This window comes from Methanothermobacter sp. DP (assembly GCF_026692625.1).
GTDB lineage: Archaea > Methanobacteriota > Methanobacteria > Methanobacteriales > Methanothermobacteraceae > Methanothermobacter > Methanothermobacter marburgensis.
Map to the genome: position 1 here is coordinate 1,497,683 of NZ_CP113501.1, position 57,494 is coordinate 1,555,176.

Genomic DNA, 57,494 nt, shown 5'->3' on the forward strand with positions numbered 1-57,494 from the left:
TGGATGTATGAGAGAAGTTCATGACCGTAATTTCATGGCAGATCCCGGCTTCACATTCCTGGCGGTTGTAGTGGGAATTCTGAATGTGTTCGTCCTCCTCATCCTTCTCGGGGTCTATGTTTCAAGCTACAGGAAGATCAGATCCAGTTTTACACTGGGCCTTATCGGGTTTTCCCTGCTCCTGCTCCTGCAGAACCTCATATTCATAATGTTCATGCTGACACGGGAGGGCTTCAGGGGACATGGACTGGGATTTCCTGTTCTCAGTGTTAACCTCTGCCAGCTTGGCGCACTTCTGGTTCTCCTCAGGATAACATGGGAGTAGCCCTGCAGTTTAACTGAAGGATGAGGATATGTGAAGTATATATAGGCGAATCATTATAGGATTACTAAATCTTTAGGGGGATTCTGATGAAAGGCGATGATAAGGAGTTCAGGGTTAACAAGCAGTTCCTGAAGTTTAAAAACAGGAATGTTCTTCTAACACTCAAAAACAATGAAGAGGCAAGGGGAAAACTCATATCAATAGATAATTACCTCAACACAGTTCTTCAGACTGAAGAGGGTATCAGGTTCATTAAGGGAACCAAGATAGCGTTCATTGCAATGGAATAGTTAAATATCAACCTCTATTCCTAGAATCTCTCTTTTTCCCCCGTGTATATCACGCGCTATCTGGGCACTTCCCATGGAACCGGAGGTTGCATCCAGCCTCTTTACAGGGGCCAGTTCATCCAGCATAGCGGCAAGTTTTCCGTGGAAGTCGTAGGGTTCCCTCATGGCACCCATCGATCCGGTGAGAACGATTCCATCAACACGCTCTGAGATGCCTGCAAGCCCCCATATCTCCATGGCTATAGTCATTATCATGGTCTCAAGTGCAAGGGCCGCTTCCTTCCTCCCCTCAAGGTACATATCAAGGAGTTCATCCCTTGCACGGGAGACCCTCGTATCTATGCCGGCTATCTTAACAGCCCCGGCATGTGAAAAACACTCATTGGCGGTTTTTTCACCATCATCTATTTTCCTGAGCATTTCAAGGTCAAGAGGCCCATGTATAACCCCCATGGCACCTATACAGGCATCCATCGCACCTCTTATCTTCCCGTCCTGTATGAGCATGGTTACCGTATTGGAACTTATATCGGAAACTATCATGTTCTCCCACCCGGTCTCCAGGTATGCGTTGTAGCATATGCTCACCTTCTCAGGACTTGCGTGGTGGGAGTAGGCTGCCCGGAACCTCTCATCAAGGCAGGGGGTGTTGCGGTGAAGGCCAGGTATCAGTACGGTGGGTATTCCTGAGGACTCTATTTCACTGTAAACGGCTGTCCCGCCACCTGTGACCTTACCGGCACCTCCAATGGAGATGATACCCCTGTTCTTCACCTGATCAAGGGGTTTTATCCTGTTTATACCGTCACCCATTGCATAGGTTATTGCCATGAGTTTTATCTCTTCAGGGGATACCCTTCCTTCAAGCTCCTCAAGGGCGGAAACCCTACCTGCGGAGAGTTCCTCCCTCCCTATCTTGAAGTGCTCGGTGTCATCCCCAAGGATTGTGAAGGACACGCCTGTTGTCCCATGGTCCATACCCACAAATACCAAGCCAATCACCTTTTAAAAGAAATATGGGATTTATCGGCGGAGTTTATTTTTCAAGGCCGCAGAGTTTCCTGAGCTTTGAGCCCACCTTCTCTATCTCCAGTTCTCCCTCAAGTGCCCTCATCCTTTTAAGCATTGGGGCACCGGCCCTGTTTTCAAGGGCCCATTCCTTGGCGAATTTACCGTTCTGGATCTCCTCCAGTATTTTCTGCATTTCCTTCTCTGTTTCCTCTGTTATAATCCTCTTTCTCCTTGTAAGGCCCCCGAACTCTGCTGTGTTACTCACGTTGTGCCACATTCCCTGGAATCCCCTCTCATAGATGAGGTCCACTATCAGTTTGAGTTCGTGGCATGTCTCAAAGTAGGCGATCTCTGGCTGATAACCGGCCTTCACAAGGGTCCTGAATGCGGTGTTTATGAGTTCTGTTACACCACCACAGAGCACGGCCTGTTCACCAAAGAGGTCGGTCTCTGTTTCCTCCTTGAAGGTGGTCTCAAGGACACCTGCACGTGCAAGTCCGCATGCCTTTGCCATTGCAAGGGCCTGTTCAAGGGCGTCTCCTGTTGCATCCACCTCAACAGCCACAAGACCAGGTATGCCGAAACCCTCAAGGTAGGTTCTCCTCACCATTGCACCGGGACCCTTAGGGGCCACCATGGTGACGTTTACCCCTTCAGGGGCCCTTATGTAGCCGTAGTGTATGTTGTAGCCATGTGAGAAGGATATTGTGTTGCCCTCCCTGAGATAGGGTTTTATGGACTGCTCAAATACTGTCTCCTGTATCTCGTCGGGTATGAGTATGTGTACGATGTCAGCTTCCCTTGAGGCGTCCTCAACTGTCATTACGTTCATACCATCATCATGGGCCTTCTTCCAGGATGCTCTGCCCCTTCTGAGCCCAACTATAACATCAAGTCCGCTGTCGGCCATGTTCCTGGCCTGGGCTTCTCCCTGACTGCCGTAACCTATGACGGCTATCTTCTTATCTGCCAGTATCTCCATGTCAATGTCATTTTCATAGTAGATCTTCATGAAAAACCTCCTCATCTCTAATTAACAGGATCATTAAAAATAAAATTTGTGTTCATCTGGATTCAGATGGTTCTGCCACCACGGGACATTGCAGTTGGCCCGGTCCTTGCAAGTTCCTTGATTCCAAAGACCTTCAGGAGCTCAAGGAAGGCGTCTATCTTCTCTGAGTCTCCGGTGACCTCAACTGTAAGCGCCTCACTGCTCACGTCCACTATCCTCCCCCTGAAGATGTTGGTGTACTGTATTATCTCTGACCTCTCCTTCTCTGATGGGGCGTGTACCTTAACCATGCATAGCTCCCTCTTAACGGTGGATGATGGTTCAAGGTCACGGACCTTTATAACGTCTATCAGCTTATTGAGCTGCTTGGTTATCTGTTCAAGCACACGGTCATCGCCCCTGGCTATTATGGTCATCCTGGCGATTCCAGGGGTTTCGGATTCCCCTACAGTGATGCTTTCGATGTTGAATCCACGCCTTGTGAACAGTCCTGCAACCCTCTGAAGGACACCGGGTCTGTGCTCAACAAGGGCACTGATGATGTGTGTATCTGGTTTCATCTTAATCACCGTCCGCCTTCACTCCAGAGTATCTTATTTCCTGGGGATCCTCCCTTTCAACCCTGTACTCCCCCACTATTTCGGTCAGACCGCAACCTGGCGGGACCATTGGGAGTATCTCCTCCGGGTCTATAACTATATCAAGCAGGGCCGGTTCACCTGATCTTATGGCCCTTGAAAGGGCTTCAGATGTTTCACCCGGTTTTTCTACCCTTTCAGCCTCAATTCCAAATGATTCAGCCAGTTTAACAAAATCCGGGACCTCACCGAGGTGTGTATGGGACATCCTCTCATCATAGAAGAGGCGCTGCCACTGGGCAACCATACCCAGGTGGCGGTTGTCCATGACACATATCACAACGGGTATGTCGTATTCCCTTATGGTTGCAAGGTCCTGGCAGACCATCAGGAATCCGCCGTCGCCACAGACAGCCACGACGTCATTCTCTGGAAGAGCAACCTTTGCCCCTATGGCGGCAGGAAAACCGAAACCCATGGTTCCAAGGCCACCTGATGATATGAATTTTCTGGGGGCCCTTGATGTGTAGAAGTGGGCCATCCACATCTGGTTCTGCCCAACGTCTGTTGTAACAACTGTTTCATCATCCAGGACCTGGCTTATCTCCTTTATAACCTGCTGGGGCTTCAGAGGGACTTCGTCATAACTCATCCTTGGCATGCACTCCGCCCTGAACTTCTGAACTCCCCTCAGCCACTCATCATCCCTTTCACCGTGTTTCTTGAGTTTTTCTATAAGCTCCCTAAGGACATTCCTGGCGTCACCCACGATGGGGACATCAACGGCCACGTTTTTACCTATCTCGGCAGGGTCGATGTCCACGTGTATTATTCTGGCATTGGGGGCGAATTCTGCAACATTACCGGTTGTACGGTCTGAGAATCTGCATCCAACCGCTATGAGGCAGTCACACTCATCCACGGTGAGGTTTGCAACCTTGCGGCCGTGCATCCCCAGCATACCCATGGCCGAAGGATGGTCCTCAGGGAAAGAACCCTTACCGAGGAGTGTGGTGGTCACAGGGGCCTTTATGAGTTCTGATAACTCCATGATCTCCTTTGAGGCCCCTGATATTATCACCCCACCACCCGCCAGTATAACGGGCTTTTCTGATCTCCTTATGAGTTCCGCTGCCCTCTTTATCTGGAGCGGGTGGCCCCGGAGGGTTGGCCTGTAGCCCTGAAGGTCCAGCTCATCAAGTGGGTCCTGGACCTCCTGTTCCTGTATGTCCTTTGGAAGGTCTATGACAACGGGGCCAGGGCGACCTGTCTTTGCGATGTGAAAACTTGCCCTTACCATTGCGGGGATTTCACTTGCATCCGCCGGCTGGAAGCTGTGCTTTGTGATGGGCATGGTTATGCCTATCATGTCCACTTCCTGGAAGGCATCATTCCCGATGAGGTGGGTGGGGACCTGACCTGCAATTGCAACTATGGGTGAGGAGTCCATGTAGGCTGTTGCGATACCGGTTACAAGGTTCGTGGCCCCTGGCCCTGAGGTTGCTATGCAGACCCCCACCCTGCCTGAGGCCCTTGCATATCCATCTGCGGCGTGGGCCGCGCACTGCTCATGTCTTACAAGGATGTGTTTGAGTTCGGAGTCATAGAGCATATCATAGAGTGGCAGTAACTGTCCACCGGGGTATCCGAATACGGTGTCTGCTCCCTGATCCAGAAGTGATCTGATTATTGCCTGGCCACCTTTCATTGGAAACACCTTGAAAATCTATCATTATTATTAATGACATATTTCTTATAAATACATAATAAAGGTAAGTGGTAAGGTTATATAAAACAATAGGGAGATTTAAGTTTATCAATTTCAGGGAGGATTATCCGATGAAAATACTTGTTGTGGGAACAGGAGCAAGGGAACATGCCATATGCAGTGCACTGGCAGATGAGGCAACGATATACTCTGTGATGGGTAACAGGAACCCCGGCATATCAAGGCTTGCCAGTGAATTCATGGTTGCTCCTGAGGTTGACACAGAAAGGGTGGTCAATTTCGCATCCAGTAAGGGCGTTGACATGGCATTCATAGGTCCTGAGGCACCCCTCGAGGCAGGGCTGGTCAATGCCCTTGAGGAAGCAGGCATACCATCGGTGGGGCCCACCAGGGAGGCTGCCAGAATTGAGACAGACAAGTCATTCATGCGCAGACTCTTTGAAAATCACAGTATCCCCGGGTCAATAACCTACCGTGTCTTTGATGACAGGGATGAACTCAGGGAGTTCATGGATGACTTTGAGGGCGAGGCTGTCGTAAAGCCGGTGGGACTCACAGGCGGAAAGGGCGTTAAGATAGTCGGTGAACACCTCCAGGACAACTCAGAGGCAATCGAATACGCCTGCGAGGTAATAGACAATCGTATAGGTGGCCATGCAAGCGTTGTTATAGAGGAAAGGGTTGTGGGGGAGGAATTCACCGTCCAGGCCTTCTCTGACGGCGACCGTATCGTGCCAATGCCTGCAGTACAGGACCACCCCCACGCATATGAGGGGGACCAGGGCCCAATAACAGGGGGGATGGGTTCCTACTCAGACTCAGATGGTCTTTTACCGTTTCTGACACAGAAGGACTATGATGAAGCAGTTGAGATAATGCAGAAGACGATCGATGCAATTAAAAGTGAGGCAGGGCCATATAAGGGAGTTCTCTATGGACAGTTCATGCTCACAGCCGACGGACCGAAACTCATAGAGTACAATGCACGTTTCGGGGACCCTGAGGCAATGAATGTACTCCCACTACTTGAGTCCAGCATGCTTGAGATCTGTGAGGGAATCGTGGATGGAAACCTCAGCGGGGCAAGTTTCAGGAACCTTGCAACGGTATGCAAGTACCTTGTACCCGAGGGCTACCCTGATAAGGGCGTTGAAGGCTCTGAAATAAGGGTCGAAGAGGATAAGATCGAGGACATGGGGGTTATAACCTACTATGCAGCGGTTAACCAGGAGAACAGCACCATATACACCTCTTCATCCAGGGCACTTGCACTGGTGGCCCTTGCAGAGGACATATACTCTGCAGAGGAGCTCTGTGAGAACGCCACAGGATACGTGAAGGGAAGACTCTACCACCGGAGAGATATAGGTACCAGGGAGCTTGTTGAGAAGAGAGTGAAGCACATGGAGGACCTCCGGTCCTGAGGAGTGGGGCAGATGAAACATCTTCTATCTGTATGCGACATGGACGACGTGGTGGCGCTCCTTGACCTTGCAGATGACTACAAGGGAGGGGGAATCCCAGGGAAGGTCCTTGAGGGCAGGACCCTTGCCATGATCTTTGAGAAATCATCAACAAGGACCCGGGTCTCCTTTGAAGTCGGGGCATCCCAGCTGGGTGCACAGCCCCTCTATCTATCAGCATCAGACCTGCAGCTTGGAAGGGGGGAGCCAATAGCAGACACCGCCAGGACCCTCAGCAGATACGTTGACGGGATCATGATAAGGGCCATAAGGCACTCAGACGTGGTTGAACTTGCGTCAGAGTCTTCTGTACCTGTTATAAATGGGCTTACGGATCTTGAACACCCATGCCAGGCGCTGGCTGACATGCAGACTGTAAGGGAGAAACTGGGAGACTTCAGCGGCCGACTGGTATTCGTGGGAGATGGTAACAACGTCTGCAACTCACTGCTCCTCATAACAGCAATGCTGGGGATGGACATGGACGTTGCCTGCCCACCAGGCTATGAACCCCACCCAGAAATCACTGGAATGGCAGAGAAAATCGCCAGAAAAAGTGGTTCAGAGATAAGGGTGTTCCATGATCCTAGGGAAGCTGTTGATGGTGCGGATGTTGTCTACACCGACGTCTGGGTCAGCATGGGCTATGAGGAAGAGACCGAGGAACGCCTCAGGGTATTCAGGCCTTACCAGGTGAACTCAGAGCTCATGAAACTCGCATCCCCTGATGCCATATTCATGCACTGTCTTCCGGCTGTGAGGGGGCAGGAGACAACCTCTGAGGTCATCGACGGGCCGCAGTCAGTTGTCTGGGATCAGGCAGAAAACAGGCTACATGCACAGAAGGCGATAATGCACTGGCTCATGGGATGATTGAGGGTGTTGCCTGTGATGGACTGCTCAGGCAGTTATGAACTGGAGTCCAAGGAGGGCCTCTCTGTTCATAGCATCCTTCTTTTATCCAACGCCGACTGAATGCCAGACTTCAATACATTATGTGGCACATGAATTTCTGAATAGCAGTTTAACCAAAAATTAAATTTACATGGTCTTCGGGGCATGTATACCCAGAAGACCCAGGGCATTCCTGATTACGATTCTAACAGAATCAACGAGCCTCAACCTTGCACCCTCAAATTCAGACCCGATGACAGGGGTGGATCTGTAGAAACTGTTGAAGGCATTTGCAAGGTCCTGCACGTACTGTGCCACGGGGTGAACCCTCCTTGCCATGGCGGCCTCCTCAACAACCACAGGGAAACGGGCAAGGAGACGGACAAGTTCTTTTTCATCGTTTTCAGGTTTCCAGGTGTCTTCGATGTCCTCATCACCATTGAAGGATGCCTTCTTGAGGAGCTTGCACGCCCTTGCATGGGCATACTGTATTGATGCACAGCCACGTTCAAAACTGAGGGCCTCATCCCACCTGAACACAATGTGCTTCTCGGGGGAAAGGCGCGCTATATAGTACCTTATGGCCCCGTTGCCGATGGCCTCGGCGATTCCATCTGCAACGTCATCTGGAAGTTCTCTCCTTTTTTTAACCTCCTCAAGGGCCCTTTTATGGGCCTCATCCATCAGTTCATCCACCAATATGAAGACCCCCCTCCTAGTGGACATTGAGCCCTCAGGGAGTGTTATGAACTCATAGAATATGACCTCGGGTTTCTTACCACCCAGGAGATCCACGGCGATCCCCACCTGCTCTGCTGCAAGTTTATGATCCGATCCAAGGACGTCGATGAGAATATCCCCTTCACGGGATTTCTGGAGATGGTAGGCTATGTCCCTTGTGGAGTAGAGGGAGGTTCCATCTGAACGGGTGAGCACAAGCTCCTTTTCAATGCCGAAATCCTCAAGGTCAAGGTAGAGGACCTCATTTTCCCTGGTGAGTCCCGTTTTTCTGAGGGATTCTATAACCTCACCAACCGTCCCATCCCTCACCAGTTCCCCCTCCCAAACGAACCTGTCGTGGTGGACATGGAGCCTCTGCATGGTCTCCTTCATCCCATCAAGGCAGTACTCCACAACCTCCCTGAAGGTGTCCTCGTTCTCACCGGCCTCGTATTTCCTCAGGAGTTCATCCACCTCGTCCTTTATACCTGGATCCTCGCCGAGTTTCTGGTTAACCTCAAGGTAGAGCCTTCCAACCCGGTGGTCCCTCTTATCCCCGGGGTAATCATCCAGGTTTTTCTGGAGGTTCAGGAGGCCCCAGACTATCATGGCTATCTGGCGCCCCATGTCATTGACATAGTACTGGGTTTCAACCTGGTATCCTGCCTTTCTGAGTATCCTTGCGAGTGAGTCCCCGATGATGGCATTCCTTATATGCCCTATGTGCAGCGGACCGTTGGGGTTTGCAGAGGTGTGCTCAAGGATTATCCTCTCACCCCTCTCTGGATGGGATCCGTATTCGTCATCCATGATTTCAAGGAGTTTCCCTGAGAGCTTCCCATAGTCAACAAAGAAGTTTATGTAGGGTCCCTTTGATTCGACGGCCTCAAAGATCTCAGGAGTTTCAATCACCGACATTATATCTGAGGTTATCTCCATGGGGGGCCTTTTGAGTTCACCTGCAAGTTCAAAGGCCACCGTGCATGCAAGATCACCCAGCTGGGGGTTTGGTGGTTCCTCCAGTTTGATCTCTGATGGTACCGGTAGCTGGAGCTTCTCAAGCGCTTCAGTTATTGAATCCCTTGCACTGTTTTCAATGTATCTGAACAATTTCCTCACCTGCCTTCAGAGTCCCTTAAGCCAGAGGGTTATGTAGCCCACCTTGGGTATCATCAGCGGATTTGAACCCACCGTTATGACCCTTGCCTCAACCTGTGATGGGTACACAGGTGCGGGGTCAGGTGATGGGTTGTTGTCACCCTTTGTGATGTAGTATTTTTGACCTGCTTTATCCTTTTCGACGGCTATAACCCGATGTATAACCGGTTCAGGGAACCATGTGGCGTCATAGATTATTATGTCACCCTTCTGTACGTTTTCAGGGTTCAGTTCCTTTATTCCGAAAAAGTTGCTCTTTTCGATTATCACTATGTCTCCCCTGTAGAAGACGGGCTCCATGCTTCCTGATACAACCACGTTCATGTGCTGTGATGCAACAACAGCAAGTAAGAGGAGGAGAATGTATGCTGCTGCCTCAAGCCATTCCCTTTTATCATCACTCATGCTTACACCTATCTCAGAATGGCACCTGTATCTGCTGAACCTGCGAGTTTCCTGTAGCGTGCAAGCCATCCCTTAACGTGGCGTTCCGGTTTTTCTGCAGATTCAATCCTTCTTCTGATCTCATCTTCCGTCAGATCAACCTCAAGTTTTCTTGAGGGTATATCTATTCTTATGGTGTCCCCATCCCTCACAGCTGCTAGGGGTCCATCCTCCATTGCCTCGGGGGATACGTGACCCACGCATGGCCCCCGGGTACCGCCTGAGAACCTTCCATCGGTTATGAGGGCCACCCTTTCAAGCCCCATACCCGCAATTGCAGAGGTTGGGTTCAGCATCTCCCTCATGCCAGGGCCGCCCTTGGGTCCCTCGTATCTTATGACGATAACATCTCCCTCGGCTATCTCCCCACCGAATATCGCCTCAACACATTCGTCTTCACTCTCAAATACCCTGGCAGGACCCTCATGGACCATCATATCCTCTGCAACGGCTCCCTGTTTCACCACGGAGCCCCGGGGTGCCAGGTTACCCCTGAGTATGGCGAGGCCACCCTCCTGGTGGACCGGGTCATCCAGGGGCCTTATAACTGTGGTGTCCATCACCCTGGCGTCCCTCATGTTCTCAGCGACGGTCTTTCCTGTGCAGGTGATGCAGCTGGTGTTGAGGTGATCCCTGAGGGTTTTCATGACAGCCTGTATTCCCCCTGCCCTGTCAAGGTCTATCATCATATGCTCACCTGCCGGTGATATTGATGCTATGTGAGGTATTCTGCGGCTCAGCTCATCAAAGACATCAAGGTTGATGCCAAGGCCCTCTATCTCGGCTGCTATGGCCGGGATGTGGAGTGCACTGTTGGTTGACCCCCCAAGTGCAAGGTCCACCATCACAGCGTTCTCAAATGCCTCTCTGCTCATTATTTTTGCGGATTTAAGGTCTTCCTTCACCATTTCCACTATCCTGTGGCCTGAAAGCCTTGCAATCTGCCTCTTTTTTGAGCTTACAGCATGGGCGGTTGCGCATCCAGGGAGGCTCATACCCAGGGCCTCTGTGAGGCAGGCCATGGTGTTGGCTGTGAAGAGTCCTGCACATGAACCTGGACCTGGACAGGCGCATCTTTCGAGCTCGGCGAGTTCATCCTCACTCATTTCACCTGCACTCACGGCGCCCACACCCTCGTATACATTTATGAGGTCAACCTTTCTTCCCTGGAACTCTCCTGGCAGCATGGGGCCACCGGTGACCACTATTGATGGTATGTCAAGTCTTGCAGCGGCCATCAGCATACCGGGGACTATCTTATCACAGGTTGGAAGAAGGACAAGTCCGTCAAGGGCGTGGGCCATTGCCATGCTCTCCACGGTATCTGCCACTATCTCCCTTGATGCAAGGGAGTACTTCATGCCCTCATGGTTCATGGCTATCCCGTCGCATATGGCCATGGTGTTGAATTCAAATGCAACTCCACCTGCAGCGTTGATTCCAGCCCTGACTTCATCTGCAAGTTCTCGAAGGTGGAGGTGGCCTGGCACGATATCCGTGTAGCTGTTGGCTATCCCTATGAATGGCTTTTCAAAGTCCTGGTCTGTCAGGCCACATGCCCTGAGGAGGGAGCGGTGGGGCGCCCTCTGTATTCCCCTCTTTATGGTATCACTTTTCATATAATCACCGTTATTATCATCACCCTGATTATTATTAATTATCATGGAATAAATAATATTAATTTAACTGTCATATATTATAACATGGATTTCCCGGTAATTAAGTTTTTGATAGCCCTTGCCATAGGAGCCCTGGTGGGTATTGAGAGGGAAAGGCGGACCCAGGGGACTGAATTTGCGGGTATAAGGACCTTCATCCTGATATCACTCATGGGGGCCCTTTCAGCGTATCTATCAGGGATTTTCCCTCTGATGCTTCCTCTTGCCTTTCTGGGTCTGGTTGCCATAGTATCTGCAAGTTACATTGTGAGCACAAAAGATGATGGGGATATCGGAATAACAGGGGAGGTCGCAGCGTTTATAACCTTCATGCTAGGTGCTATGTGTTTTTCAGGTGATTACAGGCTTGCGGCAATGCTTGCCATTATTGTAACGGCGCTCCTTGCCCTCAAAAGGTACATTCACATTGCCGTAAGGAGGATAAGTGAGAGGGAGATGATAGATACAATAAAATTTCTTGTAATAGCCTTTGTGATTCTCCCGCTTCTTCCGGATACATCACTTGGCCCTTGGGGGGTTTTCAACCCCTATCAGGTGTGGCTGATGGTTGTGTTCATATCAGCCATAAGCTATGCAGGTTACATTGCCATGAAGATAGCAGGTCCAGAGAGAGGCCTTAGCGCCACCGGAATAATAGGGGGACTGGTGTCAAGTACAGCTGTGGTTACGGCAATGGCGGGGCGCGTGAGGGAATCTGATGATCTCATAAGGCCGGCGGTATTCGCGGCGGTTGTTTCAAGTTCAATGATGTTTTTCAGGATCCTGCTGGAGGTCTCAGTCGTAAACCCCTCACTGATGGGGTACGTTGCACCCCCAATGCTTGCCATGGGGGTAACCGGGATGGCCCTGGGGGTTCTGTTCATCAGGTCACCATCAAAGATTGATCACGATATTAAAATTCAAAACCCATTCTCTGTTAAGCCCGCACTCATATTCGGGGCGCTTTTCCTGGCAATTCTATTCCTATCCAAGGCAGCGAACATCTACCTTGGCCGTGGAGGTGTCCTGGCAGCGGCTGTGATTTCTGGGGTTGCTGATGTGGATGCCATAACTGTGAGCATGTCTTTACTGGCAGCAGGGGGTTCTGTAAGTTCATCAACAGCTGCAGCTGCCATAACCCTCGCAGGAGTCTCAAACACAATTATAAAGGGCGGAATAGCCTTTGCACTTGGCACAAAAATGTTCGGGAAAAGGGTGGGGACCCTCTTCCTTGTCATTGTGCTCACAGGCCTCGTGACGGTTGGCCTTATGGGAATCTAGTGTTTCTTCTGGATGGGTTTTATGGCGATATAGACTCTTGGGGATCTGGTTCCTCTGGATTTTTTTAGGCTTGAGGGTGTTGGTACTTCTTAATCAACCGCAAACTCATGACCTTATCATGGTAAGGAGCATCTTGAAGGGTTCCACCGCCATCACGGCATGGGGCTCATTGGCCGGCATTATTATCATCTCCCCTGCGGCCACACGGTTCTTCTCTCCACTTATTGTAATTTCTGCCTCACCCTCAATCACCTGGACCATGGCATCGAAGGGTGCAGTGTGTTCACTGAGACCCTGGCCCCTGTCAAAGGCAAAGAGGGTCACGGTACCGGTGTCCTTTCTGATGATCTCCCTGCTCACCACTGAATCGTCCTGGTAGTCAATCAGCTCATTCAGTTTCAGAACCTTTCCCTTAATCTCCATTTTTCATCACCCCATCATTCTCTTTATATCCTCTTCAGGGTCACCTATTGGTGTGAGTTCATATTTATCAACGAGCACATTTATGATGTCATCGTTGGCCCATCCCGGCAGTATGGGACCTATGTACATGCCCCTGAGGTTAAGTGATAGCAGGCTCCAGAGTATTGCAGCGGCCTTCTGCTCCATCCAGCTGAGGACTATGCTGAGGGGCAGCTCATTCACGTCCATACTGAAGAGGTTGCTCAGTGCCTCCACAAGTTCCACTGCCACTATGGAGTCGTTGCACTGGCCCAGGTCTATGAGCCTGGGAATTCCATCTATGTCACCCAGATCCATTGAGTTGAAACGGTACTTGCCGCAGGCCAGTGTGAGAACCACGGTATCCTCTGGGAGCTTTCTCACAAATTCGGTGTAGTACTTTGCCCTGGGGAGCGGAGAATCACAGCCACCAACAAGGAAGAACCTCCTGATTTTACCCTCCTCCACCAGTTCCTTTATTTTATCTGCAAGTGAGAGGATTGTTGAGAGTCCAAAACCTGTTGTTAGTGTCGCTGCCTCCTCCTCTTTAAGTGGTGGAAGTTCCAGTGCCTTCTCTATCACAGGACTGAAGTCGTAGCCATCTACATGTTCAACCCCTGGGAGGCGGGCAACACCACATGTGAACATCCTGTCCCTGTAGCTGTCATGGGGTAGCAGAACACAGTTTGATGTTCCAAGTATTGCGGCGCTGTAGCGTGAGAAGGTCTCCCGCTGGTCGAACCAGGGGCCGCCGAGCTGCCCGGCAAGGTGCGGGTACTTCCTTAGGCCCGGGTAACCGTGGGCTGGGAGCAGTTCTGAGTGTGTGTACACATTTACACCGGTACCTTCGGTCTGCTTGAGCAGCTCTTCAAGCGCCTTGAGACTGTGGCCTGTTGTTATTATGGCGGGACCATCAAGGGCCCCAACCCTAACCTCTGTGGGTTCCGGTTCACCGTAGGTGTCCATGTGGGCCTTTTTGAGGAGCTTCATGGTCCTAAGGTTCATCTCACCAGCCTCAAGGGCGAGGCTTATGAATTCCTCTGCATCGAAGTTCACGTTGGTGAGTGTTGAGTAGAATCCCCTCTCAAGGAAGGCATCCACAACTTCATCGGTGTATCCGAGTTCACGGGCATGGTAGAGGTAGGCAGAGATCCCCTTAATTGCAAATAGAAGGTTGTCCTGGAGTCTTGCAACGGTTGCTTCCTTTCCACAGACCCCCTTTACTGTGCAGGCCCTTCCACGGACGGTCTGGGAGCACTGGTAGCAGAACATGTCTATGTCCTCTGGCCTCACGCGCTTCACTTCACCTTTCAGGGGCTCGAACTGGTCCTTACCCACGTTGCATACCGGGCAGAGCCAGTCCTCTGGAAGTTCCTCGAAGGGGGTCCCCGGTTTTATACCTGATGTGGGGTCACCCACCTCAGGGTCGTATATGTAGTCGCATACCTTGCAGCGGTACTTCATTTCAATCACCATATTAAAAAACTGACAGCAAATTATATATAGATTTTGTCACTATCTGAGTATAAAATGTAATACTAGAGGTGTTTGTTTGGAGAGGAAGGTGAGGAATGCGCTTAGACTCATGGGACTTACAGATTATCAGGCGGCTGCATACACTGCAATGGTATCACTGGTATCTGCACGTGCCTCCGAGGCGGCCGAGGCATCAGGAATCCCAAGGTCAAGGATCTATGAGGTACTGAGGCAGCTTTCAGACAGGGGATTTGTGGAGGTGGAGCGCGGCAAACCCCTCAGGTACCATGTGGTCCCCCCTGCAGAGGTTTTCAGGAGGGAAAAGAAGAGAATAGTGAAGGAACTGGATGAGGCCATGCACCAGCTCAGGCGAACCTATGAGGACCAGGTTGCGAGGGTACCGGCCCCGGTATGGCTCATACACGGACAGGAGAAGATAATGAAGAAGGAACTCGAGATCATATCAAGGACAGGGTCCGAACTCAAAATGAGGATGGGTTTCATATTCAGGGGCGAGCTGAGGGAGCTGCGCCATGCAATTGAGAGGATAGTGGATAGGGGCGCTGATGTAAGGATAATGGCCCCTGAGGACCTTGATCTGTCATGTGAGGTGAGGGTCGTGAGCATGCCGCCTGTTCGGATGTTTGTGAGGGACTCAGTGGAGATGATGTGGATATTCTCCAGGTTCACACCTGAGGGGTCCCCGATACCTGAGACCGCAATGGGCATATGGAACCAGTACCCTGAGATAGCAGAGAACTACTCAAGGATATTTGACAGCATATGGTATGGGGAATCCTATGGGGAGGCAGGAGGTATCTAGCAACACCATTTATGCAGTAATCTGCGGGTCTTCAGCACTTAATCCAGGATATGCAGTTTTCTGAAGTCTTCTATCATCCCGTTCACATAGGCAATATTTAAAAACCTTCGCCCTTAAAACAATAACATTATATTATTCTTACAAGGTGATGGCATGAGGATACTGTTAATTCACTCTGATTACCTGGAATACGAGACAAAGAACAAAACGGGGATGGCAGAGGAAATACCTGAAGATAAAATGAAGGGACACTTCACCGAGTCCCTGGTGGTCTTCACAGCGGTGGAGGCTGAGGATGAGGAGAACCCGGCTTCAGTCATTGAAAATGCGGTAAATGAGATAGTGAGGGTTTTTGGTGACGTTAAGGCTGATAATGTGGTTATATATCCATATGCGCACCTCAGCTCCTCACTGAGCTCCCCGAAGACAGCCCGCAGGGTTCTTGAGGGAATGGAGGAGGCGCTGAGGGAGAGGGGACTTGAGGTCTCAAGGGTCCCCTTCGGCTGGTACAAGGCATTCAGAATATCCTGCAAGGGCCACCCGCTATCGGAGCTCTCAAGGACCATAAGGCCGGAGCCCATCAAAGAGGAGGAGGAATCAGAGGAATCAGAGTGGTTCATACTTTACAAGGGCCAGAAAATCAGACCGGAGGAATTTGAGTTCACCAGCAGGGACCTTGAAAACCTTGTGAAGTATGAACTGGGCGAGCTTGAATCATCCGGCGAGGAGCCACCACACGTTAGACTCATGAGGGAGAAGGGCCTCGCGGATTATGAGCCATCAGCCGATGTGGGACACCTCAGATGGTATCCCAGGGGAAGGCTGATAAGGGATCTTCTTGCAGACTACGTTTACATGCTCGTAACCAGTGAGGGGGCAATGCCGGTTGAGACCCCCATAATGTATGACCTTGAGGACGAGGCAATCAGGGTCCATGCAGAGAAGTTCGGTGAAAGGCAGTACAGGATGAAGAACAAGAAGGAACTCATGCTGCGATATGCATGCTGCTTTGGGGCCTTCAGGATACTCTCAGATTCCTTCCTCACATGGAAGAATCTCCCCGCCTCAATATATGAGCTCTCCACCTACAGCTTCAGGCTTGAGAAGAAGGGTGAGGTGGTTGGCCTCAAAAGGCTCAGGGGCTTTACAATGCCTGACCTTCACACGGTATGCGCCGACCTTGAACAGGCCCTCACCGAGTTTGCAGGGCAGGTGGAGATGTGCATGAAGACCGGTGAGGACCTCCAGGTGAACTATGAGGTGATATTCAGGGCCACCAGGGAGTTCTATGAGGAGTACTCTGACTGGGTGCACTCAGTGGCGGATAAGATAGGAAAACCAATACTCCTCGAACTTCTACCATCAAGGAAGCACTACTGGATTGCCAAGATGGACTTTGCAGCCATAGATTACCTTGGAAGGCCAATAGAGAACCCAACAGTACAGATAGATGTTGAGAGCGGGGAAAGGTTTGGCATAACCTATGTTAACAGTGATGAGGAGGAGGTCAATCCCATAATCCTCCACTGCAGCCCAACAGGAAGCATAGAAAGGGTTATCTGCAGTTTACTTGAAAAGACAGCCATTGAGATGGATGAGAAACCACCCATGCTACCTGTCTGGCTTTCACCGACACAGGTAAGGGTGCTTCCAATAGCCGAGCGCCACCTTGAATTTGCAGAGTCCCTTGTATCAGAGATGATAGCAAATGATGTGAGGGCGGACCTTGATGACAGGGCAGAGACCCTCGGTAAGAAGATAAGGAACGCTGCCCAGGACTGGGTACCCTACGTTGTGGTTGTGGGTGACAGTGAACTGGAGGGCAAACTCACAGTTAACATCAGGAGCACCGGTGAAAAGGTTCAGATGGATCTCGATGAGCTCATTGAACTCGTCAGATCAGAGACCCAGGGAATGCCCTTCAGGAGACTTCCCCTCCCTGTCAGGCTTTCAGAGAGAATCAACTTCTAAAAATTTTTTTGACCCCGTTTCTTATAAGTTATAACTTATAAGATATAATTTATAAGTTCTAAATTCTAAGTTCCAAGTGATCATCTGATCAGTTGATGGTGATTCAATGGGAGAGATAATTTCAATCATAAACCAGAAAGGGGGCTGCGGCAAGACAACAACCGCAGTGAACCTCTCAGCAGCCCTTTCACTCCTTGAGAGGAGGGTGCTGGTGGTTGACATGGACCCCCAGGGTAACGCAACAACAGGGTTCGGTGTGAATAAATCTGAACTGGACTCAACCATCTACACCGTACTCAGCAGAAAGGCATCCCTCAGGGATGTGATACTGCCCGCAGAACTCGAGGACCTGTACCTTGCACCCAGCAACATATCCCTGAGCGGTGCAGAGATCGAACTCAGCAGCGAGATAGGCTACCACGCCATCCTCAAGGAGGCTATGAAGGATATAAGGGATGAATTTGACTACATATTCATAGACGCCCCGCCCTCACTGGGGATCCTCACACTCAACGCCCTCGTGGCATCTGACAGTGTCATAATACCAATACAGGCAGAGTACTATGCCCTGGAGGGAATGGCTGACCTCCTCAGGACAATGAACCTTGTGGAGGAACGTCTCCAGAGCCCCTGCCCCATAAAGGGGATACTCATAACCCTCTACGACTCGAGGACACGCCTTGCAAGGGACGTGCAGAGGGAGGTTGAAAGGTTCTTTGGTGAAAGGGAGAATATCTTCAGAACAAGGATACCGAGAAACGTACGCCTTGCAGAGGCCCCCAGCCATGGAAAACCCTGCATCACCTATGACCCTGAAAGCACAGGAACAGGGGCCTACATGAAACTCGCAGCCGAAATACTGGATATGGAGTGATATGATGACACAGAAGAAGGGCCTTGGAATGGGACTCGATGCACTCATCCAGTCAAGGACAAGGAAGGAATTAAAGGAGACCTCTGACTCAGTGCCTGGAGATGTGCAGGTTGAGGCTGTTATAAGGGAGGTTAAACGCAACCCCCGCATAACCCTCTGGTCTGCAAGGTCTGCAGCGGTCCTCAGGTACCTGAAAAAGACACAGCCAGAGTTCAGCATAAGCAGGGAGGCATCGGACCTCATAGAAAGGGCCGTTAAGGAGAAGTACCCTGAAATATGGGAGATGTTCTCTGAACTCCAGTAATTCAATCACTCTTATTCCAGCTGCTGAGGGTTGTCTGGGATCCGTCAAGGTATATGAAGGGTTCAGCCCTGCCCAGCCTCACCCCAATTCCCTTCAGGATATCTGGGGTGAGGTTAACCTTAGCCCTCAGTTCAATTATTTTTCTGGCCGACCTTGGCCCTATTCCAGGGACCCTGATGATTTCATGATAGGGGGCGGTCTTGAGGTCCACCGGGAAGATATCCATCTCCATGGCTGCGGCGTACTTTGGATCCACAGAGGTGTCCAGGTAGCCCCCACTGAACCTCAACTCATCAACACCGAAACCATAGGACTTCAGGAGCGCATCTGTCTGATAGAGCCTAAAGACACGTTTTGGATCTTCTTCGGCCCTTTTCTCAAGTTCAGTCCCTTCAATGGGCTGAAAACCACTGAAGTACACCCTTCTGAGGGAATATTTATCGTAGATCCACTTGACACGTTTAACTATATCCTCATCTGTTTCATCAACAGCCCCAACCATCAGCTGGGTACTCTGACCTGAGGGTGCAAGTTCAGGGTGTCTCTTTTTGAACCTGCTGATCCACCTCATTCTCCGCAGGATGTCAACACTGTAGTCCTTGGTTGATGAAAGTTCATCAAGACCATCCCTTGTCGCGGTCTCCAGGTTGATGCTCACACGACTTGCAAGTTCCATGGCCCTCCTTACAGTGTCCATGGATGAGCCCGGTATGATCTTGAGGTGTATGTAGCCGCCGTAGCCCTCAAGCCTAAGGATTCTGAGCGTCTCCAGGAGCTTTTCCATGGTTTCATCAGGGTCCCTGCTTACCCCGGAGCTGAGGAAGAGTCCATCAACGTAGCGCCTCTCATAGTAGTCAAGGAATATCCCTGCAATTTCCTCCGGCTTCAGCTCTACGGGCTCTTTCTCTGCGCTGTTTATACAGTACCTGCAGTCGTTGCAGCACCTGTTGGTGAGCAGAACCTTGAAGAGGGGGACCCTGCAGCCCCTGTAACTTGTGTAGTAGATACCCGGCAGCGAGGGGTTCCGCTGGGAGGGGTCTGCACTGTAGTCGCAGAGGTCAAACTGGGCACTGTCACTCAGCACCTGGACCCTTTCAGCAAGACTCATGGTGAATAATATGTCCATGATTCTATAACTAATTTATCAGGGGGCTCGTGGAATCCGCAGTGATTCTGATGGGGAGATAAGATGAATGATTTGAAAGGATTATAATTGATTTTAAGTCATTATAAGGATTTATATTATATTTTAGATCACAAGAAAAGTTTAAAATTTCAAAGCATCTATCTCATGCCCTGATATAAACACAGGTCTTTTTTAATGTTCTGGATCCTCTTAGAATGGTGCCTATGCACCCCCTTAAATAAACCATCAGATCATTCAATTTAAAAAACGGTTTAATATGGCTTATTTTTTGAAAAAGGGAAACGGTATTATCACAGTGATTTAAAGAAGAAATTAAAACATCACACCCATCACTTCAATTTTTAAAAAGTAATTAGAAGGCTCTGATTGAAAAAAAGAGTTATCAGACGTCTTATTTTCCAATTCTGAGGCAAAATTTTATATATGAGGTCACAGTTATATTCCCAACATCCAGAGGGAACAGTAAATATCTTTCTGGATTGGAGGCGGTAAAATTAAGCGACTTTTTATTGCATCTTTATTTCTATTCTCCATAGCTGCAGCGGGTATAATCGCTTCTGAGGCAGAGGATAGAGGAACTGAAATCAGTGCAAAGGCCCTGAAGGTGGATGCAAAGAAGTATTATAAGAAGTACAGCAAAAAAAGAATCCACACAAAGGCATACTATAAAAAGAGGGTCCTCAAAAGGAAACATGTGAGGGCCTACAGACGCACATCAAGGGATGTGGGGGCATCATTCCACACTGTAACCGCGACTTACGTTGAGGCCAGTGGGAGGTGTTCATGTTCACTTCATGCGGACTACAAGGAGCATCAGTCACGATTCAGGAATTACTGCCCATTCTGTGGCAGGTACGGAACACTGAGATATGAAGAGGGCGCCACATGTCCAGAGGGGATGTGGTTCTGCAGCAGATGCGACGCCGACTTCTGCCTTGTCCATGGCAAGTCACACACATCAAGGGCAAGATACCTTCTCAGATGAAATTTCTGACAAATCCTTTTTTTATTTCTGAGAAAACAGAAAAAAGGTGCTATTCTCCCAAAACTTAAATAAATGTAGCATCGAGTTTCATATATGAGACTTGTACTTGCAGGGACGGGGAGCGCAGTTGGCAAGACCACCATAGCGACTGGGATAATGAGGGCACTCTCAGATAGGGGTATCCAGCCCTTCAAGGTGGGCCCGGACTACATAGACCCATCCTATCACACCATGGCCACAGGCAACATGTCAAGGAACCTTGACTCCTTCTTCATGACAGATGCCCAGATAAGGGAGGCCTTCACAAGGGCAATGAAGATATCTGGAGCCAGAATGGGTATAATAGAGGGTGTCAGGGGACTTTATGAGGGTATAAGTGCAACCGGGGACACTGGAAGCACAGCCTCAGTTGCAAAGGCCCTTAAGGCCCCAGTGGTTCTCATAATAAATTCAAGAAGCCTTGTTAAAAGCGCGGCAGCCATGGTACTGGGTTTCAGGTCCCTTGACCCTGAGGTTAAAATCAGGGGGGTTATCCTGAACCAGGTTAAGAACAGGAGACACTACCTCAAGACAAAGGAGGCTATCGAGGAACTCACAGGGACTGAGGTGGTGGGGGGGATACCAAGGAGTGCAGAACTGGAGGTTGAGCAGAGGCACCTTGGACTTGTACCCGCCGTTGAAAGGGAACAGATAGCATCCTACATTGAGAGATGGGGCAGTGCAATGGAGGAGTACCTGGACCTTGAGGCCCTTGAGGATATAATGGCGTCTGCAGGAAAAATTGATGGGGAGAGGGAACCCCTGTGGCAGAGGGAGAACAAAAGGAAGGTTAAAATAGGCGTGGCATTTGATGAGGCCTTTAACTTTTATTACAGAGAGAACATAGAGGCACTTGAGGATAACGCGGCTTCGGTTGTCTACTTCAGCCCCCTCCATGATGAGGAGCTTCCTGATGTTGACGCGGTATACATAGGGGGCGGCTACCCTGAGGTATTTGCAGAGGAACTCGAATCCAACAGATCCATGAGGATGTCGGTGAAGAGGTTTCACGCAAACGGCAGACCAATCTTCGGGGAATGTGGCGGCCTTATGTACCTGACGAGGTCCATTGATGGGCGCGAGATGTGTGGTGTGTTCCCCTACGATGCTGAGATGACGAAAAATGTCCAGGGACTGAGTTACGTGATCTCTGAGGCGGTCTCTGACAACCTGATAACAGGGGAGGGGGATGTGTTCAGGGGACATGAATTCCACTACTCAAGGGTCTCAGTCACTGGAGATGCGCAGTTTGCCTTCAGGGTGCTCAGGGGCAGGGGAATAATGGATTCCATGGATGGAATAACCTCTGGATCGGCCCTTGCAAGTTACGTGCACATACATGCAGCATCATGCCCCACCTTTGCCGCAAACTTCACAAGAAATGCATGGGAGCTCCAGGATGAGGTTTGATATATTCTCTCCCTATTCTGTCATTATAGCGCTGCTCATATACCTTTTACTTGCCCTTTCAGGGGCACTGATGGGCATCAGGGGCCTGAAATTTCCATCAGGGGCTTCAATTCTCTATATAGTCCTGGGTGCCAGCGTATTCATCCTTGGAGCATATATGTCTGGAAGGATACCAACAGAGAAACCTGCCAGTCCAGGAAATCCCAGCGAAACACTGCTGGTACTTCTTGTCACGTTTGGAATCACTCTACAGGCACTGAACCTCTATATGCTGGGGGGAATTCCACTCCTAAGCGGTTACCTCAAGGCAAGGGCGGTTACGAAGATATGGCTTCTCTCATACCTCATATTCCTCCCATCAATTAACATGCTTCTTGCAGCTTATCCCAGGAGGAGGTACTGTATTCCACTTATAATTGGCGCCACACTCTTTGCCCTCACAGGCTACAGGACAACCGTTGTGGTTATACTGCTGAGCGGTATCATAACCATCTACTACTCTGCAAGGCCATCCCCCCGCCAGATAGGCCTCCTACTATCAGCTCTTGCCATTGTGGCAATATCAGTTGGCTACATTGCTGTTAAATCAATTGAATGGCAGACCTGGACCCTCAATCCACTGGAACTCCTCCTCTACAGGGCAGGCTACACCCTCATGGTATTTGACAGGCTTCTGGACCATCAGGGAGCAACTGCCGGTGAACTCATCTATTACACCCTTACAGGATACCTGCACTCAACGGACCCACGGGTAATCGTCGGTGAGGTCGTGCTTGGCTACAGGCACTCAACAACATCACTCATATTCGGACCCCCGCTCCTGGACTTCGGGCTTCCTGCAATGGTTATCCAGATGTTCCTTCTGGGCCTGGTCCTTGGATTAATGCACAGGATTCAGATATCGCTGAATGGAATCTTCACAGGTATTTATTCGGTAATTCTGGCCCATACCATAATCTGGGTCGAAACAGGCCCAACAGACCTTGTGGTCTGGTTGTTCTACATGGTGGCTGTCATATCAATTATATACGTCCTCTGGAGGTGTTATCCTGAAACTGGCAGTTGCAGCTGAACTGGCACCTGCAAAGACCTTCCATCCCCTGATGCAGGAATCTGAACATGAATACCACTGCCTGTGTCATGGTGTGGGGGTGAGGGATGTCCTGGGAGACCTCTGCCAGGAATACTATTCAATGGGAACCAGCAGGAGCAGATCCGGGGGTAAGATGGAAATCGCATACCTCGTCCTGAGGGATATTGCAGCTACCTGGCGCCACCTTGGAAAAATAAACCCGGATCTCATGCTCACATGCGGGAATGCAGGGGATGTGAGGAAGGCCATCGCAGCATCATATCTCCGAGGGAAGGGTGTCCTTCATATTGAACAGGACATCTACAACCCCATTGAAATGATAGCGTTTGCAGACATTGTAACGGCACCATCCACCCGCTACAGGGATTACCTTGAGGATGAGTACCTCCTTGAGAATGTTGAGGTCATAGGTGGCTACCCACATGCCCTCTATGTGAGCCGCCTCCAGATTGAGGATCCAGGTATCGGGAATTACACTCTCCTGGTCCTTGGAGGCGACCTGCGAAGGGGGGATATACCTGACCTCATATCGAGAGTTGAGGCCCTTGGAAGACGCATTATAGTGGTACCCTTCCGCTTCAGTCCACATTATGTGAGGAGCTTCGTAGGTTCAGAGAAGACCGAGGTCCTTGAGGGATTTGTTGATCTTCCATCCCTCATGGCCTACGCTGACCTTGTCATATACGGGGCAGGAATGGGCCTCACCATCGAGGCCGCTGTGCTGGGTGTTCCGGCAATTAAGCTCCGGGGCTTTCATGAGAGACACGCGAGCGTGGACCTTGCAGTTGAGGTGGGGATACCTGTGGTTGATTCTGCCAGCCTCAGTGAGGTGGTGGATGAGGTGAAACCACCCGAGTCCTCAGGAATTCTAGGGGATGCTGAGCGGGCCGTCAGGAAGTTAATGGGACTCATTGATGATTTCCATGAGTTCGCAGGTCCCAGGGGTGGATTTAGGTCTATGAAGCGCATCTGGGATGCCCGGAAAGGTTTCAGGTAGCTGATGGATACCTTCAGGTCATTAATTCTTTGAGGAACCACCATTCTTGGTGATGGTTAGGGCATTTACTCGCTGCTCGTTCAAGCTCTTTTTCATTTGAAGCAAGACCACCGTTCTTTATATGAGTTCATGGGGTTCTGTTTCACTTCAATCATATACATTTATTAATAATAATTAATAATTTATTATGAATACTGGTATTAAAATGGAGGTTTTTGATATGAAATCATCTCTGGGTGATGAGGTTATAGTGAGGCAGAGCAGCGGATACAGCTGTGGCCCGGCGGCACTTGCCACGGTTCTCAGAAACCTTGGAGTTCACTGCAGCGAGGCAGAACTGGCGGAGCTTGCAGGTACAGACGAATCAGGGACCACCATGTATGGGCTGATACTCGCAGCAACCTCGAAGGGATTGAGTGCAAGGGGTGTCAGGATGGAAATATCGGATCTGAGAAGGAACCACATCGTATTTGTAAGGTACGGTGACACGGCACACTACACCGTTGTTCTCTCGGTTGATGATAGAAACATCACCCTGGCTGACCCTGCCATGGGGAGGATAAGGATAAGGAGGGAGATCTTCTCAAAAATATTCACAGGCAACGTTCTTGTGGTTGAAAGGGAGGATGATTAATAAACCCAATATTAAATTAAATGATTAAGATATTAACTATAATTTAAATTTTAATCATCATGATCCCAGAAAAGGTAAAAAATATACTACTGGTATAAAAGCTTAATCATAATCTTTAAATCATAAAATACTTAATAAGGCGCAAAATAATAAGATTCTGGTGATCTAATGGTTGTAAAAATTGGTATAATAAAATGTGGTAACATCGGGACCTCACCTGTGCTGGACCTGTTACTTGATGAGAGGGCAGACAGGCCAAACATAGATGTCTGTGTCGTGGGTTCAGGTGCAAAAATGAACCCCGATGAAATCGAAAGGGCAGTACCAACCATGCTTGAAATGGATAGGGACTTTGTTATATTCATAAGCCCAAACCCCGGTGCACCTGGCCCTGCAAAGGCAAGGGAGCTCCTTTCAGAGGCTGATGTTCCAGCCATGATCATAGGTGACGCACCAGGTCTCAGGGTCAAGGATGAAATCGAGGAGCAGGGACTTGGATACATAATAGTAAAGGCCGACCCGATGATAGGGGCAAGAAGGGAGTTCCTGGACCCAACAGAGATGGCATCCTTCAACTCCGATGTTATAAAGGTCCTTGCATTCACAGGCGCATACAGGGTTGTGCAGAACACAATCGATGCAATGATCGCGGATGTTGAAGCCGGAAAGGCACCTGAACTTCCGCAGGTGGTAATAGACACAGATAAGGCGGTTGAGGCAGCAGGCTACACCAACCCATATGCAAAGGCCAAGGCAATGGCTGCATATGAGATAGCAACCAAGGTGGCTGACATAGACGTCAGGGGCTGCTTCATGGTACAGGACCCTGACCAGTACATACCAATAGTTGCCTCAGCACATGAAATGCTATCTGCAGCTGCCAGACTTGCAGTTGAAGCAAGGGAAATCGAAAAGGCCAACGACACTGTGCTGAGAACACCACACGGTAAGGAAGGAGAGACACTGAGTAAGAAGGATCTTCTGGCCAAGCCAGAATAGATCTTCAACCACTTATTTTTTCTGATATATGGGCCTTTCAATGAGATTTAATTCTTTTTCAACGTCCAGAGCATGTTTATATTCCCGGATGCTTAATATCACTGGTCCAGCGGCCCATAATATAAATTAAATAGATGGCATGGATCTTGGTTGAAATGGGCTGTCGTTTACCGTCATCAGATGCTCTCCTCGCTGACCCTGAAGATTAACTTCCCATCTCTGTAGACCCTCAATTCTCCTTTAAGGAAGGCCTCCCATTTTTCACTGGTCAGAGGTTTACTTGCGATTATGTAACCCTCCTGATCAGGCTTTTTCTCATGGGCGAGGTCTATCTGGTAATCGTCATCAAGGAGTTCAACGGGACCGTAGGGTGCCTTTCGATGCAACTGGTGGAGACCCTTGTATCCCTCCATGTCATGATAGGAGAAGAGGTGTTTACCATCGGATAGGAGGCAGTTAAAATCTCCATATCCGTTGATATCATTCAGAACGCTCCAGAGCCACTCGTAATCCTCGTCATCCCTGAATTTAACGCCCTCCTCACTGATGCGGTTCATGATGTGGCAGAATGCGATCTCGGAGTCAGTTGTCCCAACGGGTTTATACCTTCCACCCTCAGGGTTATCAATGTTGAGGGTGCCGTTGTGGGCGAACACATAGTCCCGTCCGTCCCATTCCCTCTGGAAGGGGTGGGTGTTACTGTGGGACTTATCCCCGCTGCTTATCCGACGTATATGGGATATTATGATCCTGGAACCTATGGGTTCATAGTTCTCCAGGAACTGTGACAGCGGACTCTCCTTTGAGGGGCAGGGCTCTTTGTAAACCTGTACCGATTCATCTGGATAGAAGGCCAGCCCCCAGCCGTGAGGGTTATCCTCTGACCTCGTCCTGAAACCCCTGAGGGAAAAGGATGGTTCCACTTCCCGGTTAAAACAGAACCCCAGCAGTTCACACAAACCAATCACCCCCTTAAATTTTGTAATGAGATCCTTCTGTGATGATTGTGATGCAGCCTGCGGTCAATAGCATGTCTTAGACGGCAGATCCTTATGATTAATTTAGTCGAAAACCTCTTAATAAATTGCATCCATTAACGTAAAAAAACACCTATCTGCAATGATCTCCGCGTACTTGGAGTTATGATGATGTGAATGAATGCTAAAATTCAGGATCAGTTTGCCATCCACAAATTCTCTATAAGCTGCCCTTGGTGCTTGGAATCATATCGTGTTCAACACGCACAGCGTCCCTGAGTGCCATTGCAAGTGCCTTGAAGAGTGCCTCAGCCTTATGGTGGTCGTTACTTCCCCTAACAGATGCATGGATGTTAATGGCCGCAGAAGCCGCAAATGACTCAAAGAAATGCCCTATGTTATCTGATGAGACATCCCCAATCCTGGCACCGTTGAAATCAAGTTCAAGCACCGTGTAGGGTCTTCCACCCAGGTCCAGTGCAACTGTGGCCAGGGACTCATCCATGGGGACCATAGCATGGGCCATCCTCCTTATACCCTTTCCATCACCGAGGGCTTCCCTGAGGGCCTCGCCCAGTGTCAGCGCAACATCCTCAACCGTGTGGTGGTCGTCAACCTCCAGATCCCCCCTTGCCTCCACCTCAAGGTCCATGAGCCCGTGACGGGCCAGCGATCCAAGCATGTGGTCAAGGAATCCAAGACCTGTATTCACATTTGACCTTCCACTACCATCAAGGTTAAGATCAACCTTCACATGGGTTTCAAGGGTTTCCCTGGTCTTCAGACTTCTTCTCATAGTTATCATCCCTTATGATCCTTATGGCGCCTTCAGGACATTTACTTGCACATATCATGCACTGGTGGCAGAATTCAAGGTTTGAGGCCCGGGCAGGGTTTCTCCTGTCTATGGCCCATATCCTTCCCCCCTTGGGACAGGCCTCCCGGCACTCGCCGCATCTGGTGCATTTATCTGGATCCACAATGATCTTCAATTAAATCACCACTAATACTTCATATCTTAAGAACAGTAACAGCAACAGCCTTAAAACCAGCATATACATCGGATCCGGGGTTCAGTTTCATTTTACGCTGCGATTCACGTGTTATGCGGGTCTTGAGTTTAATGTCCCCTGCATTGATCCTGACAGTCACAATGTCCCCATCAAGTTCAAGGCCTGTAACAGTTCCTGGAATGATGTTCCTCATGCTGGTATCGTACCTTTCACCCATGAGCACAATGTCCTCAGGGTCAACGAGGAGTATGACCTCATCTCCAGGGGATAAACCCTCAACCATTGGTGCCTCCAGGATGGAGTTTCCCACCCTTATCCTTGGACCATCCCCCGAAATCTCCTCAACAGTCCCCCTGATTTCGTTACTGGAAATCTGCCTTTCAAGGGCCCTCTTTAATTTAAGATACTCAAGGACGACCCTGATGCCTGTTTCTGTGAGCCTGCTACCTCCACCCCCACCTTTACCGCCCCTTCTGGTTTCCACGACCTCTTCACCGAGGAGTTCCTCAAGGTTCCTTATATAGGCAAGGGCGCTGCGGTAGGGGATACCGGCCTCCTCTGCTGCTTTGCTTATGGAACCCCTGCTCTGGATCAGCCTGAGAAGTCTGAACCTTCTCTCATCCAGGGGGACTTCGGTTCCGTCAATGGCAATTCTGCAGCTGAAGCTCATTGTAGAACCTATGGATCTTGTTCTTTATATTCTTATGCCATCACCTTGCCCAGCGGTCCATAAGATCAGCCACCCTGTTCATGGCTCCTGAGAGGGGACCCATCCTTGATGCAGACTTCCTCAAAAGCCTCACGTCCCTCTTCTCAACACCACCTATAAGGAGCAGGCTCACACCGTAAACCAGGGGACTGAGAATTATTGCCAGAAGGAGCCCCATGATGGTCTGGGGGAGGAGCAGCATGAAGACCCCCATAACCCCTGATGCGATTCCTATCCTGAGAAGTGAAAGGCCTGGCGGCTTCACACCGGTTATCTCTGAGGTCTTCCAGAGGATGATGATCATTATGATAAGGGCAGCAATTGTTGTTGCAAGGGCTCCCCCCTCGATTCCAAGTAAGGGCACGAGGGCAACGTTCAGTGCGAGATTTATGACAGTTCCAGCCACCAGAACGTACATTGGAAGACGGGGGTAACCTATCCCCTGGGCGATACTTGAGGATATCATGAAGAGGGTGTAGAAGCTCATCCCAACAACCAGTATGCTCAGGGCACCAGAACCGAAGATGAAGTTGCTCCCAAAGAGGAGTTCAAGGAGGGGCTCTGAGAAGACGGCTATGCCAACACACATGGGAAGCACAAGGAGAGTCACGACCCTGTATGACTGCACAATGTAGGTTTCAAGGAGCCTCCTGTCCTTCAGGGCGAAGGCCTCTGAGGCTGCAGGAAGAACAGCGGTTGCCACAGAGAGTGATACTACCAGGGGAAGCCTGGCAATGGGATCAGCAGCAGTGTAGTATCCCACAGAGGTTGTTGCCATGAAAACCCCTATCACAAATACACTTATATCATATATTGCCATCTCAGAGAGGGCGGTGATTATGACGGGGATGGAGAATGAGAGAAGCACTTTCACAAGCCCCAGCTCCTCCCTGAGGGTCAGCCTCTTTTCTGGGGGAGCAGGTGGAAAGTAGCTGTTCATCAGCCTTTTGAATATCAGGATAGCTGATATGGCCGATGCAAGAAAACCCATGGCGGTACCCATAACCGCCCCTGCTGCATAGAAACCGGCCATCACAAAGACAACTGCGAGGATTATCATGAAAACCTGCTCAACAGCCCTTGTAACCACGACGTACTCCATCCGGTATATGCCCTGAAATGCGCCCCTGAAGGCACCCACTATAACACTGAAGGGTGTTATGAGTGCAACAGCCTGCAAGGGGTACTGGGCTGCTGGTTTATGGAAGAACTGGTTTGCAAGCCAGGGGGCTGTGAAGAACATTACGAGGGAGAACGTCAGACCAAGAAATATCATGACCTTCAGCGCGGTTATAACAACCTGCCTGGCCATTTCATCCTCCTTGAGGGCCCGGTGCTGGGCCACATACTTGGCTATTGCCGGCGGCAGACCCCCGGCGGCCAGTATCTGGAATATCCCCTGGAATGGGAGTGTCAGTCCCAGGAGTCCGTAGCCCTCGGGTCCGAGGAGACGTGTCATTAGAACGCGGTAGATGTATCCACCCACCCTGAAAAGCAGGTTGCCGATTATTATAAAGAAGCTGCCCTTTAAGAGTTTGGAGGTACCTGAAGATGCCATTGAATCACCGGAAAAATAGATCTGATAGCGCCTTAAATAAGCCTTTGGGTCGAAGTTGCCATGATAAAAAAATAAATTATGGGGCCCGGGAATTCAGAAATCTCTTAAACATTTTGAGGGTTTTATCAAGGGTTTTAAACCCGTAGGAGTCCTCCTTAACGCCCTCGACGGTGTCCCTTGACCAGAGACACGCACCCAGGTTTGCTCCGAAGGACCCCCCGCTTACTGGTATTACTCCGTTGAGGATGTAGAAGGTGTGTATCTGCATGAGGGCAGGTTCCTGCCCCCCGCACCTGTCACCACCAACAGCTATGCCCATGCCCAACTTACCCCTCAGGGAGTCGTAGTCCTCTGCACCAAGCGCCCGGCAGCGGTCCATTATGGCCTTCACCTGGGCGCTGACACCGCCATTGTAGACAGGGGTTGCAATTATGATTCCCTGGGCCCCCCTAAGGAGGTCGTAGAGTGGGTACATGTCGTCCTTCAGCACACACTCCCTGTTCCTGAGGCAGTAGTCACAGTGCCTGCAGGGTGAGATGTTCTTACCCCTTACAGTGAAGAACTCTGTTTCAAACCCTTCATCCTCCAGTGTTTCAAGGGTCCTCTCAAGCACGTAATGGGTGGCCTGTTTCCTGGGGCTTCCACATATACCCACTATCATCTGCAACCCCCTTCCTGGCTAGATTGACTCGTCCTCGTCAAGGGGCAGTCGCATGGTGTCGGGGTCCTGGGGCATGTGCTCCAGGAAGTCCTCGGCAGCCCTCCTAACATCCCTTGAGCCTATTATGTACCTTCCAACCACTATTATGTCGGCGCCGCTATCAAGGGCCTCCTGCATTTTGGATGGTGTTATACCACCTGCAACGGCCACAAGACCCCTGGGGCCAAGTATATCCTTTATTTCCCTGATGTTGCCCCATTCGCTCATTTCACCAAGATCCTCTCCACGCTCTGCTCTGAGGGTTTCAAGGTCCACATTCCTGTGGAGGAGGACGATGTCTGGCTTGTATCTGAGGCCCCTGAGTTTATCAACGAAGTTTTCAACATTCATCATGTCCAGTATGGAGTATATTCCCTGTTTCTGGGCCTCGTGGATGGCCTTCTCAATGGACTCAACGGTTCCAAGACCGGATATGGCCACTGCATCAGCCGTCTCATCTGCGGCCATCTTAACCTCTATCCTGCCAACGTCAAGGGTTTTGAGGTCAGCTATTATGAAGGCGTCCCTTCGAAGCTCCCTTATCCTGCTCACAACACCAACACCGAACTTCTTGACCAGGGGTGTTCCGGCCTCGAGGAGTATCCTTTCCCTGTTGGGGAGAGCGTCAATGATCCTCTCCATCTCCTCCATGCTGTCAAGGTCAAGGGCAACCTGCAGGTAGGGGGGGTTCCAGAGCCTGACTGCCCTGAAGCCCATGATGGGGTGGCTTCCCCGGTCCTTTTCACTGAGGACCTTCCTTGCTGATGGGTAGTTCTCCATGGCCCTTCTGAGGGCCAGTTTGGTTGCCCCGTAGTTGTACTGGTATATCTTGCGGTAGTCCTCTGCCTCGGGGTGTATGAATACGCTGACAATTACCACGAGGTCCTCAACCTTTTCCTCGGGGATTATTCCCTCCTCAACCGCATCGGCAACTGCACGGGCAACCGCTGTCTGTGCCGGCCCGAAGACCTTGTCGGCGTCCTCAAGACAGCTCACCGTGACCTTGGGTACTATGAGGGTTGCGGGTTTTGTCATGAGGTTGGGCCTTATAACCGATAGAAGTGGTGTATGACCAAGGGAAAGGCTGGTGAGGCCATTTGCAAAGGCTGCCCCCGCGTTTCCCTCCTTATCACCTATGATGAGATCTATATGGGCAACTTCATTGCCGCTTCCTATGAGTGCTTCACCTATTCTGTACAATCTTGATCCTCCTTATGTGGTTTGATTTTGAGCCGGTGTTTCGGGTTCTTCAGGTGCTGTGGTGTTTCCTTCACCGGGTGTGATGTTTGTCCTGGTTCTCTTTGTGGTTTTTATGGTGTTGTCGGTGCTGACCGGTGCAGGGGATTCATTTGCAAAACTCATATCTGTTGTTGCGTTGTCAGCCCAGTCCAGCTGGGTTACGTTCTGTTCCTGGGCCCCCATGTACAGGGCAACATTGAAACCGACCATCAGTGCTATGATAAGGATCATGGCACCGATAACGATATTTCTGTAGTCCATCAGATCACCTTGATGAGATTGATATAAACTAATTTAGTGTAGGCGATGATGGTATTTATATGTATTGAAGAAGAAGATACGGGATTTTCATGGCTGAAATCCAGTGGAGTTCCATGTATCATGGAGTTTCAGCCAGAAATCCCCATGAATTCAATCGGGACTATCAGATTTTGCCCTCAAGATAGTCCCCATAACCCTTGAGGTCCAGGAGCCCGTGGCCAGAGAAGCTTACCACTATGGTTTTCTCCTCACCGGTCTCTCTGCACTTTCTGGCCTCCTCCATGGCAACACTTATGGCGTGGCAGGTTTCTGGTGCAGGGACAACCCCCTCGGCCTTTGCAAATTTAACACCGCTCTCAAATATTTTATGCTGCGCCACGGCCTGGGCCCTGATGATGCCCTCCTTCACCAGCAGTGCAACCTGCGGTGACATCCCGTGGTACCTCAGGCCGCCTGCGTGCACGGAGGGGGGTACAAAGTCGTGGCCGAGTGTGTACATCTTGAGGAGTGGTGTCATACCAGCAGTGTCACCGAAGTCGTACCGGTATTCTCCCTGGGTTAGGGTCGGGCAGGATCTTGGTTCAGCTGCTATGAATTCACAGTCGAGTTTACCATCAATTTTGTCCTTTATGAATGGGAAAACCGCCCCACCAAAGTTGCTGCCCCCTCCCACACATCCTATCATGAAGTCAGGTGTTTCACCTGCTATTTCCAGCTGCTTCTGTGTTTCAAGACCTATCACGGTCTGATGTAGCAGAACGTGGTTTAGGACGCTTCCAAGGGAGTAGTAAACGTTTTCATACTGGAGGGCCTCCTCCATTGCCTCTGATATGGCTATACCAAGGGAGCCCGGGTGTTCGGGGTCCTCACTGAGTATTTTCCTTCCGAATTCGGTATGGTCACTTGGTGATGGGACAACCTCGCCACCGTAAAGCTGCATTATTGTTTTTCTGAAGGGCTTCTGGTTGAAGGAAACCCTGACCATGTAGACCTTGCACTGGAGGTCCATGAGTGAACATGCAAGTGAGAGTGCTGTTCCCCACTGTCCAGCACCTGTTTCTGTTGTGAGCCTTTCAGCTCCATCTTCACGGGCATAGTATGCCTGTGCTATCGCGGTATTGAGCTTGTGGCTTCCTGTGGGTGAATAATCCTCCCTCTTGTAGTATATCCTGGCGGGGGTGTCAAGCATCTCCTCAAGGCCCTTTGCCCGGAAGAGTGGGGTGGGTCTTCCGATCATCTTGTAGACATCTCTGACCTCACGGGGGATCTTTATCCAGCGCTCCGTTGACATCTCCTGCTCAAGAACCCCCCTTGAGAACACCCTTGGAAGGTTCTCTATGTTCTCTCCGCCCTCAGGGTTTCTGGGTTCTGGTAGTGGTGATGGCAGGTCCGGGTTGATGTTGTACCATTTTTTTGGTATTTCATTTTCGTCAAGAACAATCTTGTTCATGGTATCACCTTAGATTTCATGATAAGGTCATGTTATCATCAGCATTTACATGCATGATGTCTCTTTAAAGAACTATTTAAAACTTTACAGTACATATCTGTACATTTAGGAAATGGTTAATAAATGGGGGGAAGATATGATTCCCACATGAAGATACTTGCAGTTGATGTGGGGGCAGGGACCCAGGATATAATGTACCATGATACTGCAGTTGATAGAATTGAAAATTCCATAAAGATGGTACTGCCCTCACCCACAAGGATAATCGCAGAAAGGATCAGGGGAATCACCGAGGACGTCTTCATTCATGGCCAGACAATGGGAGGGGGACCCGTGAGCAGGGCCATAATTGAGCACCTTGAGAGGGGTTACAGGGTTGTAATGACCCATGAGGCAGCAAGGACCATCAGGGATGACCTTGAAAGGGTCAGGGCGATGGGGATAGAGATATCAGACAGGGACCCTGGCCTGAGGAGGGTGAAGTTAGGGGATGTTGATCTCGGGGCCATAGCAGGGGCCCTTGGACACTTTGATGTTGAACTGGAAATCGACTTCCTGGGGGTGGCTGTTCAGGACCATGGTGCGGGTGGTGATATGGGTGATAGAAACTTCCGGTTCATGAAGATCAGGGAAAAACTAAGAGAACCAGTGAAACCTGAGGAGTTCTCATACCTTGGCAATGTCCCAGATTACTTCACAAGGATGAAATCCATTGAGGGGGCATCTGAGCACCCCCTCCTTATGATGGATTCCAAGTTCGCCTCAATAGCAGGGGCACTCCTTGACCCTGCAGTGGACTCAGAGGGGCCCTTAGTCGCTGTTGATGTGGGTAACGGTCACACCCTGGCAGCCAGCGTACTGGATGGCCGGATACATGGGGTCATGGAGCACCACACAAAGATGCTGTCCCCTGAAAAACTTGAGGAACTCCTTCTGAAACTCGCCCGTGGAGAGATAACCCACCGGGAGGTCCATGGCGACGGGGGTCATGGTGCCCATGTCCTCGGAGGAGTGGGTGAGCCTGAGGTGGTTGTTGCAACGGGCCCACAGAGGAATATTCTCGATGAAACATCCCTCAGGGTACACCATGCTGCACCCGCAGGGGACGTCATGATGACAGGGCCCGTGGGGCTCATAGGAAGCATAGAATACAGGGTGATGCACTGATGGGTCCAGGGGAACATGAGGGCAATTTTAAGGTGATTTCATGATAAGGATTGACCCCCACATACACACGGTATACTCAGGGGATGCAAGGGGAACGCCACGGGATGTGCTGAAGAGGGCCTCCCTTGTGGGCCTCGATGCAGTTGCGATTGCAGACCACAATACAATGAAGGGGTCCCGGATTGCAATGGAGGACTCAGCAGAGTTTGGGGTCACTGTGGTCCCCGCAGTGGAACTCAGCACATCCGCCGGCCACATAGTGGCACTAGGAGTGCAGGAGGAAATACAGAGGGGACTCACACCTGCAGAGACCCTGGATGAGATACACTCACAGGACGCACTTGCCATAATCCCACACCCATTTGTCAGGTACAGACAGGGACTCTTTGTGAACGAGAGAAACCTCCGTGTTGATGCAGTTGAAACCCTCAACTCCCGCTACATAGTTGGGTACTCCAACTGGAGGGCCAGGAAATTCGCAAGAAAGAGGGGCATCCCTGAGATAGGTGCAAGCGACGCACACTTCGTGGAGGCCGTTGGAAGTTCATTTACACAAGTGGAATCCGAAAATACAGTTGATGATATAATTGAGGGTATAAGAAGGGGTAGAACCAGGCCTGAGGGAAGAAGGACATCTCTTCCACTGATTGTGAGGGAGGTAATCAACAAAAAACTCATAGGCAGGATGAGAAATGATATCTGAGCTTCAGAAGTTCCTGGAGAGCAACTTTTTCTACCTCCACCCTGGCTACACACCCTTCAACACGGTTGTTTTTGGCCTTGTACTCGGGGCTGTTGTTCTCATCATACTCAGAATGTTCAGGTGGCTTAAAAAGGACCCCAGGGAACTCCTGGTGCCACTGCTTCCCTTCATATTTCTCGGGTCAGGTGCAAGGGCCCTTGTTGATAATGGAATCTATCCACTCACCCATCTCCTTGTGACCCCTGGCATATACATCCTTGTGGGACTCACGGCAATAGCAGCGCTCCTCATATCGGTTAAACTTGAGAAACTTTATGGATGGGATTACAGAAGGCTTGTATTTGCTACAGGGGCGGTTCTTTCCATACCAAACATCATAAGCATGCAGAAAATTAATCCCGTACCATTTTTCTCTGTGCTGGGAGTGTTCATGGCATCGGCAGTCCTTTTCTATATAATAAGTATTAAATGGGAACTTCTAAGGGACAGGATGAACCTCTACGTGGTATATGCGCACCTTTTTGATGCATCCTCAACCTACGTTGCGGTTGACCTCTATGGCTATGCTGAGCAGCATGTCCTGCCATCGGCATTCACGGCCCTGACTGGCACTGCCCTTGTGATGTTCCCCCTCAAGATAGCGGTCATATTGATGGCGCTCTATGCCATTGACAGGTACGTTGAGGACCCTGGGGATTCAGATCTACTTAAACTTGTGATATTCATACTTGGCCTTGCACCGGGCCTCAGGAACCTTCTGAGTCTCAGCATGGCGGTTTAAATATACCCCGGACACTTTGTCTCTTGGCGGAAGACGGGCTTTCTGACTTTTAACTTATAACTTATAACTTATAATCGAATCTGGTGTGTAAAAGCTTTTAATTGTGGCAGCATATAGATCATGATAAAAGGCCAGACCACGGGGAATTTAAATGTACATAGAAGAGGTTAAACCGGAAATGAAGCTACCTGAGACGGTTAGAATATTTGACACAACACTCAGGGACGGTGAGCAGACACCTGGAGTGGCGCTCACGGTGGATGAGAAGATATGCATAGCAAGGAAACTGGACTCCCTTGGAGTTGACACAATAGAGGCAGGGTTCCCTGCAGCCTCCCCGGGGGAGATGGACGCCGTAAGGAGGATAGTTGAACTGGGCCTTGATGCGAATACCTGTGGTTTGGCAAGGGTGCTCAGGGAGGACATAGACGCTGTTATTGACTGCGGCGCTGACTACATACACACATTCATAGGGACCTCACCCCTCCACAGGAAGTACAAGCTCAAAATGTCCCCTGAGGAGATAATAGACAGGGCGGTATTCGGGGTGGAATATGCGGTTGAACATGGGCTCAGGGTGGAATTCTCTGCCGAGGACGCCACAAGGACAGAATTTGATTACCTTGTGGAGGTATACAGGGCCGCAGAGGATGCAGGGGCCGACATGATAAACGTCCCTGACACAGTTGGGGTGATGATACCCCGGGCCATGAACCACCTCATAAGGGGACTCAGGGATGAGGTCAGGACACCCATCAGCGTACACTGTCACAACGACTTTGGACTGGCCGTTGCAAACTCCCTTGCAGCGGTGGAGGCAGGCGCATCACAGGTACATGCAACCATCAACGGGCTCGGTGAAAGGGCAGGAAATGCAGCCCTCGAGGAGGTTGTGATGGCCCTCATAACCCGCTATGACCTCCCCCTCACCATAAAGACAACGGAACTTGTGAACATCTCGGAATTCGTATCAAAGATAACAGGGGTTAGGATGCCCCCCAACAAGGCAATCGTGGGCGAAAACGCCTTTGCACATGAGGCCGGTATACACGTCCATGGGGTTCTTGAGAAGGCAGAAACCTATGAACCCATAACCCCTGAGATGGTTGGCCACAAGAGGAGGATAGTCCTCGGCAAGCACACAGGGGCCAACGCCCTCAGATCAAAGCTTCAGGAATATGGCATAGATATGAACGAGGACCAGTTCTGCACCCTCTATGAACAGGTCAAAAGACTTGGGGATAAGGGGAAAAGGATCACCGACGCAGATCTTCGGGCAATGGCAGTCACGATCCTTGGAAAGGCAACAAGGGAGATTGTGAAGCTTGAGGGCATAGCGGTGATGACAGGTGAGAGTGTGATGCCAACCGCCACCGTGAAGCTGAGGATCGGAGATGAAATCAAGACAACATCAATGACCGGCGTGGGGCCTGTCGATGCAGCCATAAACGCCATACAGAGCCTAGTAAGTGAAACAGCAGATATAGAACTTGATGAGTACAACATAGAGGCAATAACAGGCGGTACCAACGCCCTTGCAGAGGTCTTCGTTGTCATGAGCGACGCCGACGGCAACAAGGCAACGGGAAGATCCACCAGGGAGGATATAGTAATGGCGAGTGTGGAGGCGGTCCTCGATGCAATCAACAAGATCCTGAGCCTTAAATAGGTGTACCGATGGAGCCAGTATCAACATGTAAACTCTTCGGGGCTGTAAGGGCTGTTTCAGGCATCCGCAATGCGGTACCACTCATCCACGGCCCCAGGGGCTGCGCATACCATATAGGATACCTTCTGAAGGCAAGGGGAGGTAAAAGGATAAGGGTTCTATCAACAGAACTCACTGAATCAGACGTGGTATTCGGGGCCGCCGATAAACTCAAAAAGGCCATAATTGACGCTGACAGAACCCTTAAACCGGAACTCATAGCTGTTATGAGCTCCTGTGCAACAAGCATAATAGGTGAGGATATAGGGAGGGCTGCAGAGGAGGTTAAGGGGGAAATCGACTCTAAAATCATAACCATCAGTGCAGGGGGCTTTGAGTCAAACCAGGGCGAAGGATACCTCGAGGTCATGATGGCACTCCTTGAGTCCATTGCAGCTGATGCGAAACCATCAGATGAGCCATCAATCAACATCATAGGGGAGTTCAGGGGTGGCCCCGACCTCAACCATATTGTGGATACCCTTGGCAGGATGGGTGTTTCTGTGAACTGTGTTCTCACATCCGGGAGCACAGTCGGTGACATTGAGGGGATTGCGTCAGCCCATCTGAACTATTCCTTCTGTGATGTATCAGGAATAGGGCCCTGCAGGTTTCTCGAGGAGGAATTCGGGATGCCCTTCATCCACCACCCCATCCCCCTGGGATTTTCAAACACCCTAAGGTTCTATGAGGTGATAATGGACCACCTAAACATTTATTACCCCCTCCAGGACGGACTTGGTGAATACGCTGAGGAAAGGGATCGCCTGAGATCGGAACTGGATGGTGTGAGGGTTGCTATAGTTTCAGGACCCACAAGGGCCGTTGCACTGGCCGAATTTGTAACTGAGCTTGGAATGAAACCCGCTGTGGTGGCAATGGACATGATCGGTGAGTACACACTTGAGAACCTCTCTGAAACTGGCGTGAGGTCGGAGGTCCTGGTGGGGGCTGACCTCTCTGAGCTGGAGGATGCGCTTATCAGGAATGAACCTGAGGTCATACTCGGTGGAGTTGCAGAGACAGGGTTTTCAGAATCACTGGGGACGCCGCTTATCGATGTTATGCATGGCTCTGCCCTCACTGCAGGGTTCAGGGGGGCCGCTGTAACCGGCGGCAGGATACTTGAAGCTGTTAAGTCCAGAAGTTATTAAATTTTTTAATTAGCATATCACAAACTTTATATAATCCGGGTTTCTATCTTTATTACAGACACTCTTGGAGGTTAAGTGATGTCAGAGGAGAATGTAGTATACATCGGAAACAAGCCTGTAATGAACTATGTTCTGGCCGTAGTGACTCAGATGAACGGTGGAACCAGTGAAGTGATCCTTAAAGCCCGTGGAAGAGCTATAAGCAGGGCTGTTGACGTTGCAGAGATTGTCAGGAACCGTTTCATACCAGACATACAGATAGAGAACATCGACATATGTACAGAGGAGATCATTGGTAACGAAGGAACCGCTACCAATGTTTCAGCAATAGAAATCCAGCTCAGAAAGGATTAGGGATATAAAAGATGGAAGCCACAGGTTTCCATTCTTTTATATTTTATATGCACTGAATTTTCAGGAACTTTACTCTTTATCAGGGGATTCAGAACAGTCATTGACTTCTCACTTAACCCCAGCATAATACTTTATCAGAAAATTAAGAGGGTCTTCATACCATTTCAGCTGACCTCAATGTAATATCTAATTTTCACAGAATTGTAATAGTTTATTCACATATTCTGAAGATTATGATTATTTTTTCAAGATTTTCAGTATTTTAAGCAGCTTCTATGAAGAATCACTCCCCATACGTGACTGAGAATTAATTTACTAAAAATGAATGAATAGGAAATTCCGGGCATTCCATAAAACTATTCCAGGGTTTCTATTTAAACCAGAGAACCTGTTTCGCGCCTGCTGAGGCATCCCTGAACCTGCTGTTAAGGAACTCTACACTCTGGATGGAGATCCTTATGACATTCATATCCACGGGGAGGTTTCTCATGGACTCAGGATTGAGGCCCCTTAGATTATAGATCCTCTCTGATTCCTCTTCATCCAGTATATCCACAGCACCGGTTATCTGCATCCCTGCCAGATTGCTCATGGATGTGTAGTCCTCGTAAACTGCAACAGAGGCGTTGCTGTTCTCAAGGATACCTGCGAATTTCTCCCCACCCTCGGTGATCACGTATATGGACTCACCGTCGTACACGTATTCAAGGGGTGTTGCCCTTGGTCGGTTACCATGGCAGGTTGCAAGGACACATGTGTTATGGGACCTCAGAAACTCATCAATGGATTCACGGAGTTTATCCTCATCAATGTCAGTCATAAGCGAGTCCCTGATTTCTTTAAGGTCAAGGGCAACTCCAATCACCTCTGAGATATCAAAGATGTCAGAATCCTTAATTTCAATTCCAGCAACCTCGGAGAACCTCCTGAGATCCTCAAGATCCCCATCAGAGAGTCTTTCAAGGATCATGCGCCCACCAAGGGTGGCTGAATGGACAGCACCCCCAAGAAGTTTTTCAGCCTCACTGAGGGCCCTTCTACCATCATCCCGGTCCAGGGAAACTGAGAATATCGCCACGGGTTTATCACGAAGCCAGGGATTTTTCTTTATAAAATCGGGTATCCTGTCGTGTAAACGGCCCCTGTAAACCCCGGAACCGATAACGAAGAAGTCAAATTCCCCGCAGTCTTCCTGAAACTCTTCTGTGGTGCAGCACCTTGAGGGCCCGAGTATCCTTCCAATGGCTGATGCGGCCTCCTCTGTGGAGCCGTAGGTGCTCTCATAGATTATGAGTGTCCTGAACATACCTTCACCTTCAGTTTTTAAATAAAAAAGAAGATTCTATTTCCTTGCAACCCTTCTTATCACAGCTCCAGCCCCTATTATGGCTATTATTATCACCGCCACATAGTATGCGAATGGTGAGGTTGGGCCCTCCTTCTTTTTGGAGTCAAGGGCGTAGATATAGCCGTTTTCGGTTGCAAAGTAGATGGTCTTGCCGTAGACTACGGGTGATGAGCTTGCCGGTGAGCTGAAAAGGTAGTAACCTGGTGAGTAGCTCCACTCCTCCTTCCCTGTGTACTTGTTGAGGATGTGGAGTGTCCCGTCATCTGAGCCCACAGCCACCATGTTCTCAAAGAGGGCTGGTGATGATCTCACGGCCCCGCCTGTTTTGAATGACCATTTCAGGGTGCCTGTCCTTGTGTCAAGGGAGGTCACGTTGCCGTCATCGCATCCAGCAAAGAGGCTGTTCTCCTCTGTGTCAATGGCTGGTGTTGACCTGACCCTGTCACCGAGGCTGTACCTCCAGACCGCGCTTCCATCGGACTCTGATAGGGCATACATGTTCCCGTCATCTGACCCCACGTAGATGGTTCCGTTCCAGAAGGCCGGTGATGAGATGACCTGGTCACCGGTTGTGTAGCTCCACTTCTCCTTTCCGTCGGACTCTGATAGGGCATAGACATTGCCGTTGCATGATCCAAAGTAGACGGTTCCGTTCACCACAAGTGGTGATGATTTAACAGCCTCCCCGGCATAGAACTCCCACTTTTTTGAACCGTCATCTGCATCAACTGCGTAGAGCCTGCAGTCGTCTGACCCCACATATACGGTGCCTCCGCTCACTGCAGGGGATGATTCTATCCTGTTGCCTGTTTTAAATTTCCATTCGAGGTCACCGGTGTCTGTGTCTATGGCGTAGAGGTATCCGTCCCCTGAACCCACATAAAGGGTGCCATTGACCACTGCAGGGGATGATACAACCGCGCCTCCTGTCCGGTAGCTCCAGACAACTGAACCGGTCTCGAGGTTCACCGCATATACCTTTCCATCGACTGAGCCGATGTAGGCAACCTTGTTGAATATTGCGGGTGATGACTTTATCCCGCCGATGGAGAGATACCATGTCCTTGCTGAGAAGTCACTTGGCTCCTCAGAGAAACCTGTGCGCTGCTGGTCCCCATGGAAGAGGGGCCAGTCTGCAGCTGATACAGGGCTTAAAACCATCCCAATGATTATAAGTGCCGCAGTTAAACCTTTCCTCATCATATTACCACCTGAAATTTAGTATTACAACCTAAATGTCCCTGTTAAACCTGGTAACCCCCATTGCAAAGAACAGGAGTGTGAATCCCACAAGCACGGCCAGGTCAAGCCAGATGTCCCCGACACCTGCACCCTTCAGCATCACTGACCTCAGAGCGTCGTTGGCATAGGTGAGGGGCACCACGTAGGCCAGCTTCTGGAACACCCATGGCATGGTCTCGATGGGGTAGAAGACCCCTGATACGAACATCATGGGCATTGCAAAGGGCATAACCATCTGCATGTAGTCCTCCTGGGTCCCCACCCTCGCTGATATCATTATTCCGAATCCCACGAAGCACAGTGCTGTGAGTACAAGTAGAAGGACAGTAAGGAGCATGCTGCCGTTGATCTTTATTCCGAAGAGCAGTATGGCGACACAGAGCAGCAGGAATGCTCTTCCACTTTCTATAACCAGTTTTGAGATTATTTTGCCCCCAACCACTGTTGATACGCTTGTTGGGGTCATGAAGAGACGTGCGAGTTCTCCCCTCTCCCTTTCACCTGCAATTGACTGTCCCATACCGAACATGCAGGAGAACATTATGGTCATTGCAAGTACCGCGGGCACCAGGAAATCCATGTACTTGACGTCCCCGTAGATTCTGTCAACCTGGAAGTTTATTGTGTTCACGATGCTCTGAAAGCCCGTCTCCCCGGGGGTTGAATTCTGGTTCTGAATATTCACAGCGGGGCTCTGCATCTTCTGAACCGCAATTTCACCTGAAAGCCTGCTGAACAGTGCCTGGGTTGCAGGTACCAGGGCCTGACTTGCCAGCTGGTCAGAGGAGTCAAGGTACATGACCACTGTTGGCTCGTCTGTGAGATTGTCATAGTTGGGGGGCAGTATTATGGCTGCCTTGACCTCCCCCGCATCCACCATGTCCCTTGCGGTTTCAGGGTCCTTCATGATATCCTTAATATCGTAGAGGCTCATGTTTCTCATTGCAGCGACGGTCTGGTCTGTGAGGGGGCCACTGCTCTGCTCAACTATAACCACCGGTATGTTCTCCAGTGTACCGCCCATACCGTAACCGAAGAGGGTTATCATGAGTATGGGGAACAGTATGATTGATATGAGGCGGGGTTTGTGCCTCCAGAGGACTATGAGGTCCTTCTTGAGCATCCACATTACCTTCTTCATTTCCATAACGGTTACCTCCCTGTAACCTTCATAAATACATCCTCAAGTGAGGGGTCCCTGGTTGAAATTGAGCTGATCCTGGCATTGTTCCTTATAACTGCCCCGAGGACGTCATTTATGGCAGTGTCACAGCTCTCATCCAGTTCAAGTATTATCCTGCCGGTGTGGTGCCTTTTAACCTCCAGGGTAACCGGGAGGGATTCAAGTTCAGCTATGAGTTCGTCGCTGAGGTCGGTGATCAGCATGCTGAGTTCCTTACCGGCGCAGGTCCCGGATTTTTTCATTTCCTCAATGACCCTTTTTTCGGATTCAGGGGTCTCCTCCTGAATTCTTTCAAGTATGGTGCCAATCTCCCGTGCCCTGAGGGATTCCTCCTCCCTTATAACGGTGTCCTTGAGGCCCTGGGGCGTGTCAAAGGCTGCTAGCAAGCCCTGATTTATTATACCCACGTAGTCGCAGAGGAGTTCAACCTCGTACATGTCGTGGGAGCAGAGTATGATTGTGTGGCCGCTGCTGTTCAGTTCCTCGATGAGGTCCCACAGCACCCTCTTTGTTGTCGGGTCCAGCCCTATGGTTGGTTCGTCGAGAAAGAGTATGTCTGGCTGGTGTATCAGGCTTGCAACCAGTGAAACCTTCTGCTGCTGTCCCCCCGACATCTGTCCAACGGGTTTATCTGCCGCGTACTTTATGTCAACCAGCTCCATGAGTTCATCGATCCTTGTTTCCTTCAGGTCCTCTGGCATCCCGTAGAAGTCTGCGCACATCTCCACGTTCTCCCTTGCTGTGAGGTCCTCGTAGAGGCTGACCTTCTGGGGGACCATACCTATCTGCTGTCTCACCTCGTCGGGGTTCTCCAGTATATCGTATCCGGCGACACGGGCTGTACCTGAAGTTGGTGGTATGAGGCAGGTGAGCATCTTTATGGTTGTGGTCTTACCTGCCCCGTTGGGTCCAAGGAACCCGAAGATGGAGTTCTTCTCTATCTTCATGTTGAGGCTGTCAACTGCTTTGAAGTCCCCGTAGACCTTTGTGAGGTCGTAGGTCTCTATGGCGTATTTCATTCTTCCTCCTCCCTGTCGCATGGGAACATGTCGTTCCAGAAGTCCTCCCATATCCTTGAGATGTGGTTTTTCATTATATCACGGATCCTCTCTATTGTTTCACTGCCCAGTGGGGTTATCTCGTAGTACTTGACCCTCTTCTCCCCGTGCATCTCCCATGAACCCCTTATGAGTCCCTTCTTTTCCAGGTCGTGGAGTACTGGGTAGATGACGCTTGGACCGGGCGGTTTGATTTCCTGGCAGTGCATCCCCTTGATTGAGTAGAACTTCTCAAGTCGTCGCATTATCTCGTATCCATGGATCTTTTCCCTGCTTATCATCCAGAGGATCATTGTTTTTCCGAATCCCCTCATGAAACTCTTTATTATCTTCTCATCGAACTGTCCCCCCTCTCCATGGGGGTCATTTTCTGCACACATCAGGACATCTCCAGAAAGTGATATATCAATTTTCTGATATATCCTGTTTTATATATACTTTTTGGTGGTACGATGAAGGTAAGGTCGAGGTAGCACTGAAACGGTTCTGATCACCACACATTATCCGGTGAACAGAAGGCCCTTCACATCCGGGCCATGATCAGGGTCACTGTAGACGTCTTAAAACCGCAGGGACCATGCAGATCAGGCACCTATAGGTATCTTTCATTTTCAGAGGGAATGGAAACACTCATAAGGCCGGCTGAATAGAAAACCAACCGGGATCTATATGAGGCTCGGATTTTCAACCCTGGCACTGTTCATGGAACCAATGGAGAACATCCTGGAGAAAGCAGAGGAGGACGGCTTCCAGCTCATTGAGATACTCTGCGAGGGACCCTACTGGCCCCGGAGGCTCCTTGAAGATGGGGCAGCACTGGATGTCTTTGAATCCTTTGACCTTGAGATACTCCTCCACGCCCCCACCATAGACCTGAACCCTGGCAGCATGAACCAGGGCGTAAGGGAGGAAACAGAAAGACAGATGATTGAGACGGTGGAACTCGCATCAAGGATAGGGGCAACAACCGTAACAACCCACCCGGGTCTTGTGCACAGGAGGGAGGAGAGGATAAGGAACGCGGCCCTTAAATTCGCAGCAGAAACACTTAAAAACTGCGTGGCCCATGCAGAGGATTCATCGGTAAGGTTCTCAGTTGAGAACATGCCGGGCAGGTTCTCATACCTCTGCAACAGCCCCAGTGAGCTTGAAGAATTCTCAGAGGAATGCGGATCATATGTGACTGTGGATGTGGGCCATGCAAACACCACTGGTTTCCTTGAGGATTTCCTCAGCATGGAAAGAATAGCCCACCACCACCTGAGCGACAACAACGGTGAAAGGGACCAGCACCTCCCCCTGGGGGAGGGCACGGTTGACCTTGAACTCCTCAGGGGGATAGACCGTGGGGTGATAGAACTGAATAACTATGAGGGGGTCATAAAGAGCAGGAGAATCCTGGAATCCTTTTATTGAGGGTGAAGCATGAATAAGAACAGAATTGAGGCCTTTTGGATGGAATATTTGCCATTGCAATGACGCTCCTTGTTCTCGGCATTGAAGTGCCGGAGGGGATCATAACAGAGTCCTCAATGGCTTCATACCTCACACTCCCAGCCCCCAGGATCCACATCTACTGCCTCAGCTTCCTCCTCCTAGGGATTTTTCTGGCGGGTTAACCACATGCAATTTGAAAAACCTGAAGGAGGTTGACACGGGTTTCCTGTGGATAAACATATTCTGCTGATGTTCGTGGCCATGGTACCCTTCTCAACGGAACTCACAGGAGACTATGGCGGACTTGTGACATCCAATGTCATATTCCATGTTAACATGCTGATGATAGGCCCCCTACTATCTGCAAGCTGGTTCTATGCATATAGAAATGGACTCATGGATGCTGAAAGGGACCAGTACCTGAGGGCACTTAAGAGGAACTTCTGATGCCATTTGCAGCAATCGTGGCGCTCCTGCTAACACAATTCACGCCCGGGTACAGCTCCATTGCCTATGCAATCATGGTCCTCAAGAGGTTCCTCTAGATATCAGGGCCTTATATAGGCATGAAATCGGTGAGGCGCACCACGGGGATATTCGGGTTCATCCAGGATATCAGGGCCTTATATAGGCCCATCCATCGCACTGTTTTCTGACAATCTCACCCACACCCGAGGATACGGTATCAACACCATCAACAAGTTCCCCTGAGGTTATACCCCATGCATTCAGGGTGTTGGAACAGGCAGCGAATCTGACACCATCATCAATGAGCTTACAGATCCTATCTGAGTACTCTGAGTCCCTCAGGAAGGCGCTGACACCCTTTGAGTACGCCACAACCTCAATCTCAACATTCTGAATGTCGGCCATCAGGTTCCTCACATTGGCAAAAAGCAGCAAAACCCTCTCATCGTCGTCCTCATCAAGGTGGAAGACCACACGGTAAATCCTCTCATCACCCATCATGATCACCCGGTTCACAATTACAGTTGAAGACAGTCATACAGGTGTTATCCCTAATGGCTTCAGTATCACAGTGTATTCATCGCGTGAGGACAGTCATACTGGCGTTATCCTCCCATCGAGTTCGGCATCAACCGGGCTGTTCTTCTCAACGTACTCTCTCAGGGCATCAACCGCCCTTATGTCCATCTCCTCGTGGTTATCACCGTACCGTGATGGCACACCCTGACTGGTTACATAGACTGCACTGTAGGTTCTATCAGGCTCAAGGGGCTTTCCATTCACGAATATCTTCTGTATCCGGCTACCGGGAGGGTTCTCTATCTTGAAGTAGATCTCCAGGCCCATGCACCTCTTGAGGTAGCCCCCCATCTGCCTGTAGGGGTCCCTGGAGAATGTGAGCTCAATGTTCTCCTCCATCATCTCCAGAATCTCCCTCCCCAGAAGTTCAACACGGGATACCGGGGGATTAACAGGGATCATGTTCCAGAGGTCCTCAACCTGGATATCCCCAGGGGGTACCGGGGCACCGTAGCGCCATCCATTGGAGAATGCAAGTTCAGAGTCATCCACATCCATTATTGCCCTGAGGAGAAGGTTGTCCATGGTTGACTCCAGTATTGTGTACCTGTTGAGGTGCGTCCGGGTTGAACCCACGGTGGCCTCAAGGTAGTCCCTGTCCACCTCAGCCGCCCTCATGACCATCTCCTCAACATCCTCATTTGACGGCCCCCTGACCCTTACAAGTTCGTGTTTGAATTTCCGGACACCACCATCAACCTCAAGGTCAAGGCGTCCAATGAATGAGCCGTGGCACCCTGACTGTATTATGATGGCGTCATTGACAATGAAGGGTCTCTCGAGCCTGTTGTGGGTGTGGGCGCTCAGAAGCACGTCTATGCCATCAACATCCGCTGCCAGCTGGCACTCCTGGGGGAAACCCAGATGTGATATGACCACCACCAGGTCGACCCTCTCCTCATCACGGAGCACCTCTATCCAGTAGGGGAGTTCATCACGTCCAAGGGTGAACTCAAGGCCCTCACTGAACCGTGGGGGCATCACCTTATCCACTATATTGGATGCTATCCCCACAACACCCACCTGGAGGTCACCCCTCTCCACTATCTCATATGGTCTAAAAGCAAGGCGTTCTGTACCCTCATGGTAGCAGTTTATTGCAAGAACCGGGTGATTCAGTTTTCCCGCTACTTCCATGAATCTTCTGGGTCCATAGGCGAACTCCCAGTGGGCTGTCATTGCATCAAAGCGCATTTCATTGAGTATGGGGATAAGGGCGGCGCCCTCACTCTTCACGGCATGGTATGTGCCGTGGATGGTGTCACCACAGTCAAGTAGTAATGTGGGTCCCTCTTCACTTATCCCATCCACAAGGCCTGCTATGTGGTGGTAACCCCCCAGGGTCTCATACCTTATATTTCTGCCCTCCCAGAAGAGTTCCGGGTGGGATTTGAGGTATCCATGGGTGTCATTCACCTGCACGATGCAAAGTTCACTCAATATCAGCCCCCCATATCTCAGAATTTTATATCCAGAACCTAGAAATTTAGAATTCTATATTCAGAACCTCCCTTATGTTATCAACAACGTAGTCAGCAGCATCAATCAGCCTCTGAGGAACAGGTTCCCTCTGCTGGAGTGTTAAAACCCCCACATCAGCCTCCCTCAATGCAAGGATATCGTTGAGGCCGTTACCCACCATCATGACCCTGCTGTACATTCGCTTCAGGTCCTGGATTATCTCTGCCTTCCTCTCGGTGTCGGCGGTGTCAAAGACGTTTTCCTGGGGTATCCTGATGATCCTTGCAAGTTCCCTCAGTGACCCCCTCCGGTCTCCTGATGCAATGTATATGTGGATGTTTCTCTTCCTGAGTTCCTCCACAACCTCCAGGACCTCAGGGAAGAGCTTTCCACCTGCAGTTATTGTGAAGTCAACCATCTTTCTGTCAATGTTGACTATGAAGCCGGATCCGCTGCATATCTGTATGTTGTAGTTCTTACTGGAAACGGCATCTATGGTGTCCTGTATGTCCCTGACAGTTGCAGGGTCATCCCTGAGGATATCCAGGATCTCATCAGAGGTAACCGCGGTGTTGGCGTAGCTGACATCGAAGTCTATGCGGTTCCTCTTTATGAACTCATATATGGTCTGGTCGGGTTTTGCGTTTACAATACAGGTTGCGGGGTCGGTCTGAAGCACAACAAGGGCCCTTCTGTCCCTGTAATCCACTATATCAAGTGAATTCATCCTGTCACATATCTTACCTGTTTTAAGGTTCTTGAGGGCCCTGTACCTTCTTATGAGTGTCCCTGAGTTATCAAAAACAGCTGCCTTCATCAGTGATATTATGTTTTTCACGGTATTAATTAATTATTGGGAGGAGTATGGATTGAAAAAGAAAATTGAGTTTTTAAGTGTTTTCCCGATTTGCTCTTGGAAGGTTTTCACCATGGATTAGTAGTCTTTGAGTGTTTTCTGGCTGGTTTTTTCTTTGAGGGTTTTTATCATGGTGTCTCTGTTCACAATCAGGCCTTCGAGCCACTGTTTTTCCTTGCAGTCTGGCAGGAATTCTATTATGGCCTGGGCTACCCGGTAGAATTTTTCATCGGTTCCGTAGCCGGTTTCAAGGAGCAAGTCTTGGAGTTCTTCTCTTCTGCCCTGGCTCCAGAGTCTGGCTGCGAGGTGGAGTGCGTCTATGAGTTCTGTGGTGTCATGGTCATCTTCCCTCTTGTCGGGGCCGAGGACTGTGACCTTACCCCTCTGTATCCTTATGAATCCGGATCTGGTGTTCTGGAGGTCTATGCCGAGGCTGCCGGCGAGTTTCCTGGCTTCGTCGAAGTCCACGCTGGAGTTCCCGAAGTTCCACCGGTAGAAGAGGTAGAACCTTGTGAGGGATGAGAGGCCCTCGGCGAATCCGTTATCCAGTATCCTCCTTATGGCGAAATCCGCTGCAACCGCGCGTATATCATCCAGTAACCGGGAACCCCGGACCACCTCGCCATTGTACTTGAGAATCTCACTGTACTTCCCTATAACCTCCAGGCCAGCCCCTATGGCCGCGATGAAAAAGTCCGGGCCACTTATACCCTCATCCCACAGGTAATCCAGCTTCTCACCCAAGACCTCCTTCAACTCACCCAGAACCTCCTCATAATAACCAGTGCTCTTCTCAAAATCAGGCTTACGGGCCACAATATAAATAGAGGAGGCAAGGGCCGCTGAACCCTGGGCACGCATACGCGCCCTCATCTCAGTGAATATGGGCCACGACGCGGTCACCACCAGACCAGAGTCAAGAAGGGAGTTTATAACGGTCTCCCAGCCATGGGTGGTCTTATGGGCATAGACGATATTGGCTATGCCACCTGGCCTGAGGACACGGTGTATCTCCCTGAATGAGTCCCTGAGCATGGACTCGAACTCCTCCCGGGCCTCATCCATACTCTTATCATTGGTGTAGGCCACCATCTCACCCCTCTTAGGCGTGAGGGGTGTCATGAAAAGATCCGGGTAAAGATCACCCAGGGCCCTCTTCAACCACACATAAAAGAAATCCGAAAGATACGAATAAGGCACATTATCATAATATGGTGGGTCAGTGAAAACAGCATCAAAATATTCATCATCAAAAGGAAGAGAAACCGCAGAACCCTGAACAACCTCAGGGACAGGTTTAACCCAATCAACCCCTGGAATACGGGAACAATTCTCAATCACACGCCCAATAGCACCAGTTGAAACAAGTTTACCATGTAGCGGGTTACGCTCACCATAATCCCAAACCATAGGCAAGGCCTGTCTCGAGAACAGATGCTCATTTCGCTCCTGATCAGGGCGCCATACCCCAAGTGAAACATTCCAATCAGCCAGTTTTCCCAGTAAAAAAGCCAGATAACTTACCACAGCCTTTGCGTAGTCTTCCCCGCATCCTTCTTTTAGCATTTCCTGGTGGGCCTGGCGGATTTTCTCGGTGAAGGTGATGAGGGCAAGTTTCTGCCGGGCATTGAAAAGATCACCCCAGGTGTCAAGGCCATAATTTCTAACAGAAAATGCTCTTTCAGCCCCACTACCCTTCCCCAGGGGTGTTGGCTCATCAGGGACCGGGTCTATTCCCCACTGGTCCATGAGTTCATCTCTTTTCTTTTCCAGGTATTCCTGGGCTTCCATGTAGGCTTGCAGATCCTTTTCTGTTGCGAGGCGGTAGGTTTTACCCCTCCGCTGGGGGTGTGTGAGTGCCACGGCGATGAGCCTCTCACCGGCCTCACCCTCCTGGAACAGTCGTCTGGTGTCATTGGCGGGTATGGTTGAACCGCAGACCGGACAGGTCACAATGGCCCTTGAAATGGTCCCCTTAGAAAGGTCAAAGTCAGGGTCCTCCACGATCTCAAATTCAACCCCACCACCGGATACCACAGGTTTAAGGGCTATGCTCCTGTTCTTCTTCCTGGCAAGCCAGAACCCTGGCTTTAAAGGTATCTCTGCCCCGCAGTCAGGGTTCTGGCAGGGTAGTGTCCTGGCCCAGATGTAAGCCGCGGGGATTGAACCATCATCATCCTCCGGGTAGAAACGTGAAAGCTCCTCACTGGCCTCCCTGAGGACCCATTCACCCCACCTCTTAACATCCCTCAGAAGTCGGGGTTCACTGTCAGACCAGGAATCACTGGCCCCGTACCTCTGGGGGTACTCAAGTGTGCACTTCTGGATCAGGACAGCCACCGGGTTGAGATCCATACTGTAGGTCTCACACCCCAAACGGAGGGCCTCAAGGGGTATGCTGCCACCACCACCAAAGGGATCCAGCACACGGGGCGGCCGACCATTATACTCCCTTATATCCCTCCGGGCCCTCTCAATCATCCCCTGATTCAAACTGTTCTCCCACTCACTCAACTCCTCAATGAACCTCTTAACCCGGACCTCCTCCAGTTCATCACCTGCAGTGGAGATCAGACTGGCGTAGATGGTGGCCCGACTGCTACCCAAGGGCTTTCTTGACCACCAGATATGAAGCGTGGAAATATGACCATGCCTTATATTCTTCTCACGGGCAGAATTCTCACTCACCCTCGCAACAGGAAAAGTCCTCTCAATAAACCTCTCATCCATAAAATAATCCTCCACATGGTTCCGCAGAACTGGATGATCGCATTAACAACAGTTCATCCTGGTTTATTCTGGGCATGATACATATTGGAGGGCATAACTATTAAATTAGCTGTCATCAGAAAATGACTGCAAGTCCTCCAGTGAGGAAGTAGAGTCCTGCAAGCAAAATAAAACCGTTACATGCCACCATAACTGCCCTGTAAATCCTTCCACCTGTATCAAAGGATCCCCTGGATGATAGAAAGGATACCAGGCTGTACCAGGCCAGGTCGGATGACCAGTGACCCACAAGGAAACCTGCAAGTCCAGCAGCACCTGCAAGTTCAAGTCCACTGTACATGAGGGCGGCCCCAACAGCACCCCACCATATAAAGAAGTAGGGGTTGGAAAAACTTATCACTGCTCCCCTGAGGACAGATCCCCCTGCTGGAATATCCCCTGATGATTCGTCCCCGGACCTCAGACCCTTGATGCCGGTCCAGATGAGGACGGAGCCACCTGCAATCCCAATGAATGAGGATGCGGACTCTGATGAGAGGAGGTAGCCCATACCCATGAATATCAGGACAACCAGGAGGGCCTCACCCAGGATGTGGCCGGTAACAAGGAGGGGCCCCGCCCTGAAACCCCCCTGAATGGAGTCTGAGACCGTGACAGTGAGAAGGGGGCCAGGGGCCATTGCCCCTGAGAGGCCTATGATGAAGGATGTTACGGTAAATAGTATGACACTGAGCATTCTTCCAGCCTAATTGTACCTGTTAAGTATCTTCATGATCTCAGTGAGGTGACGGTCAATTTCCTCTATCTCATCCTTCCTGAGGGCCCGGGTCCTCCCGAGTATCCTTATCCTCTCAAACACATGGTCCATCCTTACGAGGAGTTCATGCATTGATGTCCTGGTGGGGTACATGATATCACAGCTCCGGTAACTAACTGTGTTCACCATCCTATATAGCATCTTTTCTTGGGGGCAGTGAATGGGACCAAACCCCGGGGATCAGGGTTTTACACCATCTTTTCTCAGCCCTGCAGGTCAACCTCCAGGCCCTTACCTGACTCAGCGGCCCTTTCATAGACCATCCAGGCTGTTGTAACGTCCTGCAGTGAGAGTCCGGTTGAATCGAATACTGTTATATCCTCACCTGATCTTCTACCCTCAATTTTACCTGTTATCACATCCCCTATTGTTCCCTGAAGGTCCTCTTCTGTGATAAGGCCCTCACTGAGGGGTACGTTTATCTCTCCACTGTGGGATGCCTGTTCCCAGCTGTCATAGAAGACCCTCCCCCTTTTGAGTATGAGGGGGTCCAGTTCCTGCTTTCCAGGGGCATCTGCCCCCATGGCACATATGTGGGTTCCAGGTGTTATCCAGTCAGCCTTCACCAGGGGCTTCCTTGAGGGGGTGGCCGTTACAACTATGTCCCTCCCCTCCACAGCCTCCCTGATATCCCGGGCAGGTTTGACCCTGAACCCATAGACTTCAGAGGCTTTCCTTGCGAATTTCTCTCGCTGGGATGGTGTCCTGCAGTAAACGCAGGCCTCCTCAAGGTCAGCAACCCTGCTGATGGCCATGAGCTGTGTCCAGGCCTGTCTCCCGGCACCCACCATCCCCAGTGTTGAGGCCTCCCGATCTGCAAGGTACTTCACGGAGACCCCGCCGGCTGCCCCGGTCCTCATATCGGTTATATATGTTCCATCCATGAGTGCAAGGGGGAACCCGGTCCTTGGGTCGACAAGCTCTATGACAGCCATGACCGTCGGCAGGGAATGTTCACGGGGATTTGAGGGGTGGACATTCACGCACTTAACACCCGCCATTTCAAGTTCCTCAAGGTAGGAGGGCATCACCCTGAGGTCCCCATCGTGTTTCCTGAAGAATAGGTACATCTTGGGGGGCATCTGGACACGGCCAAGGGCATCCTGGACAAAGGCGTTCTCAACAGCCTTCAGACAGTCATCCATGGTCAGAAGACCCTCAACATCACTTTTTTTGAGTATAATGGTTTTCTCCATCACTTCACCCTTTCCATCCATTCCATATCCTAGATCTTGGTCATCTTCACATTTATTAATGTTGAAAATGAAATTAAACCCAATAGGAGGGTGACCGGGCACCTGCAGATACCCCAGGATGACCATCATGGAAAGCCAGGGACCCTCAAATGCAGCTCTTCAGGATAATCGGTTTACTCAATGATAGGATACGGGTGTTTGGAAATGGAAATCATGGATAAGGTTGAAATGATTAAGGATCATGGCATGACCGCATCAGAGAACCTTGAAAGGTTCATCAGGACAATAAGGGCGAAAAATGATGATATAAACGCATTTATAGAGGTCAGGGAGGAGGAGGCCTTCCAGAGGGCTGAGGAGATAGACTCAAGGATAGCCTCGGGGGAGAGGACAGGTAGACTCGCGGGTCTGGTTATAGGTGTTAAGAGCAACATCAACGTGGAGGGATTCACGGTATCCGCGGCATCCAGGACACTTGAGAACTACACTGGAAGCTACGATGCAACCGTCATAAGGCGGATAAAGGAAGAGGATGGGATAATAGTCGGCATGACCAATATGGACGAATTCGCAGCTGGAAGTTCAACGGAGACCTCATTCTTCGGCCCCACCGACAACCCATCTGCACCTGGAAGGATACCCGGAGGTTCCAGTGGGGGAAGCGCCGCTGCCGTTGCAGCCGGGATGTGCGACATTGCACTGGGATCAGATACCGGGGGATCCATAAGGAACCCGGCCTCCCACTGTGGTGTCATGGGGTTCAAGCCAACCTATGGGCTGGTTTCAAGGCAGGGGCTCCTTGACCTTGCCATGAGCTTCGACCAGATAGGGCCCCTTGCAGCTGACGTATCCGGCCTTCAGCTGACCCTTGAGGTGATATCAGGCCATGACCCCACCGACCCAACAACCATTGCAGAGGACCGGGAACTCGGCGTGGATCGGGAACTGAAGGATATTCGCTTCGGTGTCGTGAAGGAGTTCCTTGAGGTCACCGATGACTCAATAGATGCTGCCATCCAGAGGAAACTTGACCTGATAGAGGATGAGGGGGCTGAGATAGTGGAACTTGATTTTGGCTACATCGACCTCTGCCTCCCAACCTATTACCTCATAAACTATGTTGAGTTCTTCTCAGCCACAAGAAAGTACGATGGCAGGAAGTATGGCCACAGGATAGAGGACGTGTGCGGCCCTGAGGTGCTCCGGAGGATACACATGGGCTCCTACATCAGCCAGAAGGAACTATCTGGTAAATACTACAGGAGGGCCCTCCAGGCAAGGTCACTCATAAGGAGGGAGATAGAGGGGCTCCTGAAGGACGTGGACATCATACTGGGCCCCACAGTCCCTAAACTCCCCCACAGGCTTGGAGAGGAACTTGAACCAATGGAGATGTATGCATACGATGTCCTCACGGTCATAGCCAACCTTGCAGGTATACCCGCTGCAAGCATGCCTGCAGGTGACGTGGATGGGGTTCCTGTGGGCCTGCAGCTCCAGGCAAAGCCAGGGGACGATGGAATGATACTCTCTGCAATGAGGGGTATAGCCTCCCTTTAGAGTGAGTTTACATGAGGATTGGACTCGCATACCTGAGGGGCTCTGTACCGGCCTTTGAGGATTTTGGATTTCTACCCACCGACCTGGTTAAGGAGAATGGCCTAGTGAATGGTGAGAGGGCCCACAGGGTCCTGGATGGCATCATAATACCCGGTGGGAGCATAGTTGAGTCAGGGAGTCTATCAGCGGACCTTGGATCAGAGATAAGGAGGATGGCTGCTGAGGGAAAATTTGTCCTTGGCATCTGCTCAGGGTTCCAGGCACTGGCAGAGAGGACGGATATAGGGAGAAAATCGCCCTGCCCCATATACAGGGAGGGTCTGGGGCTCCTGAATGTATCATTCCACCCCATGATAAGCAACGACCGTGTGGAGGCCCTTGTCACAGGGGAGTCATTCCTCACCGCAGGTTTAACCGGTGAGAGGGTAACCGGTTTTCACTGCCACACCTACGGTGAGATAAGGGGGGACGCTCCTGAGATAATGCGCTCCATAATAAGGAGGGCCGATTACAGGGACAGGAGGCTTGAGGTAACCTCGGGTGTCTGCAGTGACGATGGAAACGTCGCAGGTACCATGGTCCACGGGGCACTGGATGAGAACCCCGCCCTTGTGGAGAACATACTGGAGTTTCTGGGCGCCGGTGAGGATTCAAGGGAGAGGATAATGGAGAAGAACCGGGAACTCAGAAAAACCCTGAGGTCAGAGATAGGTGTGGAAACAGGTATAAACGTTGAGGAAAGAGGAAGCGAGACCAGGAATACCCCGCCGGCAATCATGATAGCATCCACGGGCTCGGATGCAGGGAAGACCTTCATAGTCACCGGCCTTGCAGGCGCCCTCAGGAAGAGAGGTCTGAGGGTGGGGGTCATGAAGGTGGGCCCTGATGTCAGGGACATAGTACCGGCCCTCTACCTCATAAAGGAGCCAATGGAGGAGCACTCCTCCATAAGAATAGGGCACCTGGGCTGGATGGACCTTGAGGATGCCCTGGAATCGGTGAGGGGAAGGTATGATATAATACTGATCGAGGGTGTTATGAGCATATTAACAGGACTCCTCAATGAAACCGTACCCTACTCAGGGGCCGAAATCGCACTTGCAGCTGGGATACCTGTTATAATGGTGGCCGGCTGCAGCAGGGGAGGGGTGGAGTCAGCGGCCGTTGACCTGGACGCCCATATAAGTGTCCTTGAGAGGCTTGGGGTTGAGGTCCCCCACGCCATCCTCAACAGGGTCTATGACATGGATATATTTGAGAGGGCCTCAGGGGGGAGGTACCTGGCTCTGCCCCGGGTTAAGATGAGCATGAGGGGCGGCACCCCTGAGGTTGAGATAAAACTTGAGGACTTCTGCATGAGGGCCATGGAGGCCGTTGAGGAGAACCTTGACGTGGATCTTCTCATATCTGAAGCAGCAGAACCAGAATTCAGGGGATACACTGACCTTGAGGAGATAATGAGAAGATTCAGGAAAAATTAGGTTATTTTTTCAGGTGATAAAAAATAGTGGTGGTGGGGTTAAATTTCAAGATCCTCCTCAAAAAATTAGGTTATTTTTTCAGGTGATAAAAAATAGTGGTGGTGGGGTTAAATTTCAAGATCCTCCTCAAAAAATTAGGTTATTTTTTCAGGTGATAAAAAATAGTGGTGGTGGGGTTAAATTTCAAGATCCTCCTCAGGGATCTCCTCCCCCTCTGTTATGGTTATACCCTCCTCTCCGCCTATCTCATAGGTGAGGAACTGGAGGGGTGTCTTGGTGCTTCTCATCTTAACTATGTCCATTATACGCTCCCTTCGACCTGTGTAGGGGTTCTCCCTCCTGCCGAGCTTTATGGCACCATAGACCGAGAAGAGGGCAAGTTCATTGAATTCCTTGGAGGTTGCGCTGTCAAGTATGATAACAGATGTTATACCCCTCTGCTTGAGCTCATATACCAGGAGGTCAAACTGGTTCCTGAACTCATATGCTGTTAACTTGGCTGTGTAGCCCCCCAGACTGTCTATCACAACTACCTCAGCCTCAGGGGG

58 protein-coding genes and 1 pseudogene (2 of these 59 running past the window's edge) are annotated in these 57,494 nt (G+C 50.4%); 27 read left to right on the top strand and 32 right to left on the bottom strand.

The genetic code is table 11. The features are described 5' to 3' along the window. From OXN82_RS08110 to OXN82_RS08120, 3 genes and pseudogenes are all read left to right on the top strand, one after another. Positions 1-24 (top strand): annotated as a pseudogene (locus tag OXN82_RS08110) (winged helix-turn-helix domain-containing protein); it begins 277 nt to the left of the window's first position. Further along, complete coding sequence (locus tag OXN82_RS08115; RefSeq protein ID WP_321211330.1) at positions 8-325, top strand: hypothetical protein; 318 nt, start codon at positions 8-10, stop codon at positions 323-325. The pseudogene OXN82_RS08110 and the gene OXN82_RS08115 overlap by 17 nt, the downstream one beginning before the upstream one ends. An 86-nt stretch (positions 326-411) precedes the next feature. Next, complete coding sequence (locus OXN82_RS08120) at positions 412-615, top strand: LSM domain-containing protein (RefSeq protein ID WP_237779089.1); 204 nt, start codon at positions 412-414, stop codon at positions 613-615. On the opposite strand, the gene OXN82_RS08125 is transcribed toward OXN82_RS08120, so the two are convergent. The 4 genes from OXN82_RS08125 to OXN82_RS08140 all read right to left on the bottom strand — a co-directional run bounded on the left by OXN82_RS08125 (position 616) and on the right by OXN82_RS08140 (position 4,924). Then, positions 616-1,608, bottom strand: coding sequence for a methanogenesis marker 12 protein (locus tag OXN82_RS08125; protein ID WP_321211331.1), 993 nt, complete (start codon positions 1,606-1,608; stop codon positions 616-618). It abuts the gene before it with no gap. A gap of 43 nt (positions 1,609-1,651) precedes the next feature. Continuing rightward, entirely contained in the window at positions 1,652-2,638 is a 987-nt protein-coding gene (ilvC, locus tag OXN82_RS08130; protein ID WP_321211332.1) for a ketol-acid reductoisomerase, read from the bottom strand. 62 nt (positions 2,639-2,700) lie between these two features. Further along, entirely contained in the window at positions 2,701-3,198 is a 498-nt protein-coding gene (gene ilvN, locus OXN82_RS08135) for an acetolactate synthase small subunit (RefSeq protein ID WP_321211333.1), read from the bottom strand. A 1-nt stretch (position 3,199) separates the two neighbouring features. Further along, the gene (locus OXN82_RS08140; protein ID WP_321211334.1) at positions 3,200-4,924 is read right to left on the bottom strand and encodes an acetolactate synthase large subunit; all 1,725 of its coding nucleotides are present in this window, start codon (positions 4,922-4,924) and stop codon (positions 3,200-3,202) included. Positions 4,925-5,055: 131 nt separating this feature from the next. Here OXN82_RS08140 and purD point away from each other — a divergent pair, with 131 nt between their 5' ends. After that, the gene (gene purD / locus OXN82_RS08145) at positions 5,056-6,369 is read left to right on the top strand and encodes a phosphoribosylamine--glycine ligase (RefSeq protein ID WP_321211335.1); all 1,314 of its coding nucleotides are present in this window, start codon (positions 5,056-5,058) and stop codon (positions 6,367-6,369) included. A gap of 12 nt (positions 6,370-6,381) precedes the next feature. Beyond that, the gene (argF, locus tag OXN82_RS08150) at positions 6,382-7,281 is read left to right on the top strand and encodes an ornithine carbamoyltransferase (protein ID WP_321211336.1); all 900 of its coding nucleotides are present in this window, start codon (positions 6,382-6,384) and stop codon (positions 7,279-7,281) included. Between the two features lie 168 nt (positions 7,282-7,449). Here argF and argS read toward each other — a convergent pair whose 3' ends face one another. The 3 genes from argS to ilvD are packed head-to-tail and all read right to left on the bottom strand — an operon-like array spanning position 7,450 to position 11,243. Then, positions 7,450-9,132, bottom strand: coding sequence for an arginine--tRNA ligase (argS, locus tag OXN82_RS08155; protein ID WP_321211337.1), 1,683 nt, complete (start codon positions 9,130-9,132; stop codon positions 7,450-7,452). 15 nt (positions 9,133-9,147) lie between these two features. Continuing rightward, on the bottom strand, positions 9,148-9,585 hold the full coding sequence (locus OXN82_RS08160; protein WP_321211338.1) for a signal peptidase I: 438 nt from the start codon (positions 9,583-9,585) through the stop codon (positions 9,148-9,150). An 8-nt stretch (positions 9,586-9,593) separates the two neighbouring features. Continuing rightward, the gene (gene ilvD / locus OXN82_RS08165; RefSeq protein WP_321211339.1) at positions 9,594-11,243 is read right to left on the bottom strand and encodes a dihydroxy-acid dehydratase; all 1,650 of its coding nucleotides are present in this window, start codon (positions 11,241-11,243) and stop codon (positions 9,594-9,596) included. A gap of 84 nt (positions 11,244-11,327) precedes the next feature. Here ilvD and OXN82_RS08170 point away from each other — a divergent pair, with 84 nt between their 5' ends. Beyond that, positions 11,328-12,563 carry an MgtC/SapB family protein gene (locus tag OXN82_RS08170; protein WP_321211340.1) on the top strand — a complete coding sequence of 412 codons (1,236 nt, stop codon included), beginning with the start codon at positions 11,328-11,330 and terminating at the stop codon, positions 12,561-12,563. Positions 12,564-12,668: 105 nt separating this feature from the next. On the opposite strand, the gene OXN82_RS08175 is transcribed toward OXN82_RS08170, so the two are convergent. Both OXN82_RS08175 and hcp read right to left on the bottom strand, forming a co-directional pair. Beyond that, complete coding sequence (locus tag OXN82_RS08175) at positions 12,669-12,986, bottom strand: cupin domain-containing protein (RefSeq protein ID WP_321211341.1); 318 nt, start codon at positions 12,984-12,986, stop codon at positions 12,669-12,671. A 6-nt stretch (positions 12,987-12,992) separates the two neighbouring features. Then, the gene (hcp, locus tag OXN82_RS08180; protein ID WP_321211342.1) at positions 12,993-14,468 is read right to left on the bottom strand and encodes a hydroxylamine reductase; all 1,476 of its coding nucleotides are present in this window, start codon (positions 14,466-14,468) and stop codon (positions 12,993-12,995) included. Between the two features lie 88 nt (positions 14,469-14,556). On the opposite strand from hcp, the gene OXN82_RS08185 reads away from it, so the two are divergent. The 4 genes from OXN82_RS08185 (at position 14,557) to OXN82_RS08200 (ending at position 18,452) form a co-directional block, all read left to right on the top strand. After that, positions 14,557-15,303 (top strand): TrmB family transcriptional regulator, encoded by a 747-nt coding sequence (locus OXN82_RS08185; protein WP_321211343.1) that lies wholly within the window; start codon positions 14,557-14,559, stop codon positions 15,301-15,303. A 153-nt stretch (positions 15,304-15,456) separates the two neighbouring features. Beyond that, positions 15,457-17,274, top strand: coding sequence for a threonine--tRNA ligase (locus tag OXN82_RS08190; RefSeq protein ID WP_321211344.1), 1,818 nt, complete (start codon positions 15,457-15,459; stop codon positions 17,272-17,274). Between the two features lie 106 nt (positions 17,275-17,380). Next, positions 17,381-18,148, top strand: a complete 768-nt coding sequence (locus tag OXN82_RS08195) for a ParA family protein (RefSeq protein ID WP_321211345.1) — start codon at positions 17,381-17,383, stop codon at positions 18,146-18,148. A 4-nt stretch (positions 18,149-18,152) separates the two neighbouring features. After that, complete coding sequence (locus OXN82_RS08200; protein ID WP_321211346.1) at positions 18,153-18,452, top strand: hypothetical protein; 300 nt, start codon at positions 18,153-18,155, stop codon at positions 18,450-18,452. A 1-nt stretch (position 18,453) separates the two neighbouring features. Here OXN82_RS08200 and OXN82_RS08205 read toward each other — a convergent pair whose 3' ends face one another. Next, the gene (locus OXN82_RS08205; protein WP_321211347.1) at positions 18,454-19,560 is read right to left on the bottom strand and encodes a radical SAM protein; all 1,107 of its coding nucleotides are present in this window, start codon (positions 19,558-19,560) and stop codon (positions 18,454-18,456) included. Positions 19,561-20,203: 643 nt separating this feature from the next. Between OXN82_RS08205 and OXN82_RS08210 the strand changes: the two genes are divergently transcribed. The 6 genes from OXN82_RS08210 to OXN82_RS08235 all read left to right on the top strand — a co-directional run bounded on the left by OXN82_RS08210 (position 20,204) and on the right by OXN82_RS08235 (position 25,756). Then, complete coding sequence (locus OXN82_RS08210) at positions 20,204-20,584, top strand: hypothetical protein (RefSeq protein WP_321211348.1); 381 nt, start codon at positions 20,204-20,206, stop codon at positions 20,582-20,584. A gap of 93 nt (positions 20,585-20,677) precedes the next feature. Further along, the gene (gene cfbB / locus OXN82_RS08215; protein ID WP_321211349.1) at positions 20,678-22,033 is read left to right on the top strand and encodes a Ni-sirohydrochlorin a,c-diamide synthase; all 1,356 of its coding nucleotides are present in this window, start codon (positions 20,678-20,680) and stop codon (positions 22,031-22,033) included. After that, positions 22,023-23,105, top strand: a complete 1,083-nt coding sequence (locus OXN82_RS08220) for an oligosaccharide repeat unit polymerase family protein (protein WP_321211350.1) — start codon at positions 22,023-22,025, stop codon at positions 23,103-23,105. Before cfbB ends, OXN82_RS08220 begins: the two co-directional genes overlap by 11 nt. 79 nt (positions 23,106-23,184) lie before the next feature. Then, entirely contained in the window at positions 23,185-24,123 is a 939-nt protein-coding gene (locus tag OXN82_RS08225; RefSeq protein WP_321211351.1) for a hypothetical protein, read from the top strand. A gap of 220 nt (positions 24,124-24,343) precedes the next feature. Further along, on the top strand, positions 24,344-24,757 hold the full coding sequence (locus OXN82_RS08230) for a cysteine peptidase family C39 domain-containing protein (protein WP_321211352.1): 414 nt from the start codon (positions 24,344-24,346) through the stop codon (positions 24,755-24,757). A gap of 168 nt (positions 24,758-24,925) precedes the next feature. Next, positions 24,926-25,756: a F420-dependent methylenetetrahydromethanopterin dehydrogenase gene (locus OXN82_RS08235; RefSeq protein WP_321211353.1), complete on the top strand. Its 831-nt coding sequence runs from the start codon at positions 24,926-24,928 to the stop codon at positions 25,754-25,756. Between the two features lie 176 nt (positions 25,757-25,932). Here the strand turns inward: OXN82_RS08235 and OXN82_RS08240 are convergent, their stop codons facing one another. From OXN82_RS08240 to OXN82_RS08280, 9 genes are all read right to left on the bottom strand, one after another. Beyond that, complete coding sequence (locus OXN82_RS08240; RefSeq protein WP_321211354.1) at positions 25,933-26,715, bottom strand: class II glutamine amidotransferase; 783 nt, start codon at positions 26,713-26,715, stop codon at positions 25,933-25,935. A gap of 238 nt (positions 26,716-26,953) precedes the next feature. After that, positions 26,954-27,529 carry an imidazoleglycerol-phosphate dehydratase HisB gene (gene hisB, locus OXN82_RS08245; protein WP_321211355.1) on the bottom strand — a complete coding sequence of 192 codons (576 nt, stop codon included), beginning with the start codon at positions 27,527-27,529 and terminating at the stop codon, positions 26,954-26,956. After that, positions 27,495-27,725 (bottom strand): ferredoxin family protein, encoded by a 231-nt coding sequence (locus tag OXN82_RS08250; RefSeq protein WP_321211356.1) that lies wholly within the window; start codon positions 27,723-27,725, stop codon positions 27,495-27,497. The genes hisB and OXN82_RS08250 overlap by 35 nt, the downstream gene beginning before the upstream one ends. A gap of 19 nt (positions 27,726-27,744) precedes the next feature. Beyond that, positions 27,745-28,416 carry a TOBE domain-containing protein gene (locus OXN82_RS08255; RefSeq protein WP_321211357.1) on the bottom strand — a complete coding sequence of 224 codons (672 nt, stop codon included), beginning with the start codon at positions 28,414-28,416 and terminating at the stop codon, positions 27,745-27,747. Positions 28,417-28,456: 40 nt separating this feature from the next. Then, entirely contained in the window at positions 28,457-30,013 is a 1,557-nt protein-coding gene (locus tag OXN82_RS08260; RefSeq protein WP_321211358.1) for an oligosaccharide flippase family protein, read from the bottom strand. A 76-nt stretch (positions 30,014-30,089) separates the two neighbouring features. After that, the gene (locus OXN82_RS08265) at positions 30,090-30,674 is read right to left on the bottom strand and encodes a flavodoxin family protein (RefSeq protein WP_321211359.1); all 585 of its coding nucleotides are present in this window, start codon (positions 30,672-30,674) and stop codon (positions 30,090-30,092) included. A gap of 18 nt (positions 30,675-30,692) precedes the next feature. Next, positions 30,693-31,913 (bottom strand): bifunctional 5,6,7,8-tetrahydromethanopterin hydro-lyase/3-hexulose-6-phosphate synthase, encoded by a 1,221-nt coding sequence (locus tag OXN82_RS08270; protein ID WP_321211360.1) that lies wholly within the window; start codon positions 31,911-31,913, stop codon positions 30,693-30,695. Positions 31,914-31,925: 12 nt separating this feature from the next. Next, on the bottom strand, positions 31,926-32,213 hold the full coding sequence (locus OXN82_RS08275) for a hypothetical protein (RefSeq protein WP_321211361.1): 288 nt from the start codon (positions 32,211-32,213) through the stop codon (positions 31,926-31,928). A gap of 163 nt (positions 32,214-32,376) precedes the next feature. Further along, positions 32,377-33,663: a TrpB-like pyridoxal phosphate-dependent enzyme gene (locus OXN82_RS08280; protein ID WP_321211362.1), complete on the bottom strand. Its 1,287-nt coding sequence runs from the start codon at positions 33,661-33,663 to the stop codon at positions 32,377-32,379. Positions 33,664-33,810: 147 nt separating this feature from the next. Between OXN82_RS08280 and OXN82_RS08285 the strand changes: the two genes are divergently transcribed. The 6 genes from OXN82_RS08285 to albA all read left to right on the top strand — a co-directional run bounded on the left by OXN82_RS08285 (position 33,811) and on the right by albA (position 39,530). Continuing rightward, complete coding sequence (locus OXN82_RS08285; protein WP_321211363.1) at positions 33,811-34,830, top strand: DUF1786 domain-containing protein; 1,020 nt, start codon at positions 33,811-33,813, stop codon at positions 34,828-34,830. Positions 34,831-34,870: 40 nt separating this feature from the next. Further along, entirely contained in the window at positions 34,871-35,533 is a 663-nt protein-coding gene (locus OXN82_RS08290; RefSeq protein ID WP_321211364.1) for a PHP domain-containing protein, read from the top strand. After that, entirely contained in the window at positions 35,523-36,314 is a 792-nt protein-coding gene (locus OXN82_RS08295) for a DUF63 family protein (RefSeq protein ID WP_321211365.1), read from the top strand. The genes OXN82_RS08290 and OXN82_RS08295 overlap by 11 nt, the downstream gene beginning before the upstream one ends. Before the next feature lie 151 nt (positions 36,315-36,465). Beyond that, complete coding sequence (locus tag OXN82_RS08300) at positions 36,466-37,983, top strand: 2-isopropylmalate synthase (RefSeq protein ID WP_321211366.1); 1,518 nt, start codon at positions 36,466-36,468, stop codon at positions 37,981-37,983. An 8-nt stretch (positions 37,984-37,991) separates the two neighbouring features. Continuing rightward, positions 37,992-39,176 (top strand): nitrogenase component 1, encoded by a 1,185-nt coding sequence (locus tag OXN82_RS08305; RefSeq protein WP_321211367.1) that lies wholly within the window; start codon positions 37,992-37,994, stop codon positions 39,174-39,176. Positions 39,177-39,254: 78 nt separating this feature from the next. Next, entirely contained in the window at positions 39,255-39,530 is a 276-nt protein-coding gene (albA, locus tag OXN82_RS08310; protein ID WP_013294904.1) for a DNA-binding protein Alba, read from the top strand. A gap of 370 nt (positions 39,531-39,900) precedes the next feature. Here albA and OXN82_RS08315 read toward each other — a convergent pair whose 3' ends face one another. From OXN82_RS08315 to OXN82_RS08335, 5 genes are read right to left on the bottom strand one after another with little or no spacing between them, the layout of a single operon-like run. Beyond that, the gene (locus tag OXN82_RS08315) at positions 39,901-40,836 is read right to left on the bottom strand and encodes a pyridoxamine 5'-phosphate oxidase family protein (RefSeq protein ID WP_321211368.1); all 936 of its coding nucleotides are present in this window, start codon (positions 40,834-40,836) and stop codon (positions 39,901-39,903) included. A gap of 36 nt (positions 40,837-40,872) precedes the next feature. Next, entirely contained in the window at positions 40,873-42,081 is a 1,209-nt protein-coding gene (locus OXN82_RS08320) for a PQQ-binding-like beta-propeller repeat protein (protein ID WP_321211369.1), read from the bottom strand. A 28-nt stretch (positions 42,082-42,109) separates the two neighbouring features. Further along, a complete protein-coding gene (locus OXN82_RS08325) occupies positions 42,110-43,267 on the bottom strand; it encodes an ABC transporter permease (RefSeq protein WP_321211370.1) in 1,158 nt (385 codons plus the stop codon). 5 nt (positions 43,268-43,272) lie between these two features. Continuing rightward, a complete protein-coding gene (locus tag OXN82_RS08330) occupies positions 43,273-44,322 on the bottom strand; it encodes an ATP-binding cassette domain-containing protein (protein WP_321211371.1) in 1,050 nt (349 codons plus the stop codon). After that, complete coding sequence (locus OXN82_RS08335; protein WP_321211372.1) at positions 44,319-44,741, bottom strand: PadR family transcriptional regulator; 423 nt, start codon at positions 44,739-44,741, stop codon at positions 44,319-44,321. The genes OXN82_RS08330 and OXN82_RS08335 overlap by 4 nt, the downstream gene beginning before the upstream one ends. 289 nt (positions 44,742-45,030) lie before the next feature. On the opposite strand from OXN82_RS08335, the gene OXN82_RS08340 reads away from it, so the two are divergent. The 3 genes from OXN82_RS08340 to OXN82_RS08350 all read left to right on the top strand — a co-directional run bounded on the left by OXN82_RS08340 (position 45,031) and on the right by OXN82_RS08350 (position 46,245). Next, the gene (locus OXN82_RS08340) at positions 45,031-45,777 is read left to right on the top strand and encodes a sugar phosphate isomerase/epimerase (RefSeq protein WP_321211373.1); all 747 of its coding nucleotides are present in this window, start codon (positions 45,031-45,033) and stop codon (positions 45,775-45,777) included. Between the two features lie 35 nt (positions 45,778-45,812). Then, positions 45,813-45,980, top strand: coding sequence for a TMEM175 family protein (locus OXN82_RS08345; RefSeq protein ID WP_321211374.1), 168 nt, complete (start codon positions 45,813-45,815; stop codon positions 45,978-45,980). A 67-nt stretch (positions 45,981-46,047) separates the two neighbouring features. Continuing rightward, complete coding sequence (locus tag OXN82_RS08350) at positions 46,048-46,245, top strand: hypothetical protein (RefSeq protein ID WP_321211375.1); 198 nt, start codon at positions 46,048-46,050, stop codon at positions 46,243-46,245. Positions 46,246-46,413: 168 nt separating this feature from the next. Here the strand turns inward: OXN82_RS08350 and OXN82_RS08355 are convergent, their stop codons facing one another. From OXN82_RS08355 to ala, 7 genes are all read right to left on the bottom strand, one after another. Beyond that, positions 46,414-46,764 carry a DsrE family protein gene (locus OXN82_RS08355; protein WP_321211376.1) on the bottom strand — a complete coding sequence of 117 codons (351 nt, stop codon included), beginning with the start codon at positions 46,762-46,764 and terminating at the stop codon, positions 46,414-46,416. A gap of 96 nt (positions 46,765-46,860) precedes the next feature. Then, positions 46,861-48,285, bottom strand: a complete 1,425-nt coding sequence (locus OXN82_RS08360) for a bifunctional metallophosphatase/5'-nucleotidase (protein ID WP_321211377.1) — start codon at positions 48,283-48,285, stop codon at positions 46,861-46,863. 46 nt (positions 48,286-48,331) lie between these two features. Further along, positions 48,332-49,123, bottom strand: a complete 792-nt coding sequence (locus tag OXN82_RS08365) for an HAD family hydrolase (protein WP_321211378.1) — start codon at positions 49,121-49,123, stop codon at positions 48,332-48,334. A gap of 117 nt (positions 49,124-49,240) precedes the next feature. Further along, positions 49,241-51,892, bottom strand: a complete 2,652-nt coding sequence (locus tag OXN82_RS08370; RefSeq protein ID WP_321211379.1) for a DUF1156 domain-containing protein — start codon at positions 51,890-51,892, stop codon at positions 49,241-49,243. A gap of 115 nt (positions 51,893-52,007) precedes the next feature. Continuing rightward, positions 52,008-52,628 carry a LysE family transporter gene (locus tag OXN82_RS08375; protein ID WP_321211380.1) on the bottom strand — a complete coding sequence of 207 codons (621 nt, stop codon included), beginning with the start codon at positions 52,626-52,628 and terminating at the stop codon, positions 52,008-52,010. Between the two features lie 9 nt (positions 52,629-52,637). After that, the gene (locus OXN82_RS08380) at positions 52,638-52,802 is read right to left on the bottom strand and encodes a hypothetical protein (RefSeq protein WP_013294918.1); all 165 of its coding nucleotides are present in this window, start codon (positions 52,800-52,802) and stop codon (positions 52,638-52,640) included. A gap of 110 nt (positions 52,803-52,912) precedes the next feature. Then, a complete protein-coding gene (ala, locus tag OXN82_RS08385; protein ID WP_321211381.1) occupies positions 52,913-53,905 on the bottom strand; it encodes an alanine dehydrogenase in 993 nt (330 codons plus the stop codon). A 204-nt stretch (positions 53,906-54,109) separates the two neighbouring features. On the opposite strand from ala, the gene gatA reads away from it, so the two are divergent. Both gatA and OXN82_RS08395 read left to right on the top strand, forming a co-directional pair. Next, on the top strand, positions 54,110-55,465 hold the full coding sequence (gatA, locus tag OXN82_RS08390) for an Asp-tRNA(Asn)/Glu-tRNA(Gln) amidotransferase subunit GatA (protein WP_321211382.1): 1,356 nt from the start codon (positions 54,110-54,112) through the stop codon (positions 55,463-55,465). Between the two features lie 11 nt (positions 55,466-55,476). Then, positions 55,477-56,946, top strand: a complete 1,470-nt coding sequence (locus tag OXN82_RS08395) for an AAA family ATPase (protein WP_321211383.1) — start codon at positions 55,477-55,479, stop codon at positions 56,944-56,946. 176 nt (positions 56,947-57,122) lie between these two features. Here OXN82_RS08395 and OXN82_RS08400 read toward each other — a convergent pair whose 3' ends face one another. Next, a protein-coding gene (locus tag OXN82_RS08400; RefSeq protein WP_013294922.1) for an ATPase domain-containing protein crosses the window boundary here: on the bottom strand, positions 57,123-57,494 show its 3' portion. The gene runs 357 nt beyond the window's last position; only the last 372 of its 729 coding nucleotides appear in the window; its start codon lies off the right edge, out of view — the gene reads right to left on this strand; the stop codon is at positions 57,123-57,125.

Bases quoted from the DNA above. Each gene is read 5' to 3' on its own strand.
- argF (WP_321211336.1), top strand. From the start codon at position 6,382: ATGAAACATCTTCTATCTGTATGCGACATGGACGACGTGGTGGCGCTC.
- cfbB (WP_321211349.1), top strand. From the start codon at position 20,678: ATGAGACTTGTACTTGCAGGGACGGGGAGCGCAGTTGGCAAGACCACC.
- OXN82_RS08325 (WP_321211370.1), bottom strand. From the start codon at position 43,267: ATGGAAATGAAGAAGGTAATGTGGATGCTCAAGAAGGACCTCATAGTC.
- ala (WP_321211381.1), bottom strand. From the start codon at position 53,905: ATGGAGAAAACCATTATACTCAAAAAAAGTGATGTTGAGGGTCTTCTG.
- OXN82_RS08315 (WP_321211368.1), bottom strand. From the start codon at position 40,836: ATGTTCAGGACACTCATAATCTATGAGAGCACCTACGGCTCCACAGAG.
- OXN82_RS08140 (WP_321211334.1), bottom strand. From the start codon at position 4,924: ATGAAAGGTGGCCAGGCAATAATCAGATCACTTCTGGATCAGGGAGCA.
- ilvC (WP_321211332.1), bottom strand. From the start codon at position 2,638: ATGAAGATCTACTATGAAAATGACATTGACATGGAGATACTGGCAGAT.
- OXN82_RS08200 (WP_321211346.1), top strand. From the start codon at position 18,153: ATGACACAGAAGAAGGGCCTTGGAATGGGACTCGATGCACTCATCCAG.
- OXN82_RS08375 (WP_321211380.1), bottom strand. From the start codon at position 52,628: ATGCTCAGTGTCATACTATTTACCGTAACATCCTTCATCATAGGCCTC.
- OXN82_RS08300 (WP_321211366.1), top strand. From the start codon at position 36,466: ATGTACATAGAAGAGGTTAAACCGGAAATGAAGCTACCTGAGACGGTT.
- OXN82_RS08115 (WP_321211330.1), top strand. From the start codon at position 8: ATGAGAGAAGTTCATGACCGTAATTTCATGGCAGATCCCGGCTTCACA.
- OXN82_RS08235 (WP_321211353.1), top strand. From the start codon at position 24,926: ATGGTTGTAAAAATTGGTATAATAAAATGTGGTAACATCGGGACCTCA.
- OXN82_RS08275 (WP_321211361.1), bottom strand. From the start codon at position 32,213: ATGGACTACAGAAATATCGTTATCGGTGCCATGATCCTTATCATAGCA.
- OXN82_RS08350 (WP_321211375.1), top strand. From the start codon at position 46,048: ATGTTCGTGGCCATGGTACCCTTCTCAACGGAACTCACAGGAGACTAT.
- OXN82_RS08335 (WP_321211372.1), bottom strand. From the start codon at position 44,741: ATGTGTGCAGAAAATGACCCCCATGGAGAGGGGGGACAGTTCGATGAG.
- hisB (WP_321211355.1), bottom strand. From the start codon at position 27,529: ATGAGAAGAAGTCTGAAGACCAGGGAAACCCTTGAAACCCATGTGAAG.
- OXN82_RS08265 (WP_321211359.1), bottom strand. From the start codon at position 30,674: ATGATAGTGGGTATATGTGGAAGCCCCAGGAAACAGGCCACCCATTAC.
- OXN82_RS08305 (WP_321211367.1), top strand. From the start codon at position 37,992: ATGGAGCCAGTATCAACATGTAAACTCTTCGGGGCTGTAAGGGCTGTT.
- albA (WP_013294904.1), top strand. From the start codon at position 39,255: ATGTCAGAGGAGAATGTAGTATACATCGGAAACAAGCCTGTAATGAAC.
- OXN82_RS08195 (WP_321211345.1), top strand. From the start codon at position 17,381: ATGGGAGAGATAATTTCAATCATAAACCAGAAAGGGGGCTGCGGCAAG.
- OXN82_RS08295 (WP_321211365.1), top strand. From the start codon at position 35,523: ATGATATCTGAGCTTCAGAAGTTCCTGGAGAGCAACTTTTTCTACCTC.
- OXN82_RS08220 (WP_321211350.1), top strand. From the start codon at position 22,023: ATGAGGTTTGATATATTCTCTCCCTATTCTGTCATTATAGCGCTGCTC.
- OXN82_RS08160 (WP_321211338.1), bottom strand. From the start codon at position 9,585: ATGAGTGATGATAAAAGGGAATGGCTTGAGGCAGCAGCATACATTCTC.
- gatA (WP_321211382.1), top strand. From the start codon at position 54,110: ATGGAAATCATGGATAAGGTTGAAATGATTAAGGATCATGGCATGACC.
- hcp (WP_321211342.1), bottom strand. From the start codon at position 14,468: ATGAAGTACCGCTGCAAGGTATGCGACTACATATACGACCCTGAGGTG.
- ilvN (WP_321211333.1), bottom strand. From the start codon at position 3,198: ATGAAACCAGATACACACATCATCAGTGCCCTTGTTGAGCACAGACCC.
- OXN82_RS08190 (WP_321211344.1), top strand. From the start codon at position 15,457: ATGAGGATACTGTTAATTCACTCTGATTACCTGGAATACGAGACAAAG.
- OXN82_RS08205 (WP_321211347.1), bottom strand. From the start codon at position 19,560: ATGAGTCTTGCTGAAAGGGTCCAGGTGCTGAGTGACAGTGCCCAGTTT.
- purD (WP_321211335.1), top strand. From the start codon at position 5,056: ATGAAAATACTTGTTGTGGGAACAGGAGCAAGGGAACATGCCATATGC.
- OXN82_RS08330 (WP_321211371.1), bottom strand. From the start codon at position 44,322: ATGAAATACGCCATAGAGACCTACGACCTCACAAAGGTCTACGGGGAC.
- OXN82_RS08365 (WP_321211378.1), bottom strand. From the start codon at position 49,123: ATGAAGGCAGCTGTTTTTGATAACTCAGGGACACTCATAAGAAGGTAC.
- OXN82_RS08380 (WP_013294918.1), bottom strand. From the start codon at position 52,802: ATGTACCCCACCAGGACATCAATGCATGAACTCCTCGTAAGGATGGAC.
- OXN82_RS08395 (WP_321211383.1), top strand. From the start codon at position 55,477: ATGAGGATTGGACTCGCATACCTGAGGGGCTCTGTACCGGCCTTTGAG.
- OXN82_RS08355 (WP_321211376.1), bottom strand. From the start codon at position 46,764: ATGGGTGATGAGAGGATTTACCGTGTGGTCTTCCACCTTGATGAGGAC.
- OXN82_RS08255 (WP_321211357.1), bottom strand. From the start codon at position 28,416: ATGAGCTTCAGCTGCAGAATTGCCATTGACGGAACCGAAGTCCCCCTG.
- OXN82_RS08175 (WP_321211341.1), bottom strand. From the start codon at position 12,986: ATGGAGATTAAGGGAAAGGTTCTGAAACTGAATGAGCTGATTGACTAC.
- OXN82_RS08280 (WP_321211362.1), bottom strand. From the start codon at position 33,663: ATGAACAAGATTGTTCTTGACGAAAATGAAATACCAAAAAAATGGTAC.
- OXN82_RS08340 (WP_321211373.1), top strand. From the start codon at position 45,031: ATGAGGCTCGGATTTTCAACCCTGGCACTGTTCATGGAACCAATGGAG.
- OXN82_RS08370 (WP_321211379.1), bottom strand. From the start codon at position 51,892: ATGGATGAGAGGTTTATTGAGAGGACTTTTCCTGTTGCGAGGGTGAGT.
- OXN82_RS08260 (WP_321211358.1), bottom strand. From the start codon at position 30,013: ATGGCATCTTCAGGTACCTCCAAACTCTTAAAGGGCAGCTTCTTTATA.
- OXN82_RS08170 (WP_321211340.1), top strand. From the start codon at position 11,328: ATGGATTTCCCGGTAATTAAGTTTTTGATAGCCCTTGCCATAGGAGCC.
- OXN82_RS08285 (WP_321211363.1), top strand. From the start codon at position 33,811: ATGAAGATACTTGCAGTTGATGTGGGGGCAGGGACCCAGGATATAATG.
- OXN82_RS08320 (WP_321211369.1), bottom strand. From the start codon at position 42,081: ATGATGAGGAAAGGTTTAACTGCGGCACTTATAATCATTGGGATGGTT.
- OXN82_RS08290 (WP_321211364.1), top strand. From the start codon at position 34,871: ATGATAAGGATTGACCCCCACATACACACGGTATACTCAGGGGATGCA.
- OXN82_RS08230 (WP_321211352.1), top strand. From the start codon at position 24,344: ATGAAATCATCTCTGGGTGATGAGGTTATAGTGAGGCAGAGCAGCGGA.
- OXN82_RS08120 (WP_237779089.1), top strand. From the start codon at position 412: ATGAAAGGCGATGATAAGGAGTTCAGGGTTAACAAGCAGTTCCTGAAG.
- ilvD (WP_321211339.1), bottom strand. From the start codon at position 11,243: ATGAAAAGTGATACCATAAAGAGGGGAATACAGAGGGCGCCCCACCGC.